We start from the raw sequence: 57,671 nt of genomic DNA, 5'->3' as shown, positions 1-57,671 counted from the left end.
AGGGGGAAGCCGCGTTTATTCAACAAGCCCACTTAGTCCGTCGATACGGTGCCGCTGTGATTGTGATGGCGTTTGATGAGCAAGGCCAGGCTGATACACGTGAACGTAAAGTCGAGATTTGCACGCGCGCGTATCACCTGCTGGTTGACCAAGTCGGCTTCCCGCCGGAAGACATTATCTTTGATCCTAATATCTTCGCGGTGGCCACCGGCATTGATGAGCATAATAACTACGCGGTCGACTTCATCAACGCGGTCGCAGATATCAAACAAACCCTGCCGCATGCCATGATTTCAGGTGGCGTGTCTAACGTGTCTTTTTCGTTTCGCGGAAACAACCCAGTGCGTGAGGCGATCCATGCGGTGTTTCTCTACCATTGCATTAAAAACGGTATGGACATGGGCATCGTCAATGCTGGCCAGTTAGCCATTTATGATGATTTGCCTGAATCGCTGCGTGTGGCGGTGGAAGATGTGGTGCTTAACAAAGACGATGGTGCCACGGAACGTTTACTGGCGTTGGCGGACAGCTACCGCGACCGCGGTGAAAACGAAGTGGCAGAAACCGCGGAGTGGCGCAGTTGGCCAGTGGATAAACGGCTTGAACATGCACTGGTTAAAGGCATTACCGAATTTATTGTTGAAGATACTGAGCTAGCTCGAGCGGCGGCGAGTAAACCGTTGGAAGTGATAGAAGGCCCACTAATGGCGGGCATGAATGTGGTGGGAGACTTATTTGGCGAAGGTAAGATGTTCCTGCCGCAAGTGGTGAAGTCGGCGCGGGTGATGAAACAAGCCGTGGCCTATCTTGAACCTTACATCAACGCTGAAAAGCAACAAGGGCAGACCAATGGCAAGATCTTACTTGCCACGGTAAAAGGCGACGTGCATGACATTGGCAAAAACATTGTCGGCGTAGTGCTGCAATGCAATAACTTCGAGATTATTGATCTCGGCGTGATGGTGCCGACCGATAAAATCCTGTCAGTGGCGCGCGAGGAGCAAGTCGACATTATTGGTTTGTCAGGCCTTATCACGCCGTCATTGGATGAAATGGTGAATGTCGCCAAAGAAATGGAACGGCAAGGGTTTGATATTCCGCTGTTGATTGGTGGTGCGACGACGTCCAAAGCGCATACCGCGGTGAAAATAGAGCAGCACTACCAGGCTCCTGTGGTGTATGTGTCGAATGCGTCACGTGCCGTTGGCGTTTGTGCATCGCTATTATCGCCGGCTCAATGTTCAGACTTTGTGGCGCGCTTACAAAAAGAGTATGTTTCAGTACGAGAGCAGCACCAACGCAAGACACCCCGCACTCCGCCTGTCACCCTGGACGCGGCAAGGGCAAACAAATGGCAAACCGATTGGGCCCATTACACGCCGCCCCAGCCGGCGAGGCCGGGCGTCCATGTTTACGATGATGTCTCGATAGCGACATTACGTCAGTATATCGATTGGACCCCTTTCTTTATGACCTGGTCCCTGAGCGGCAAATTCCCGGCGATTTTAGACCACGAGCTGGTGGGTGAAGAAGCTCGCCGTTTGTATGAAGACGCTAATGGTTGGCTCGACCGGTTTGAGCACGAAGGCTTGATCGCCGCAAAAGGAGTGTGTGGCGTCTTTCCTGCCAATAGCTTTGAGGATGATATCGAGGTGTATATCGACGCATCACGGCAAACGGTGGGCACGGTACTGAACCATTTACGTCAGCAAACCAAAAAGCCACGTGGCGCCAATTATTGCTTGTCGGACTTTATCGCGCCGAAGAGCAGTGGTCAGCCTGATTGGATTGGTGCGTTTGCGGTGACAGGCGGCATTGGCGAGTATGCCTTGGCGGAAAGTTATAAAGTTGCAGGGGATGATTACAACGCGATCATGATCCAAGCGGTCGCCGATCGATTAGCAGAAGCCTTTGCAGAATACCTGCACCAGCAAATTCGGATCTCATTGTGGGGCTATGCGCCTAATGAGACGCTCGATAACGATGCCTTGATCCGGGAGCAATACCAAGGGATCCGGCCGGCTCCGGGTTATGCTGCCTGCCCTGAGCACAGCGAGAAAGGAAAAATTTGGCAGTTGCTCTCGGTAGAAGCGCATACGGGCATGACACTCACCGAAAGCTATGCCATGTGGCCAGGCGCATCTGTGTCGGGGTGGTACTTCTCACATCCTGAATCACGCTACTTTGCGGTGGCGAAGATTCAAGATGATCAACGTGACAGTTATGCGGCGCGCAAAGAGTGGAGCAGCAAAGACGCGGAAAAATGGCTCGGGCCAAACTTAAACGCCTAATGAAAAAAGACCAGCACATCACATGTGCTGGCCTTTTTTTACTCAAATAAGTCAGCGTGTAACCGCTGTACGACATGGGTCGCGTCGTGATCGTCGACCACCACACAGATATTGTGATTGCTGGCACCATAGCAAATCATGCGCAGTTTATATTGGGCTAGCGCACTAAATACCGGCGCTGTCGCGCCCGGTGTGTGATTCATCTCGTTACCGATCAGCGCAACAACCGCTAGATTCGCACAGATCTCTACCTGACATAACTGCGTGAGCTCGGCGATGGCAGCCTCCGGCAGCTGTGGTGCGTCACCCTGGGTATGGGTTTGATCCAGCGTTAGAGAGACACTGACCTCCGAGGTCGTGATTAAATCAACTGAGATTTCAAAGCGCGCTAAGATCTCAAACACCTTGGCCAAAAAACCACAAGCATGAAACATGTTTAAGCTGGTCAGTGTCACCATGGTCTGGTTGCGCCTGAGGGCCACGGCACGAAACAGCGGCGCTGAGTGCGCTTGCTCACGGATCCAGGTACCGCCTTGTTCGGGGGCTCTCGCCGCGCCGACAAATACCGGGATATGCTGGCGTACCGCGGGCACTAACGTCGATGGATGGAGGATCTTGGCACCAAAGGTAGCCATTTCCGAAGCTTCGCTAAAGCTAATTTCACTAATCGGACGAGCACGATCAGTCACTCGTGGATCGGTGGTATAAATCCCGGGGACATCGGTCCAGATGGCCAAACTTTCTGCTCCGATCGCCTCGGCGAATAACGCGGCACTGTAGTCACTACCGCCACGGCCTAAGGTGGTGGTGTGCCCGTTCGCATCAGCACCGATAAACCCTTGCGTGACCACTAAATGCGTCGCTAAGCGGGGGAGTAATTGGTTCTGGCACTGTATCTTGGTTTGTTGTCGATCCGGTTGGGCACAGCCGAAGTGACTATCGGTGCGCAATAACGCTCGCGCATCGGCCCTCACCGTGGCCATGCCTCGGCTATTGAGCAAGTGAGTAAAAATATAGGTTGAGATGAGCTCACCACAAGCGACCAACGCATCCGTTAACGCTGTACTGGGAGCAGATGCTGCGGTATTTGCATAGTCGGCAATCGTTTGGTGCCAGTCATCGACTGCTGTTTGCGTGTCCTGGCAAGCGGGAAGCGCGTTTAATATCGCTTGATGGATAGCGGTGATGGCAACCAGTTTGTCTTGACGGACTTGTGGGTCGTTGATCCCTTGTGCCAGTGCAACCAAGTGATTGGTGACGCCTGCGCACGCACTGATCACCACAAAGCGGGTATGTGGGTTTTGCTCGATAACATCAGCGCTTTGTTGCATGGCATCGATAGTGCCAACGCTCGTCCCGCCAAACTTAGCGACCGAAATCGGTGGTAATGGGTTCACGTCCTTTTCCCCTCTCATCATACAAATGGGTCTTAATCAATTCATTATGGGGAACATCAGAAGTCACATCGTGACCGCGGTAGGGACCGCAAAAAAGAAGGAAGAGCAAACGGCAGGCATGGACTGCCAGAAGCGCTCCACCTGTCTTCCTGTAGGGATGACAAGTGACAGCCTGAAGGATTCAGCCTCCTAGGCCGGCAGCGTTTCGCCCCCAAGCTTACGCCACCTCGGCATTGTCTCCCCTGATTATCATACCTTGGAGTGGGGCTCCGCATGATAACTGCCTGAGAAATGCACCTCTTCTGCATGTTCAGTCCCGGGTTGGTTATCCCGTGAACAGCATTTACATTACGGGCGAGATGACAGGGTGTCAACTGCCTTTTGGTCACGATCAGTGCCTTGGCAAAATTGTCCAGCGATCACACAGTTCACGTGCCAGGCAATAGGGATATGGCGAAAAAATATGCTATAACGGTCATCTGTGTGTACCAACAACAAGGAAAGGTTATGGCACGTTCAATTTCCGAGATTCAATCTTTTCAGCCCGTGGCTCGCACGTTAATGGGCCCGGGCCCCTCTGATATTTATCCTGCGGTGCTACAGGCACTCAGCCGTCCGACTGTCGGACATCTTGACCCTTTGTTTATCGCGATGATGGATGAAGTCAAACAACTGCTTCAATATGCGTTTCAAACCGACAACCCTTTTACCCTGGCGATTTCGGCACCAGGCAGTGCCGGGATGGAAGCTTGCTTTGTCAACTTAGTTGAACCGGGTGAAAAAGTGATTGTCTGTCGCAATGGTGTGTTTGGCGATCGTATGCGGGAAAATGTCGAGCGTTGCGGCGCGACAGCAGTGATGGTCGACGATGCCTGGGGTGCGCCTGTTAGTCCAGAAAAAGTTGAGGCTGCGTTAAAAGCCCATCCGGATGCCAGCACGCTTGCGTTTGTCCATGCTGAAACCTCAACCGGCGCTTGTTCGGATGCGCAAACACTGGCGAGATTGGCGCGGGAGCACGGTTGCTTAACCATTGTCGACGCCGTGACTTCACTCGGTGGCGTGCCATTGAAAGTCGATGAGTGGCAGCTCGATGCCGTGTATTCCGGTAGCCAAAAATGTTTGTCATGTGTCCCTGGCTTATCGCCTGTCACCTTCTCACCGCGTGCTGTGGCTAAAATGCAATCGCGAACCCACAAGGTACAAAGTTGGTTTCTCGATCAAAGCCTGGTGCTTGGTTATTGGAGCGGAGAAGGGAAACGCAGCTATCACCATACCGCGCCGGTCAATAGTTTGTATGCCTTGCATGAGTCGTTATTGCGGCTCTATCAAGAAGGGCTTGAGCATGCATGGCAACGTCATCAAGACATGCATCAACACCTCAAAGCAGGGCTGGATGAGCTCGGTATCACTTTTGTGGTTGATCAGCCTTACCGTTTGCCGCAGCTTAACGCGGTCACTATTCCGGATGGTGTGGACGATGCGGCAGTACGTCAGCACCTGCTCACGACCTATAACCTCGAAATTGGTGCCGGCTTAGGCGATCTCGCCGGTAAAGCGTGGCGCATTGGCTTAATGGGCTACGGGGCACGGCATGAGAATGTGGCGCTGTGTCTGAAAGCGTTAGAAAACGCGTTACGTTAAGGCGTTAAGGTATCGGGCAAGGTATGGCGAGTGGTCCATACTTTGCTTGCTTGCGGGTATAAATAGCGCGCTTCTTGTTGAATATCGCGTGCGCGTTGCTGATCACCAATTTGTAACGCAACCTGATACGCATGCTGATAGCCCGAAAAGCGTGGGCGTTGCGCGACTTGACGCAGTAAATCATCCAAGTGCTGGTGGCGTGCTACGTCAGATAAGTGCGCCAAATTCGCTTGAAAGTGACGGTCTTGTTGCGCGCGGTGCAGTTTTTGCTGCCACCATGGGTGTTGCTGATACAAGGTAAAACGCTGCGAACTTAATAAGGAATCACGCAGATAGCGATTGGCGAGGTAAACGGATGACAAGCTCAGTAAGGTGACGAGCACCAGCGCCATGATCACACTACGGCTCGCGACACGCTGACTATAACGGTGTGAAAACACGGGATAACGACGATATCGACTGGTTAAGTTGTCTAACCAATATAACCAAATCAATAACAATACCCCGTTAAACCACTGTGTGCCACTGGCTGGATAAATCATCAGGCCGGTCAGTGGTGGCAATACTAAGGCGATCAATATTCTACGTGTTCCTGACGGTGCACGTAGAATACGAAGTGTTAGCGCGGCCAACACCACAAGATAGCCGCAGGCGACAACGAGCCCCCCTTCAAGGAGCCACAGGATTAAAGCACTGGGTAAGGTCACCGGGCCGGAATGATTCGGTTGTGAGGCAGACAGTAATAGCAACGTTGACTGACCATTGCCCATGCCCACTCCAAAAAATGGCGTCATTTGCCATTGCTGCCACGCCAGCATAAGTGCGCGCTGATCGTCGGCGGTGAGCCAGTGCCAGTTGTCTTGACCACTGAGACCAAATACCGCCAAAAATGCCCCTGCCGAGATAGCGATCATCCACATACGATGCTGGCGTCGCGAGGCAAACCGGGCTAAATACACTTGTTGTAAGCCAATCGCACACAGGGCGAATAGCAACAGTAAGGGTTGCTCTTGCATCGCCAATATCGGAATCAACACGAGCGGTGTTAACGCGAGTAAGCCTTGGCTAACCGGGTGGCGATATCGACCACTGGGCTCTCTGGCCAAAATGTAGGCGGCGAGCGTGACTCCGGTTAACAATAAGGTGTGAGTCACGGCTGGAGGGAGGTGAGGGACCCATTGATCAAACATAAAGGGTGCCATGCCCGGCGGAGGCTGGTTCCCTAATACCGACAATACCGCTAACCAGGAGGCCAACAATAAGACGGCCAGTAGTTTTTGTCGTTGGGCGTGATTAAAAATAAACTGCTGTAGGGCTGAGAAAAAGCCAAAGCTTAGCGCTAAAACGATGAGCGCATAGCCACTATTGTGGCCCAGTGCCTGCGGATAAAAATAGGGCATCATCGCCAAGCAGGTCGCAAGTGCCAATGTGCCGGTCAGCCGAGTGGCTCGCCATGTGTGTTGACGGATAACCTCCAAACTGGCGAACCCAAGCGCAAATGCCAAGGTGAGTAATGATAGCGCCGCCGCCGGGTGACGTATGCCTACCAGCGGCAGAGCAACCGAGTAAAGAGGCAGACAAATCAGCCACAATACCGTTAAGGTCACCAAAAAGGGCACCGTCAACGGCTTGCGTATGACACGACTAGGCGGCAGCACTAACGTCATTATCGCTCCAACATTGGCTTGAGGAAGTGGGCCGTGTGGCTGCCGACCACATCGACAATCGATTCCGGTGTGCCTTGGGCGATGATTTCACCCCCGCCATTGCCGCCCTCAGGCCCCAGATCGATGATCCAGTCGGCCGTCTTGATCACATCTAAATTATGTTCAATAACTACAATAGTATTCCCTTGCTCACGTAGGCGGTGCAGAACATTGAGCAGTTGTTGAATATCATGAAAGTGTAACCCTGTGGTTGGCTCATCAAGAATATATAAGGTTTTACCGGTATCGCGTTTGGACAGCTCTCGGGCTAACTTCACCCGTTGCGCTTCACCGCCAGACAGGGTCGTCGCCGCTTGGCCTAGGCGCACATAGCTCAAGCCAACATCCATCAAGGTTTGCAGCTTACGCTTAATGGCTGGCACTGCATCAAAGAATTCACGCGCGTCTTCCACTGTCATTGCCAGGACTTCATCGATGGTTTTGCCTTTATAGCGTACTTCAAGTGTCTCGCGGTTGTAGCGTTTGCCCTTACACACATCACAAGGGACATACACATCCGGCAAAAAGTGCATTTCTACTTTGATGACCCCATCGCCTTGACAGGCCTCACAGCGGCCACCGCGTACGTTAAAACTAAAGCGACCCACCTTGTAGCCTCGTGCCCGTGCTTCTTGTGTGCCGGCAAACAGTTCACGAATCGGGGTAAAGATCCCAGTGTAAGTGGCGGGATTTGAGCGCGGCGTACGGCCAATAGGGCTTTGATCGATGTCGATAACCTTATCAAAGTGTCCTAGGCCATCAATCTCGGCATACGGCGCAGGATCCGCGGTCGTGGCACCGTTTAATTGCTGGTGGGCGACTTTAAAGAAGGTATCGTTGATGAGGGTTGATTTTCCAGATCCCGACACGCCCGTGACACAAGTGAGTAAGCCGACAGGTAAGTGCAGATCCACATTTTTGAGGTTATTTCCGGTTGCACCTTTGAGCGTCAACATCTTGTTGGGATCGCGCGGTATCCGTTGTGCTGGCACCGCAATCGCTTGTTTGCCAGAAAGATACTGCCCGGTAAGTGAATGCTCACTGGCAAGAATATCGTCAAGGCTGCCTTCTGCCACGATCTCGCCGCCGTGCGCGCCCGCGCCTGGGCCTATATCGATAATGTAATCCGCGGCACGAATAGCGTCTTCATCATGTTCAACCACCATCACGGTATTGCCCAGATCGCGCAAGTGCTCCAAGGTATCCAGTAAGCGCGCGTTATCTCGTTGATGCAAGCCAATCGATGGTTCATCCAATACGTACATCACACCGACAAGGCCAGCACCAATTTGACTGGCGAGTCGAATGCGTTGGGCTTCTCCCCCGGATAAGGTATCGGCGCTACGTGACAAGTTAAGGTAATTGAGCCCGACATTGACCAAAAAGCGTAACCTGTCATGGATTTCTTTCATCACCTTTTCGGCGATTTTTGCACGTTGGCCGCTAAGCGACAGTTGTTCAAAGAAATCGAGCGCCTGCTGAATGCTGAGCTCACAAATTTCTGGCAGGTTACGGTTATCGATAAAAACATGTCGAGCTTCTTGACGTAAACGCGAGCCACCGCAGCTGGCGCAGGGCTTAGTGGCAATATATTTGGCGAGTTCGTCGCGCACTGCATTAGACTCGGTATCGCGATAACGGCGCTCCATGTTATTGAGGATCCCCTCAAACGGATGCTTACGTACGCGAATATCGCCACGATCGTTGACGTATTTAAACTCGATCTCTTTCGGCCCCGACCCATATAAAAGTATATCTTGCATGGTGCCGGAGAGATCTTGCCAGGGCGTTTCTAGATCAAAACCGTAATGCTCAGACAGTGAACGCAGCATTTGGAAGTAATAAAAGTTACGACGATCCCAGCCTCGGATCGCACCACCTGCGAGACTGACCGCAGGGTTTTGAATCACGCGTTTGCGATCAAAGTACTGCTGAACGCCTAACCCGTCACAGGTGCCACACGCACCGGCGGGATTATTAAATGAGAACAAGCGAGGCTCTAGCTCTTGCATGCTGTAACCACAATGGGGGCAGGCAAAGTTAGCAGAAAAAATGATTTCTTCACCGTCGCCGTCCATCCAGCTGATGACCGCACTGCCACCCGTGAGTTCGAGCGCGGTTTCAAAGGATTCAGCTAAACGTTGTTGTTGATCGTCGCGTACTTTAAATCGGTCAACCACCACTTCGATGGTGTGTTTTTTTTGCAGCTCCAGCGTGGGTGGATCGGACAGATCACACACCTCGCCGTTGATCCGCGCACGAATAAACCCTTGAGCAGCGAGGTTTTCAAGTGTTTTTACATGCTCACCTTTTCGGTTTTTGATAATCGGTGCCAGCAGCATTAACTTACTGCCTTCAGGCAGGGCCAACACTTTATCCACCATTTGGCTAATGGTTTGTGCCGCTAGGGTGACATCATGGGTGGGGCAGCGTGGCTCTCCCACTCGGGCGTACAGCAAACGCAGATAGTCATAGACTTCAGTGATGGTGCCAACGGTGGAGCGGGGGTTATGTGATGTCGACTTTTGCTCAATCGAGATGGCGGGTGACAGCCCTTCGATATGGTCAACATCGGGTTTTTCCATCAAGGATAAAAATTGACGCGCATACGATGATAAAGACTCAACATAGCGACGTTGACCTTCGGCATACAAGGTATCGAAAGCGAGTGATGACTTCCCTGAGCCAGACAGGCCGGTGATGACAATTAGCTTATCACGGGGGATGGTCACGTTAATATTTTTGAGGTTGTGCGTACGCGCGCCTCTGACGTCGATATTGTCCATTATTATCCTACTACTCAATCAGCTCACTGGTTGGTCGTTGAGTATCGCACAGACACGACCATGACCAAACAAAAAGGCTGTATATTTACACAGCCTTTGCTCGTATCGAAAAAACCACTCGCGCCAGTGCACCTGAGGCGATTACGGATTTTTGACGGTTGCCTCATCTTTGTTACTGCTACCGAGGTAGTGATGCTGATAGCAGTGATTTGTGGCCTCAATAAAGCCCTCAACACTGCCACAATCAAAGCGCTCGCCTTTAAATTTATAGGCAAGCACACAGCCTGACTGCGCTTGTTTTAGCAAGGCATCGGTGATCTGCACCTCACCATTTTTACCTGGTGGGGTGTTTTCTAACAGATCAAAGATATCGGGCGTGAGAATATAACGGCCAATAATCGCAAGATTGCTCGGTGCATTACCGGGATCGGGTTTTTCTACCATATTGTCTACGCGGAAAAGGTCATCTTTGATCTCTTGGCCCGCAATCACCCCGTATTTATGGGTTTCATCTTCTGGCACTTCTTCGACGGCGACAATGGAGCAGCGGAACTGATTGTAGAGCGCGACCATCTGGTTAAGCACGCCGTTGCCTGGATGAATGCAAAGATCATCAGCAAGGACGACCGCAAAGGCCTCATCGCCAACTAAATCGCGTCCTGTCAGGATTGCGTGACCTAACCCGCGCATCTCATGTTGGCGAATGTAAGTGAAGGAGGCTTTTTCTATTGTATTACGAATATCGTCCAGCAGTGCTTCTTTATTGGTGCCACTGATTTGATGTTCGAGCTCATAGTTTTTATCAAAATGGTCCATAATGGCATGTTTGCCACGCCCCGTGACGATACACATACCATTGATGCCCGCTTCCAACGCTTCATCTACGCCATATTCAATCAGGGGTTTATTGACCACCGGCATCATTTCTTTCGGCATCGATTTGGTCGCCGGTAAAAAGCGGGTGCCATAGCCAGCCGCTGGGAACAGACATTTTTTAATCATCGTGGATCCTTTGTTTTATCGAGTCGCCATCAGCACGTTAGGCTGTATGTACGCCACTTACCGGCTTGCGAATAAGTGGCCACTCAGCATATATCTTATGAGGCAAAACGTTTTTATAGAGCAACAGTTTGTTATAGAGCAACAGTTTGTTATAAAGCAATAGTTTATTATCGAGCAATAGTTTGCTGGGTTACAGGCAGCGACGCAAGTCGTAAGCATACTCAGGGCGTGAGAGCGTGACGGCTTCGATATTGCTGATCCCGCTATAGCGAAAAATGTGCCATAAACGCGGCGGTAAATGCCGATAAGGCGGTGGCAGGCAAGGCATTGATGCCCGCCGCGGCAGCCCGACCGCCACCGGTAGCAAATTGCTCTGCTAACTGCACCGCGCCAGAGGGACGATTTAACGGCGCGCGGATACTGACCATCCAATCACCGCTCGGCATCGGCGTCAGTACAGCATGCGCACTGTCGGGCGCCTGGTTTGCCAGCTGATTGCCTAACATACCACTGATGCGACGCGCCCAAGCAGCATCCGGTAACAGATAAATTTTACCCCCATCTCCAGTGGTTTCAGGCGCTAGCGCTTTCGCTTTATCACGGTCACTTTGGTAGGCCTCTGCCAAGGTCGTTACAATGTCCGGATAAGCACGCATAAAAGCATCGGGGGTATCAAAGCCACACAGATGCCGATATAAGATGGCAGGAGGCATGATCAGATCATCCAGGCTGGCGCCATAGCTATTGTAATTAAGACAGTGGCCAAGCTGTTCAAGCCGATCACGTTGGCTGGCAGCTATTTGTGACTGGTGGGCGAGGGCGTTAGCGGTACGATGGAGATTATCGCCATAGGCACCAACCAGCGCCCATTCTCGATATTGACCGTGCAAAAGCTTATCAATAATTAAGGCGGTGCAGGTGTTCGCGCCGGTATGAATGTGGGCATGAAGCAAAGGCGATTGAGGCACGGCGCCGCTTTGGTGGTGATCGGCATAAAAAACCTGGGTGCCGGAGGCGAGCAAAGCGTCAAGAGCAGCTTGATTTTTGGCCATGGAGAGATCCATCACTGTGACCTGCTCAGTGGCCAGGGGAACCTGCTTTAACAGTGTAATATCACGTTTTACCCCGGTGATCAGCGTATTGGCTTCAGGGTAGGCAAGACGCCATTGCACCAATGCCGCTAGGCCGTCTGCATCGCCATTAAATACATCGAAAGCCATCCTACAACGTCCTTTTTGGCTAAGAATCACACCATGGTAACGCGGTGACAGCTGCGGTCCAAGTTACCCATTGACCTCGTCATTATCGACTGGACCTTCTTGTCCGGTAAAGCCAATTAATGAGGCGTTATTTTTCGCCCAGAACACCGCTTGGACACGGTTTTTGACGTTGATTTTCTTAAACACGTTATACAGATGCGATTTGACTGTGTGCTCACTCACCGCTAAGGCATTGGCGATATCTTGATTTGAGGCACCTGTGACCAAATGATGCAAAATCTGCTGTTCACGGTTAGTCAACACAACCGCCTGCTCGTCAATGGTTTGCTGGTGATGCTGCTGGTAATAATGGATTAAGGCAGCCATTTTATGGCGGGGCAACCAATACTCACCGGAAAACATCTTTTCAATGCCGTGACAAAGGTGATGCACTTCATCCTCTTTTTTAAATACCCCTTTGATAAAAGGCCAGCTCGCCAGCTCTTTGGCACTCAAATCATGGGCATTGAGTAAGGCGAATACGTGTTGCTCGGCAAAGGGTGCTAACGTTTGTTTGAGTTGGTCGGTAGCGGTGTCATCAAAGGCATTGAGATCAATGAGCACCAGTCCAGAGCGCGTAGTCAGTTTGGCTGCAATCTCGTGGGGAGGCACGAGTTCAACGGCACTATGTGTTTCTTTTTCTAAACACGTCATTAACGCCGAAACAGACATGCTAGGCTGGGAAATAAGAAGAAGGGTGTAATGGTCTGAAGTGGTTTCTGCTTGGTTCATAAGCATCCTACTAATGATCACTTAACCGGCGTCGCTGCGTGAGCGCTGGGCACTGTCCGTTCACAAACGCCAAGGCGAGGCAAGATTTGTATCAGTTTAAACTATTTTCATTGCTCAGGTATATCCACTTTGTGGTAACGCATTGTTACGCCATTGCAAGCGCAGAATCTGGAACCTGATCGCGTTGAAAAGTTTCGAACCTCGAGGGGGCTCGTGCTAGACTTCAGGCTTATTTATCCAGTGAGCGAAATCATTTCGCGCGTAACAGCAACAATGGGAGTCACCTATGGCCAGCCGTGGCATAAATAAAGTCATCTTGATTGGTAATTTGGGCAATGATCCGGAAATCCGTTACCTTCCCAACGGCGGTGCGGTGGCGAACCTAAGCCTCGCGACCTCGGAGTCATGGCGTGATAAAAACACCGGTGAGATGCGAGAGAAAACAGAGTGGCATCGTGTTGTGTTATTTGGTAAAACCGCAGAAGTCGCCGGTGAGTATCTGCGTAAAGGCTCGCAAGTGTATATTGAAGGCCAACTACAAACGCGTAAATGGCAAGACCAAAGCGGTCAAGATCGCTACACCACGGAAGTGGCGGTACAGCCGTTTAGCGGTAGCATGCAAATGCTGGGTGGTCGCGGCGGCCAAAACCAAGGCCAGCCAATGCAGCAGCCATCGCAGCAGCAAGGTGGATGGGGTCAACCTCAGCAGCCTCAGCAAAACATGAATCAACAACCACCTCAGCAGCAAGCGGCCCCGCAACCACAATCTCAGCCTCAGTCGCAACCTCAGCAGCAGTATAATGATCTGCCTGACTTTGACGACGATATTCCGTTCTAGGCTACGTTCTTAACCAACGGCTATCTGAGCGCCATATCGTTATCGACAAAGCTTGATCGACAAAGCGCCCCGTGATTGGGGCGCTTTGTTTTTAGGATGTCGTATTGATTCACGGCATGAGATTAGGCAACGCCAGGCCCAGCTTTTAAAAAGTGAGGCAGTTGGGTTGGTGTGGGGCATTTTAATTGGCCCATCACCTGAGTCATTTGTTGAGTGAGCATTTCAATGGCATGCTCACCGCCGTGTTGACCCACGGCGCCACAAGCATAAACAAACGTTCGGCCCAGCAAGGTAAAGTCAGCACCCATTGCCATGGCCTGCGCTACGTTGCCACCGCTTTGTACGCCGCTGTCCATTAACAGTTTAATTTTATCGCCGTACTGATGCTTAATGGTTTGAATCGTATCTAACGGGGATTCGCCCACATCTAACTGGCGGCCGCCATGATTGGATAGCACCACACCATCTGCGCCCAGCGCAACCGCTTGTGCGACATCCTCAGGATTGACCAGCCCTTTAAGCACTAATGGCCCATCCCAGTTATCCCGGATCACTTTTAGGCTCTCAAAGTCGACCGCGCCCATCACGGTATTATTCATAAAGTTAGCCAGCTCGCTGGTGGGCATATTCTTGGGCATGTAAGGTTTCAAAGTCTGCATTTCAGGAATACCGGCAAGGAGTGTATGCCAGCTCCAGCTCGGACATTGCATCATTTGCGCGATATTACGAAGGTTCATTTTGGGCGGCATGGCCAAGCCATTTTTGATATCGCGAGGACGATAACCAAAGGTGGGGACATCCACCGTCACCACCAGCACTTTATACCCTGCTCGTTTGATGCGTCCCATCAGATCGTCACGGATCTCGGCATCCGTCGGGTTATACAGCTGGTACCACGCCGTGCCCTCAGAGATCTCGGCAATGGTTTCAAGACTCGCTGAGGATACGGTGCTGAGTACATAAGGAAGGTTCGCCTTATAAGCCGCTTTCGCGAGAATTTCTGGCGCTTTTGGCCACATCAGCCCTTGTAATCCGACGGGCGCGACACCGAATGGGGCGGCGTAGTGTTTGCCAAATAGTTCGACCGATAAGTTAATGTCGGGGGTCGGGGCGAGTAAATCAGATTGCAGCTTTACTTGAGTGAAGGAGCTTGCATTGTGCGCCACCCCAATTTCGTCGTGACAACCGCCACAAAGATAATCAAACGCGAAGGCAGGAATACGCTTTTTAGCTGCTTTTTTAAGCGCAGGCGTATCAGGGTATTGAGGATGATAGTAAGACATAAATATCGTATCGCTGTGAGGTGAGTGTTTAGCCCTACCCTAGCGCAGCAATTGTTAGTGATATATAGACAAAAAATAAAATACTTTTTCCAAAATCGCCTAACCCCTGATAGAACCTAGCCTCCCATAACAGGGTGGCGCGTGCTAAATGTACAACTGTTTAACTTTTTGTTTAATAAAATCGATAAATAGCTTGGTCTTCGTGTGGTTGTACTCCAACTTGGGGTAATACGCATAAGCCGATGAGCGTGGCTGCTTGAGTGCAGGCAATACGGGAACCAATAAGCCCTGATCAATTTCTTTTTGCACGGTCCCAGCCCCTCCTAAAATAATGCCCATGCCAATGACCGCAGCGCTCACTAAGGCTTCAGGATTAGGCGAGACAAAGTTTCCCGACAACTGCAAACGTGTGCCATCTTCGAAGACCCGCTCTTGAGGCTGATGGGAGTGACCATAGAGCAAAATATTATGTTGGCTTAGTTGGTCAGGGTGGGTTATCGGCGCGTGCCGAGCAAGATAGGTGGGCGAGGCAAAAAAGCCAGGCTGAAAATCAAACAGCTTTGCCGCAATATAGCTGGCAGAGTTGAAGTACTCGAGCTCGCGGCTGATCACCACATCAAGATTAAGATCAGGGAGCTGTCCTGGGGTCAAGGTGGTGAGCTCAACCTTGATTTTCGGATAAATCTCAAGAAACTCAGCAATAAAGTTGACCAGAAAACGGTTCCCTGTCACCAATGGCGCACCAATACGTAATATGCCGCTGACTTCCCCAAAGGTAGACGTGGTTTCACTGACTAATTGTTGCCAATCGTCGACCCAGGTTTTTGCTCGGTGATAAAAAAGATCACCGGCATCGGTCATCGACAAGCTTCGGGTGGTGCGTTTTAACAGTTGCACGCCAAGCTGGCGCTCAAGCCAACTCAGGCGTTTGGATAAGGCTGAGCTTGAGGTATGTAGTTGCGTGGCAGCTTGTGCTAACGAGCCCTGATCGACCACACAAATAAAGCTTTTGGTACAGGTAATCCAGTCCATGAGTCCTCTTGGGGAAGAAAAGGTAGCCACGGATGGTGGCTAGGCATTCACATTATGATCACTAAGCCTGATAATAGCGGCTACGAGCCCCAAAAGGCGACCTCAGTCAGCAGAGAATCATGGATAGAACAGCTAATGCGATTAAAGTCAGCGGAATGAAGCTGACCAACCGACTCGTTGCATTTGTCACCTTAATCGTGGTGTGCGCCATTTTCGTTTTATTTATTGGTGGCGCTATCAGTTTTCGCCAGCTGGGGATCGACTTTATCTCGCATTACGTCGATGGCATGGTCGAGGTGATTGATCAAGAGATGGCGAGCGAGCAACGAGACAATCAGTATTTTTCACGCTGGTTGCCCAAAATGCTCAAAGCCAGTGACGTGACCTCTTTGACCATCTATTCAGAAACCGGGATCTTGTATCAATACGAACAAATCCAATATCAAACGATCGCCACACAACAAGTTATCACGCGAGATATTCCGCTCGACAGTCATCCTGGTTATGCCGTGAAACTCACATTTGTCCCGCCTTATGCCGAGTTTGCGTATTCGATTGGCCCCCTCTTTTCGTTGTCGGCGGCGATTTTGGTGATTGTCCTTGGTTTAGCGTGGGGGATCGGATGGTTACGGCGGCAACTGTATGGCAGTGAAGTCTTGGAGCAGCGTGGCCGATTAGTTTTGGCGGGCCGCCTGGATGAGGCACAGCAAGGCGACCCTCGAGAATGGCCTATTCCCGCGAGTGCTGCGTTGAGTCAGCTCATTGAGGAGCTTAAAGAGGCTCGGCAGGAGCGGAGTCGTTTTGACACCTTTATCCGCACAAATACCTTTCTCGATCAGCTAACGGGAGCCGCGAACCGCGTGATGTTTGATAACCGGCTGCATACACTGGCGACCGATGATGCGAGTCAAGGCAGTGTTATTTTAGTCCGTGTCGCCGACTGGGATGAGTTGGTCGCGCAACATGGTCAAGAGGCCGCGGATCACTTGATTCAAGCTATCGGTAACGTGCTCTCTAATGCGACTCAGCGTTTTCCCGATGCCGTGCTTGCGCGTTACTTTGCGTCTGATTTTGCCATCCTATTGGTCAACCAGGCAGGGGATGAAGTGCACCCTTTCTTGGCGCAAATCACCAACGCTTTAGATAAACTGACGCCGTCAGAGGCGTTGGAGAAAGATAACTGGTTTCATTTGGGCATGACTTCTTTTGGCGCGGGGGAGCGGCGTGGCCGATTAATGGATGAAGCTGAGCGAGCGCTAAAAGCGGCGGAGCTAACAGGACAAAATGGCTGGTCACAGTTTGATAAACAACTCAGCCGTTTGGATAAACGCGGCAGTGTACGTTGGCGAACCTTACTCGAGTCGGTAATGGCGGGTGAAGGCCCCATGCTCTACCGCCAACCCGTGTTTGCACGAGATGGCAAAACCCGTCTCCATTATGAACTTTTGGGTCGAATTAAAGACGAAAAAGGTAAAGTGTTAAAAGCATCGCGCTTTTGGCCCGGGGTCGAGTGGGTCGGCATGGATGTTACTTTCGACAAGGCTACCGTGGGACGTGCGTTATGGTGGCTAAAAACGCGTGATCATATTGATAACTATGCGGTGAATGTTAGTGCATACTCACTATGTCAGCGCGAATTTGTGATTTGGCTGCGTGATGCCTTGCTACAAACTCCACGCAGTACATTAAATCGACTGCTGGTGGAAGTCTCGGAGGGCGCTTTAGTCTCGCACTTTGATGCCGCGCGACCTTGCTTACGAATGATTGCCGCGTTAGGGTGCCGACTTGTCGTTGACCAAGCAGGCAGAACGATAGTGAGCACTCACTACGTAAAAGATATTCAACCGGCTTATATCAAGCTGCATCGTAGCCTGGTCCGCAATATTCACCAACGCCCTGAAAACCAGCTGTATTTGCGCAGTGTGTTGGGCGCTTGTGAAGCAACCAGCACGGAGGTGCTTGCCGTCGGTGTGGAAACGAATGAGGAGTGGTCCGTGGTGAAAGATCTTGGTGTGGCAGGTGGGCAAGGGCGTTTGCTGGGTGCCGAAATGTCACCGCATCCTGCCCAGAAAAAGCGACGCCGCTGGGGAAAACGATGACGCTTAGGGAAAAAAAAGTATTTCAACAGGGACGTGGATGGTTAGAAGCCGTATTATTAGTCAGTATTTTGTCAGTTCTTGTCGTCATTGCGGTACCTAAGTTCTATGATTATGAAGCCGATGCGAATGTGTCAGCGTTGAAAGGGTTAAAAAGTGGTATTGATAGTGCCTCGACACGGACGTTTGCCTTGGCGAAAGCCGAGAAAATCACCGATCAGCCTGCTCAATCACTGACCGTCGACGGTATCGAAATAGGCGTAACATATGGCTATCCCCAAATCAGTGCGCTGCCTAAGTTAGTGAGCGCGCTGCAGGACACCACACGTTGGCAGATACGACGATACCCTGAACAAAACCGCGTTGACTTTATTTGGTTGTTCCATGAGCAGCCAGCGCCCGCGTGTTATTTGATGTATCAGGAGGCAACGGCTTCACAACAAGCGTCCACGACGTTGGTGATCGGTGAATCATGCCAGTCACCCGCGGCAGAAAAACAAAGGGAATGATGCGTTTTTGATGGAAAAATCATCAAAATGACAGCGCATTGAAAAAAAACACAGATCTCATTCAGGTTTAAAGCACCGTATCTTGCTGCTTACCGTGCGCGTTGATACATTTAGCTCAATTTGTCTGATTTCACAGCTTGCAGGATTAACTGACCATCATGTTTAAGAAACTTCGCGGGATGTTTTCCAACGATCTATCGATTGATTTGGGAACCGCCAATACACTGATTTATGTAAAAGAACAGGGCATTGTTCTGGATGAGCCGTCTGTTGTCGCTATTCGTCAAGACCGCGCGGGTTCTGCTAAGAGTGTGGCTGCTGTGGGTCATGATGCGAAGCAAATGCTGGGTAGAACGCCAGGTAATATTGCCGCGATCCGCCCGATGAAAGACGGCGTCATTGCTGACTTTTATGTCACCGAAAAAATGTTACAGCACTTTATTAAGTCTGTGCATGATCATAGCTACATGCGTCCGAGCCCACGAGTGCTAGYGGCGGTGCCTTGTGGTTCTACCCAAGTTGAACGCCGTGCCATTCGCGAATCAGCCGTGGGCGCGGGTGCGCGTGAAGTTTATCTGATTGACGAACCGATGGCCGCGGCGATTGGCGCTGGCCTGCCGGTTTCCGAGGCGACCGGTTCGATGGTGATTGATATCGGTGGTGGTACCACCGAAGTGGCGGTCATCTCGCTTAACGGTGTGGTTTATTCCTCATCAGTGCGTATTGGTGGTGACCGTTTTGACGAGTCCATTATCAATTATGTTCGCCGTAACTATGGCAGCTTGATTGGTGAAGCGACGGCAGAGCGCATTAAGCACGAGATTGGTTCAGCCTATCCGGGCGATGAAGTGCGCGAAATTGAAGTTCGCGGTCGTAACCTTGCTGAAGGTGTGCCACGTAGCTTTACGCTAAACTCCAACGAAATCTTGGAAGCGCTACAAGAGCCGCTGAGCGGTATCGTTTCGGCAGTGATGGTGGCGTTAGAGCAGTGCCCACCAGAGCTTGCGTCCGATATCTCCGAGCGCGGCATGGTGATTACCGGCGGCGGCGCTCTTCTGCGCGATCTCGATCGTTTACTGACCGAAGAAACGGGGATTCCGGTGGTTGTGGCGGAAGATCCACTGACCTGTGTTGCACGGGGTGGGGGTAAAGCGCTTGAGATGATCGATATGCATGGCGGCGATCTTTTTAGCGAAGATTAACGTGACTGTGCCAACAAACAGGTTGTTTTCATTATGAAACCTATGTTTGGCAGAGGACCGTCTCTGCAATTACGCCTGTTTTTCGCGCTTCTACTATCAGTCAGCCTTATGCTGGCTGATAGTCGTCTTGATGCTTTTGCCGGGGTCCGCTATTTCCTCAACACCTTGGTTGCACCGCTTCAGTATGCATCGAATGTGCCTCGTGACACCCTTGATGAATTAGTGATGCAGTTTCGCGCTCATCAACGTGTAGTGGCTGAAAATCGCGCCTTACGCAAACAAGTGTTGCAGCTCGAAAGTGATCAGCTTCTATTGGCACAGACAGAGCGCGAAAATCAACGCTTACGTGAGCTACTCGGATCGTCGTTTATTCGTGATGAACGAAAAATGGTCGCCGAAGTGATGGCGGTCGATTCTGATCCCTATAAACACCAAGTGATGCTCGATAAAGGACGCACCAATGGTGTGTATGAAGGGCAGCCAGTGATCAATGAACACGGGGTCGTCGGACAGGTTGCTTATGTCGGTGCGCATAATAGCCGTGTCTTGTTACTCACTGATCCTACTCATGCGGTGCCAGTTCAAGTGATGCGCAATGATATTCGCGTGATAGCGTCTGGCCGTGGGACCACCGCCTATATCGGTTTGGATAATATTCCGAGTAGCACGGATATTAAAGTGGGCGATAAATTAGTGACATCCGGGCTTGGCGGCGTCTTTCCTGAAGGCTATCCAGTGGGCACGGTGACAGAATTCTCGTTTGATAATAAACGTCCCTTTGCGCAAGTCACCGCGACAACCGCAGTAAAATTCGATCGGTTACGTTATCTTCTTTTAGTCTGGCCAACCCCAGAAAAAGCCGATAATGCGCCCTCCGATCGGCCTATGAGTCAATCGTCATCTGAGCAAGAAAACCCGTCATCTGACTCTGCGCCGTCGTCAGGTAGCGAGGGAGAATCACCATAATGGCAAATGTGACATTTCGTGGCCAATTGGTTATTTGGCTCTCCTTCATGGTTGCGTTGATTTTGCAGGCCGCTCCGTGGCCCGGTGAACTGGCGCCTTTTCGTCCTTCTTGGGTCTTGCTCGTCGCATTTTACTGGGTTCTGGCGTTGCCACATCGAGTGAATGTGGGGACAGCGTTAGTGGTCGGGTTGTTATGGGATCTGATGTTGGGCTCCACCTTGGGCGTTCGAGGGATGACCATGGCCATTTTGATATATATTGTCGCGCTTAATTTTCAATTACTGCGCAATATGTCCTATTGGCACCAAGCGCTTTTACTGTCTTTACTGACCTTGGCTGGAAAATTGATCGAGTTCTGGGCGGAGTATTTAGTCTCTAACGTACAGTTTAATCCTGAACAGCTTTGGGCGGGTGTGCTTAACTTCATACTGTGGCCCTGGGTGTTCTTACTATTGCGCCGGTTACGCCGTCGGTTTGCCATTCGTTAGCGAGGGACTATGCATTGTGATTTATACCTGGCCTCGGGATCGCCTCGACGCCATGAACTGCTCACCGAAATGGGCGTCAACTTTTCTCGTGTCGTCATCGATGTAGAGGAAAAACAAAACGCGAGCGAATCGCCCTATGCCTATGTCTCACGCTTGTCGCAAGATAAAGCGCGAGCCGGCGTGATACAAACGGGTGGGCACATCCCGGTACTTGGCGCGGATACCATTGTGGTTGATGGTGACCAAGTACTGGAAAAGCCGATAGATCAAGCCGATGCAACCCGGATGCTTAAACAGCTGTCTGGGCGAGAGCATCAAGTGATGACGGCCGTGACAGTGGCAAATGCCATCAAGCAAGTCACCACCGTTGTCACCACCAAAGTCTGGTTTTGTTCACTGACGGATAAGATGATTGATGCTTATTGGCAGTCGGGGGAGCCCGCGGATAAAGCCGGTGCATATGCGATTCAAGGATTGGGCGGTAAGTTTGTGACCCGTATCGATGGAAGCTATCACGCCGTCGTTGGTTTGCCACTGTATGAAACCGAGCAACTGCTCAAACAATTTTCGGTCTGAGCGCACCAACGAGTGGCGCTAGGCCCCACTTTTGAGACATCGGGGAAACCATGAGTGCGGAACTGTTAATAAACGTCACACCCAGTGAAACGAGGGTGGCGATGGTAGAGGGGGGCAACCTCCAAGAAATTCACATAGAACGTGAAGCGAAACGCGGAATTGTAGGCAATATCTACAAAGGTAAGGTCAGTCGTGTTTTGCCTGGGATGCAGGCAGCCTTTGTCGATATTGGCTTAGAGAAGGCCGCGTTTTTACACGCCTCTGATATTGTTCCTCATACCGAATGCGTATCAGAAAACGAGAAACAGCAATTTCAAGTTCGCGATATCTCCGAACTTGTCCGTCAAGGGCAAGATATTGTGGTGCAGGTGGTGAAAGATCCGCTAGGCACAAAAGGCGCGCGTTTAACCACTGACATTACCTTGCCCTCGCGCTATCTGGTTTTCATGCCTGGCGCTGCCCATGTGGGCGTATCGCAACGGATCGAGAGCGAATATGAGCGCAAACGCCTAAAAAGCATCGTCAGTGAGTATTGTGACGAGCTGGGTGGCTTTATTATTCGCACGGCCGCTGAGGGCGCAACAGATAATGAAATGGCGCAAGATGCCGCCTTTTTAAAGCGATTATGGAACAAGGTATTAGAGCGACGCGCCCGATATAAAACCAAGTCCATGCTGTATGGCGAGCTTGCGTTGGCGCAGCGCATTGTCCGTGACTTTGTCGGCACTGAGTTAGACTTGATTCGGGTCGATTCCAAACAGGCCTATGAAAAGCTACAAGAGTTTACCTCCGAATTTGTGCCTGAATTAGCCGATAAGTTGGCGTATTACGACGGACAAGCGCCCATCTTTGATATGTATGACACGGAAAACGAAATTCAACGATCGTTAGAGCGTAAAGTACAGCTAAAATCGGGCGGCTACCTGATCATCGACCAGACGGAAGCGATGACCACCATCGACATTAATACCGGCGCCTTTGTTGGACGCCGCAACCTCGATGAAACCATTTTTAATACCAACATTGAAGCCACTCGCGCTATTGCACGCCAGCTTCGGATGAGAAATCTGGGCGGGATCATCATTATCGACTTTATCGATATGAGCACGGATGAGCATCGCCGTCGCGTGCTGCACTCGCTTGAGCAGGCATTGAGCCAAGACAGAGTAAAAACCAACATTAATGGCTTTACCCAGTTAGGCTTGGTCGAAATGACCCGTAAGCGGACACGAGAAAGCATCGAACACGTGCTGTGTGGCGGGTGTCCGACGTGTGACGGGCGTGGCTCGGTCAAAACCGTGGAAACCGTCTGTTATGAGGTGCTGCGAGAAATCACTCGGGTCAATCGTACCTATGATGCGGATAAGTTTGTTGTCTATGCCGCGCCGGCAGTCATTGAAGCCCTTGCCGGTGAAGACTCTCACCTTGTGGCTGAATTGGAAATATTTATTAGTAAGCAAGTCAAAGTGAAGTCAGAGCCTTTGTATACACAAGAACAGTTTGACGTAGTAATGATGTAAGCCATGGCTTGGGTGAGAAAAAGTGTCAGCTGGTTAATGACCAGCGTGATCAGCATGATAGTCATCACCGCCTTATTGATAGGCGGTTTGCGCTTTCTATTGCCTAATGTTGAGCTTTTGCAAGCGCCGTTACGGCAATGGGTGTCTGAGCAGACGGGGTTCAGTGCGCAACTTGAGGGCATTGCCGGGCAGTGGCGTAATTTGACCCCTTCACTGACATTAAAAAATGTCTCTCTAGCGACGAGCGATAATGGATCGGCGCTTTTGACGGCTCAGCATATTGATTTACAGCTTGATGTCTCCGCAACACTGATGCGTTGGCAACCGGTTTTTTCTCATGTAACACTCGATGGCCTGGTGCTGGATACCGGTCAGTTGCCAGAAAAAGACACGGGTACCAATGTGCGTGCCCGGCTTGAAGATCTCTTCCTTGCCCGTTTGGGCCAATTCTCGATACCGAACGCCAAAGTCATCCTGGTGACCCCATCGCTTGAAACAGAAGTATTAACTATCAAGGATCTCTTTTGGCGTAATCAAGCAGGACAACATCAGGTACAAGCGCGAATTGGGGTAAAAGGCACCCAGTTAGAAGCCGTGCGTGTTAAAGCCGCTTTCACTGAAACCCAAGGCGTCGACACCCTGACTGGCGATTTTTATCTTGCCAGTGAAGCGATGGATCTCGCGCCGTGGCTCACGCAAACATTGACGCCCTCAGTGACCATTGATGCGGCGCGTTTAGATGCCCAAGCCTGGGTGCGCGTGGAACGCGGCCAACCCCGTGATGCGTTGTTATCGATTGATGATCTCGCGCTCAAATGGCATGACAGCGCGGAAGAGGCAAAAACCTGGGCGGTGAAAGATAGCCAAGTCCAACTGACCGCAGAAGGCAAACGTGCGTGGCGCGTGGATACGGACGGAATATGGGTGAAGCAAAATGCCACCACAGCCCCTGCGATTTCTCGGCTGTCATGGCAAGGAACGAACGAGCGTTGGCGTCTCAATGCGGCCGACCTGGATATTGCCTTATTACAGCCTTTACTCGGCTTGGTCAGTCAGTCGGAACAACAGCACCGTATAGCGGCCGCGCTGGCACCGGCGGGCCAGGTTGAATCCCTCGCATTAAGCAAACAACCGACAACGCCGCTACGCTATCAAGCGACACTGACCGAGGTGTCGGCCGAACGCTGGGGGTATTTTCCGGCGTTTCATGGCTTAAATGCTACCCTATCTGGCGAGGGAGGACGTGGTCAGGCACAGCTTGAACTTGGCGCGCAGTCGCTGCCATATGGCGACTTTTTTCAAGCGCCTTTGCCACTTGAACAAGGTCAGCTCACCCTCAATTGGCAACCGACGAGCCAAGGCGTCTCGATTTGGAGCGAAAAGGCAGCGGTCACCGGTGCAGATGTTCACGGAACCGGCGCCTTTCGTCTTGATATTCCCAAGCAGGGGGCGCCATTTCTTGCGCTTTACGCCCATGCCGATGTGACCGATGCCGGACAAACGTGGCGTTATTTGCCAACGCGCGCCCTGCCTGAATCATTGACCGGATATTTATCACGTGCCATTCAAGGAGGCCAAGCCGAGGGCAGTGAAATCCTTTGGTTTGGTGCCCTAGATAGTTTTCCATACCGTGAGCATGATGGCATTTTTCAAGCCAAAGTGCCGCTGCGCAATGGGGCATTTAGCTTTGATACCGCCTGGCCGACGCTGACAGAGCTTGATGCGACACTCTTGTTCGACAACGCAGGCCTGACGATTGAGGGTGATCATGTTCGCTTAAACGATGCCGTCAGTCGTCAGGTTCAGGCAAACATTGTCGACATGACCGAGGCAGACAGTCGCCTTGAACTCAAGGCCTCGCTCTCGGCGACAGGAGACGCGGTGCACCGCTATATGCTGGCCACCCCATTAGTGGATACGGTCGGTGCCGCCTTAACTCATATCAACGTCGACGGATTAGTCAATGCGCAGTTAGGTTTATCGATCCCGCTTGATGGTGAGCAACCTCATGCAACCGGCAAGGTGGACTTTGCGGGCAACCAAGTCAGGATTCAAACGCCTGCTATGGCCTTGGACAATGTCTCGGGGGCACTGTCGTTTGACGACGATGGCATCACGGCCCAATCGATGAGTGCTCAGTGGCTGGGGCAAGCTATCAACCTAGATCTTGCGGGCGAAGCTGCCTCTGCCGGCTATCAGTTGGATGTAGGTATCGAGGCGGATTGGGACATAGTGCCATTGCTGAACCAGTTATCGCTGCCGCTCAAGCCTTACCTTTCTGGTGGCGCACGTTGGCAGGCTGGGCTCGATCTTACCCTTCATGATACGGGGTTTGACTACCAGCTCGGCATTGATGTCGATACGACACCACTGCAATCAACGCTGCCTGCGCCGCTTCACAAACCGCGCTGGCAAAAAGGGCAGGCGCATATAGAAGCAAGCGGTAACCGTGAAGGGTTAACGGGGCGCGTACAGTTGCCAAATGTGAATTATCAAGCACGAATTAATACCCAAGGTGCGACCCCAGAATTTGTGTCCAGTCAGTGGCAAGTTGGCGATAAACAACCCACACTCCTCGCCACTCGCGGTCATCGCTTTGATCTGGCACTTGCACGCTTGGATGTAGACGCGTGGCACGCAGTGTGGAAACACGTGCGGCAAGCATGGCCGGATCGGCAACATCAATACCCTGGCTTACCGATACCGCAACGTGTGAATGTCAAAGTCGATCAACTCTCGGCCGGGAAGCTCGCTTTTCATGACTTATCAGTGGCCGCGCGTCAAAAAGCGAAGGGATGGCATGTGCTGGTCGGCAGTCAAGAGCTCAGCGGACAAGCAAACTGGCCAATAGAAGGTCGTTTAGCTGTCGATATTGATCACTGGCATATCAATCGACAGCCGTCCGACCAGACCCAACCTACCGACGCACCACTCTTTCAGCCTGTGGATCCCCAAGCCACGGCTGCAGACAAAGCCTTACTGGCCGCCATTCCACCATCACGCCTTACGATTGATGATCTTTGGTTAGAAGGGTATCGACTGGGACGTGTCGAGGCCGTTGTCAATAAACACGATCAGCAGCTAACACTGTCGTCACTGACGGTAAAAAGCGGCAATAACCATGCAGCGGTCAATGGGCATTGGCGGATAGATAAACAAGGGCGCCATCAAACCGCATTGACGTTAGCACTGGGTGGCGAAAGTACCTCGGATCTCATGGGACGATTTGGCGTCAGTGGTGGGATCCAAGATGCAAGCTTTACCACCCAAGCCGCACTGAATTATGCCGGCTTACCTTGGCAAGCTGATATATCCAGCCTCAATGGCGAGGTAAGTGCGGATATCCAAGACGGTTATATCAGTGGTGTTGGTGGCGCGGGCAAACTGTTAGGGTTATTTAGCTTAGATTCTATTTTGCGTAAAATTCAGCTCGATTTCTCGGGCGTGTTTGACGATGGGCTGGCGTTTGATGACATCACGGGGCGGGCCGTGATCACAAATGGCGTCTTGGTCACCGATAATATCCGCATGGATGGCATTGCCGGTGATATGGTTATCAAAGGTATTGCCAATTTAGTGGAAAACCAAGTCAATGCGGATGTGCGTTTTACGCCGGATATTACCTCAGGGATCCCGGTATTAAGTGCCTTTGCGGTTACGCCGCAAACCGCGCTGTATGTACTCGCGGTGACGACAGCAATTTCTCCGGTGATGGATGTGTTTACCCAAGTACGCTACCAGGTGATAGGTTCGATTGGCACACCAGATATTCGGGAAGTGTCGCGTAACCAAGAAGCGTTAGCCCTTCCCCCCGAAGCGACTGAACGATTGCGCGAGCAGGCAGAAAAAGCCAAGGAGTGAGCATGATGAAAGCCGGTGTTATCCAAATGACATCCAGTGCCGATCCCGCCCATAACATGAAGACACTGCAAGCCAGTTTGCACCGACTCAGTGATCAAGGCGTGAAACTGGTGCTGACCCCAGAAAATGCGTTAGTGTTTGGCGGGAAACATGATTATCAACGTCATGCTGAACGATTGGGCCATGGCCCGTTACAGCAACAGCTTGCCAAGTTGGCGCACCAGTACGACCTTTGGTTAGTGGTGGGCGCTTTTCCCATCCAAAATGACAACGGGCTGCTGAGCAGTACCAGTTTAGTGTTCGATAATGCCGGGCATCTTCGGGGCAGCTACGATAAATTACATTTGTTTGATGTCGAGGTGGCTGATGCGCATGGCCGGTATCGAGAGTCAGATTACTTTGCTGCGGGCGACCAACTGTCGACGGTGAATACGCCCTTCGGTTGCCTAGGGTTGAGCATTTGTTACGATCTACGGTTCGCGCCTTTGTACCAAGCGCTACGCGCGCAAGGGGCCGACGTCATCACCGTGCCGGCAGCTTTTACCCGCGTGACCGGTCAAGCGCATTGGGAGCCCCTGCTACGCGCTCGGGCAATTGAAACCCAGTGTTGGATTATTGCCGCAGGCCAGTGTGGCGAGCACAGTAAAGGGCGGCAAACCTGGGGGCACTCGATGATTATTGATCCCTGGGGGCAAGTGGTCACATCCCTGGGGCGTGAACCCGGGGTGACGTGGGCAGAGCTTGATTTTAGTGTCAGTGAATCCATTCGGGGCAAGATGCCCGTACTGTCTCATACCCGGTTGCAAAGCCAACTGAAATAGCGCACCCTCGGCGCGTTATCTTTTTCTTTCGGCTGCCAGCTCGGCGGCCACAACCAAGAGTAAGCGAATGAGTCTGGAACAGGTCGAAGAAACCTTACTGCGCCCGGCGGGCGTGAGTGAGTCGCAGCTTCATGCGACGCTGGCGCACTTAAGCGGTCGCCAGATTGACTATGGCGATATTTTCTTCCAATCCACTTGGCATGAATCGTTAGCGCTGGAAGACAGCATTATTAAAGACGGCTCCTTTAACATCGACCGTGGCGTTGGTGTCAGAGCGATCAGCGGTGAAAAAACCGGATTTGCCTATTCGGATCAGCTCACCCCCGATGCCTTAATGCAAAGTGCGACTGCGGCGCGGGGCATTGCACCTGTGGGTGGACACGGTAAGGTCAGCGCCTTTCGTGCCGTCCAAGCGACCCCTTACTATGGGCCCATCGATCCGTTGGGAAGCCTGACGCGTGAGCAGAAAATTGATTTATTAAAAGAAATCGATAGCTATATTCGTGCTAAAGAGCCACGCGTCAAAGAAGTGAATGCCAGTTTAAACGGCTTGTATGAGCAAGTGCTGATTGCGGCGACGGACGGTACCTATGGCGCCGACATTCGTCCTTTGGTGCGCTTATCGGTCTCAGTGTTAGTTGAGCAAGATGGTCGTCGTGAGCGCGGCAGTGCTGGTGGCGGTGGCCGCTATGGTTACGAGGTCTTTTTGCACGAGCAGGCGGGTAAGTCGCGCGCGTTGCAATTTGCTGATGAAGCTATCCGTCTCGCGCTGGTCAACCTTCGTGCAGACGCGGCACCAGCAGGGACGATGCCCGTGGTGTTGGGTGCAGGTTGGCCGGGCGTGTTGCTGCATGAAGCGGTCGGTCACGGGTTAGAAGGGGACTTTAACCGCAAAGAGTCATCGGTATTTACCGGTAGCCTTGGTGAGCAAGTGACCTCTCCTCTGTGTACCATCGTTGATGACGGCACCATGAATGATCGTCGCGGCTCGTTGAGCATCGATGATGAAGGGGTGCCAGGCCAGTACAATGTATTGGTCGAAAATGGCGTACTCAAAGGCTATATGCAAGATAAGCATAATGCCAAACTCATGGGTGTGGCTCCCACCGGGAATGGTCGTCGCGAGTCTTATGCACACTTGCCGATGCCACGCATGACCAATACCTATATGTTAGGTGGAGACAGTACCCCTGAATCGATCATTGCCAGTGTTGAGCGAGGCTTATATGCGCCGAACTTTGGCGGCGGGCAGGTCGATATCACCTCGGGGAAATTTGTATTCTCCACGTCAGAAGCTTATCTGATTGAAAAGGGTGAAATCACTACTCCGGTGAAAGGCGCGACCTTAATTGGCAGTGGTGTTGAAGCCATGCAGCAGGTATCGATGGTGGGCAATGATCTGGCGATTGATCCTGGCGTTGGGGTTTGCGGGAAAGCCGGGCAAAGCGTGCCTGTTGGTGTTGGGCAACCGACATTGAAATTAGATGCGATGACCGTCGGTGGCACCGAATCTTAACCAATCTACGCCAGTGCGAGGCACTGGCGTATTGTTTTATAGGCTTTGGTCGTAAAAGCCTTTGAGATATTGGAAGATCTCGCGATAGGCCTTGGGCGGCTTATTTTGCTGTTGCTCTTTTTGAGCCTGACGTGCCAACTGGCGTAAACGCTGACGGTCAGCATCAGGATACTGTAAGAGCGCATCACTAATCGCACTATCGCCCTGATCGATAATACGATCGCGTAGCTGCTCAATTTTTTGTAGCGCCATGCTATGTTGAGCATGTTTGTTCTGCAACTTATCGAGCGCCGCTTGTATCGGTTCAGGATCGCGCGATCGCATCAATTTGCCCACGTACTGGAGCTGGCGTCGACGGGCTTCGTTTTTTAAACGTTGTGCGTCGAGAATCGCAGAGAGCAAGTTGTCATCAAGCGGGAATTTTTCTAATACCGCGGGTTTGAGTTTAACCAGCGCTTCGCCGAGCGATTGTAAAGCAAGCATATCGCGCTTCATCTCGGACTTGCTAACCCAGATGATTTCTTCCTCTTCCTCCCAGGGAGCGGGTTTATTTTTACGGCCCATGTTCAACCTCAGTGAGAATGTGCAATGACACGTATGTTAACAAGAAACGCGCCCAAACGCGGGCTTTTTTATCATAGCCTCGCTGAGCTCACGATGTCGAACTCGAATGCGAATCAAAAAGGTCAACTATGAGTGTGAAACAACAGGTCGCTGAACAAGAGCAGCAGCTTCGCCAAGCGGTAAGTCGTGCGCTAGATATGGCGTCGGCGCGAAGTGATCAAGCCGAAGTCGCTATCACCAAAAGTACCGGCATCAGTGTAAGCTCGCGAATGGGCGAAGTCGAAAACGTTGAATTTAATCAAGATGGTGCGCTCGGCATCACCGTGTATCGCGATCAGCGTAAAGGCAGCGCCTCCACCACCGATTTATCTGAAAAAGCGATAGCTAAAACGGTCGAAGCCGCGTTAGAAATCGCGAGCTATACCTCGCCCGATCCCTTTGGTGGTCCGGCGCCGAAAGACTTGATGGCGTTCGACTACCCGGATTTGGACTTGTTTTATCCGGATGAGCCCGAACCGGATACCGCCGCGGCATTGGCGATTGAAGCTGAGCAAGCAGCCTTGAATCATGACAGCCGGATCAAGTTCAGTGATGGTGCCAGCTATGACAGTCACTATGGGATCCGAGTATATGGCAATAGCCACGGTATGCTCGGGAGCTATCCGTCAAGTCAACAGGCGCTAAGCTGCTCGGTGATTGCGCAAAGCGAGGGCGGCATGGAGCGTGACATGAGCTACACAGTGGCGCGTGACAAAGCCGATTTATGGACCCCTGCATTTGTCGGGGTTGAAGCGGCCAAACATGCGGTTGCCCGTTTGAACCCGCGCAGTGTCTCGACATGCCAAGTGCCCGTGATGTTCGATCGTAGTGTCGCAACGGGGTTGTTTGGTCATTTGGTCATGGCGATTAGCGGATCGGCACTGTACCGCAAATCCTCGTTCTTATTAGACAAAAAGGACGAGCAGATATTTCCGCATTGGCTCACTATCAATGAATTGCCCCATGTACGTAAAGGGGCCGCCAGTGCGCCGTTTGATAGCGAAGGGGTGATCACACAAGACAGACGCATTATTGAGCAAGGGATCTTGAAAACCTACCTAGCGACCAGTTATGCCGCCCGTAAGCTAGATATGGCACCCACAGGTCATGCCGGCGGGATTCATAACTGGTACGTGAGCCACACAGGCCAAGATACGGATGCCATGCTTAAAACATTAGGAACCGGATTGCTGGTTACCGAACTGATGGGGCAAGGTGTTAACCCAGTCACCGGCGATTACTCACGCGGTGCCGCTGGTTTTTGGGTGGAAAAGGGCGAAGTACAGTACCCAGTCAGTGGGATCACCATTGCTGGTAACTTGAATGACATGTTTGCCAATATCGTCGCCATCGGCACTGACATTGAAACCCGTAGTCAGATTCAAACCGGGTCGATCATTATTGATTCAATGAAGGTGGCTGGCGAGTAAGGTGTTTTAGCCACTCGACCACGACCCTCTGCAATCAGGACGTAGCGCTGCAATTAGGACGAGGTAAAAAAGCCGAGGCAAAAAAATAAACCAAGCACGAGCGCTCTCGTGCTTGGTTTTTTTTACTCAGCAGTGCCGCCTATTTTACTCAGCGGTGCCTGTTTTATCCGGCGATAAAAGCGATTAAGACCGCGCCGAGTACCAGACGATAGATAACAAAAGGAAGCATTCCCACGCGCGTGACCAATTTCAAAAACGCGTGGATACAGGCATATGCACTGACAAACGAAACCAACACGCCCACACCGATTGGCGCTAACGCAACCGGCTCAGGACTCGTTGCCAGTTGCAAACCAAGGTAGGAACCCGCCAGAGTGATGATCGGAATCGACATCAAAAACGAGAATCGTGCTGCGGCTTCGCGTGTGTAGCCCAGCATTAAGGCGGCGGTGATGGTCGCGCCAGAGCGAGATGTCCCTGGGATTAATGCCAGCGCTTGTGCGATACCAATCAACCATGCCCGCGACTGGGTGGTTTGGTATTCGTCATTGGCAAGCCGCGCGTGACGATCGGCCCACCACAATAGGGCGCCAAATACCAAGGTAGTGGCTGCGATCACCCATACCGAGCGTAAGTACAATTCTATCAAGTCTTTTAGGAACAGCCCGGCAAGACAAGCTGGGATAGTCGCTAAGACGATCATCCAAGCTAATTGACTATCGCGGCTGTGTTTTCCTGCTAAGGATGCGAAAAACGCGCCGAGCAAATTCCGGACTTCACGGCGAAAATAGCCGATGACTGCCGCCAACGTGCCCACATGCACGGCCACATCAAACGCTAACCCTTGATCGGCCCAACCAAATAACTGGGAAGGGAGGATCAGGTGCGCGGAGCTGGAAATGGGAAGAAACTCAGTCAGTCCCTGAATCAAGGCTAAAAAGAAGGCTTCGAATAGGCTCATGATGATGATTGATCCTTCAAATAGGCCGGCGTATCAATAGGCCATAGTGGTTGGTGCTGGTCAAATGCCTGCCAAAGTTGAGCGAAGGTACGACCATCTCCCGGCACCGCTTGTGTTGGACACAGTTCGGCGAGCGGCCAAAGGGTAAAAGCAAATTTATAGATATCGTTGCGGGGTAAGGTAGGGCCACTGGGTTGACAGTGATCACCAAAGGTGAGTAAGTCGATATCCAAGGTACGATCGCGATACTTAATGTCATCACGCTGACGGCCATGCTGCCGTTCGATATCGCGGATGGCCTGCCAAAAGGTCTCTAATGGCTGGGCGGTATGAAGTTCGGCAATGAGATTATAAAAGTTAGGGCCTTCAAACCCGACCGGCTCGGCTTCAAAAATGCGAGAAAACCGACACTGTGGATCGAGTTGACGCAGAGCGTGAACGGCCGCTTCAATATGAAAATCGCGCTCAATGTTCGAGCCGATACTGACTAATGCTTGTGTCACCGTGTGCCTCGCTCTATAACAACGCCTACAGACTGTGCGGGCGCCACAGCGCCGGGTTTGGCGACGCGGATTTTCACCCAAGGCACGCCAAATTGAGATTGGATCAGGCTCGCAACCTCTTCGGCGACGCGCTCGATGAGCGCGCAGCGGCTGGCTTGAACGTGGGCAATAACGGCGTCACTGACGCTAGCATAATCAAGCGCAAGGGTGACGTCATCCTGTTGGGCCGCAGGGCGATTGTCGTGCGCCATTTCAATATCGAACACCAACTTTTGCTGGATGGTTTGTTCCCAATCGTAAACACCGATAGTGGTGTACACGTCGAGTTGTTCTATGAATACGGAATCCATGTTTTTTCACACTCCGTGACAGGTCGGATACCACTGTGGTAAGAAAGTTCGTATCATTGGATGTGTCCATTGACAGATGGATACGTGATACGTTCCGATCCATGATAGGTTTATCGATGAACGTGGGCGCACTATAGCAACGAATGCGGCACAAACTCTAGGGATTTCACATGACTGCACTGGCCATTGCCATCATCATCGCTGCCTACTTACTCGGCTCTGTTTCTAGTGCCGTTCTGGTTTGTCGTGCCTTTGGCTTACCCGATCCCAGAGATCAGGGGTCTAAAAATCCAGGCGCGACCAATGTTTATCGGCTCGGTGGACGGTTTGCGGCGGCACTGGTGCTGTTATGCGACATGCTCAAAGGCACGATCCCGGTGTGGCTTAGTTACTTAATCGGGATCAATCCTTTTTTACTGGGGCTAATCGCGATTGCTGCATGCCTTGGTCATATTTATCCGGTGTTTTTTCATTTTCGAGGCGGGAAAGGGGTTGCTACCGCGCTCGGCGCAATGGCACCGATCGGGTTAAGTCTCACTGGATTGCTGGTCGCCACCTGGGGGCTAGTCTTGGTCTTAACCGGCTATTCGTCATTAAGCGCGATCGTCACTGCGATTGTCGCCCCGCTGTTTACCTGGTGGATTAAGCCGCAATTTACCATGCCCGTAGCCATGCTTTCTTGCCTGATTTTATTTCGCCATTACGACAATATCCGACGGTTATTGGATGGAGAAGAAAAGCCTGTTTTACTTCGTTGGTGGCGGCGAGAGCGATAGAGCGCGATACACCGAGCGCGATGCCACCGTGCCTAAATCAAAAAAGACAGCCGATGGCTGCCTTTTGGGGATGATTGCACTATTTTCGCGATGGTGCGACGTATTAGGGTGCGACGTATTGATACGCCACGGGTTATCGCGTCATATCATGAGTCTGTCTGTTCACTATCAACAGCCGCGAGTGTGTCTAGTGGCCAACGAGGCTGAGCTTTAACTCCGAGTCCCATATGCTCACCGTTTTTAAGTCGCTGCATGCCCGCGTAGGCGATCATCGCGCCATTATCGGTGCAAAATTCAGGGCGAGGATAGAATACATCGCCGCCACGTTTTTTGGTCAGCACATCGAGCTTTTCACGTAGATAACGATTAGCACTGACTCCACCGGCAACCACCAAACGATTCAGGCCACATTGGTCTAAGGCGCGTTTACACTTAATCGCCAGCGTATCGACGACTGCATCTTGGAATGCATAGGCAATGTCTGCTCGTGTTTGATCATCGGTGTCGTTGGCGGCAATGGTGTTGGCCGCGAAGGTCTTGAGGCCGGAAAAGCTGAAATCTAACCCTGGGCGGTCAGTCATCGGACGCGGAAAGGTAAAGCGGCCATGGGTGCCTTTTTCGGCGAGTTTAGACAGTAATGGGCCACCCGGGTAATCGAGATTCATCAGTTTCGCGGTTTTATCAAACGCCTCACCGGCAGCATCATCAATCGATTCACCTAAAATACGGTATTGGCCAATGCCTTTCACCTCTACCAATAAGGTGTGGCCGCCTGACACCAGCAAGGCGACAAAAGGAAAAGCGGGCGGATTGTCTTCAAGCATGGGCGCGAGTAGATGACCTTCCATATGGTGGACACCCACCGCGGGCACTTGCCATGCATACGCAAGACTGCGGCCAATGGTGGATCCAACCAGTAACGCACCCACTAAACCTGGGCCGGCAGTATAGGCGATGCCATCGAGTTGATCGGGCGTAAGGTTCGCTTGCGCCATGGCCGCTTTAATTAAGGGCAAGGTCTTTTTGACATGATCGCGTGAGGCCAGCTCGGGAACAACGCCGCCATAATCGGCATGCAGTTTTACCTGACTGTAAAGTTGGTGTGACAAAAGCCCTGCCTGATCGTCGTAGATCGCAACGCCGGTTTCGTCACAAGATGTCTCTATGCCTAAAATGCGCATCATAACCTCAGGTTAACAGCCGATAGATTGTGTATTTAAGATCATTGCCCACATGATATAATGTGGTGATCGAAGCGGAGAAGAGAGGGTCAGAATAGACTGACCGTGCGCGCAATCTTACATGGCTTAGAAGTAATTCGCTAGATGCGCTTTACATTCACCCCTTCTTCGGATTAGAATTTCGCACCATTTTTAATCAAGGCTGGCCAATTGTTCGCCAGCAGTAACTGACAACCCCCGAGGTGAAAGGCACATGCCAGTAGTTAAAGTACGTGAAAACGAACCATTTGACGTAGCACTGCGTCGCTTTAAGCGCTCTTGTGAAAAAGCAGGTATTCTTTCTGAAGTTCGCCGTCGTGAGAACTATGAAAAGCCAACTACCGTTCGCAAACGCGCTAAAGCCGCTGCTCAAAAGCGTCACCTGAAAAAGTTGGCACGCGAAAACCAACGCCGCGTACGTATGTACTAATAACGATAGATTCAGGAAAATGCTATGGAATTGCTTGAACGTCTAAAAGACGCGCAAAAAACGGCGATGAAACAAAAAGACAAAGCGCGCCTCGGTACGCTTCGTCTGGTAATGGCAGCAATCAAGCAGCAAGAAGTGGATACGCGTCAGTCGCTAAGCGATGATGAAATCCTGGCTGTGTTGACCAAAAATGTAAAGCAGCGCCGTGATTCCGTAGCCCAGTACCAAGCAGCCGGTCGTGACGACCTTGCCGATGTAGAGCTTGCTGAGATCGCGGTGATAGAAGAATTTCTACCCCAGCCTCTGAGCGATGACGACGTCGACGCATTGGTGAAAGCAGCCGTTGAAACAACGGGTGCTTCGTCAATGCAAGACATGGGCAACGTCATGGGGGTATTAAAACCTCAAGTGCAAGGCCGCGCTGATATGGGGAAAGTAAGCCAGCGTGTCAAAGCGCACCTAGGCTAGATATTCCTCACTTTATAACAAGCCGTGCTTTCCATTATGGACGGCGCGGCTTGTTTGCTTCTCTCCTTATAAATTTCAGGTTATGGCAGGCAGAATCCCGCGCGCATTCATTGATGACTTGCTTTCACGTCTCGACATCGTTGAGATCATAGATGCACGGGTCAAGCTCAAGAAAAAAGGCAAAAACTATAGTGCCTGTTGCCCGTTCCATAACGAGAAAACCCCCTCATTCAGTGTGAGCCAGGATAAGCAGTTTTATCACTGCTTCGGATGTGGTGTGCACGGCAATGCGATTGACTTTATGATGGAATTCGAACGGCTCGAATTTCCGGAAGCGATCGAAGAGCTAGCCAGTGGTCTGGGTTTAGAGGTACCTCGCGAGCAGTCGTCGGGGGGTTCCGCACGGCCCAGCATGCCAAGTGATGATAAGCGCCAAATCTACGAGATGATGGAAGCCATTGCGCGTACCTACAGCGGTGAATTACGCACCGATGCTGGGCAAGTGGCCATCGATTATCTCAAACAGCGCGGATTATCCGGAGAAGTGGTAAAACAGTTTGGTGTCGGGTTCGTTCCTGACCAATGGGATACGATTAAGCGACGTTTTGGGCGCAGCCAAGCCGATCAGCAGCAACTGTTAACGGCAGGGATGCTGATTGAAAATGACAATGGCCATACTTATGACCGTTTTCGTGGCCGCATTATGTTCCCGATTCGCGATCGACGTGGTCGTGTGATTGGTTTTGGTGGCCGGGTATTGGGAGATGGCACGCCTAAATACCTTAACTCACCTGAAACCCCGATCTTTCATAAAGGTCGTGAGTTGTATGGTTTGTATGAGGTGATGCAGTCTTACCGCCACCCCGAACGTATTTTGGTGGTTGAAGGCTACATGGATGTGGTGGCGTTGGCGCAATTTGGCGTTGACTATGCGGTTGCCTCATTGGGGACCTCTACCACAGGTGAACATATTCAAACCCTGTTCCGGCAAACCAGTACTATACTGTGTTGCTACGATGGTGATCGTGCCGGTCGTGATGCGGCATGGCGTGCGATGGAGCAAGCCCTGCCTTATATTCATGATGGTCGGCAGCTGAAGTTTATGTTTTTGCCCGATGGCGATGATCCTGACTCCATGATCCGCCAAGAAGGGAAAGAAGGTTTTGAGCAGCGCTTAAGCGAGGCGCAAAGCTTATCGACCTTTATGTTTAATACCTTGCTCAAGCAGGTGGATACCAGTAGCCGAGAGGGCAAAGCCAAGCTAGCTAACTTAGCCGTGCCACTGATTGAGAAAGTGCCGGGTGATACGTTGCGTCTTTATTTACGTAATACGTTAGGGCAAAAGCTCGGTATTATGGATGATCACCAGTTGGATACGCTAATCAGCCGGCAAGGACAACCTGTTAAGGTCCATGGTCAGCCTGACATTAAGCGTACACCCATGCGTGAGGTGATTGCCTTATTGGTGCAGTACCCCATGCTTGGTCAAGAAGTGCCGCCGTTACCCTCGGCAGACACCATTGATTTACCCGGGTTAGCGTTGTTAAACCCGATCCTTGAGATCTGTCGACAGCGCCCCCATATCACTACCGGCCAGTTGTTAGAGCACTGGCGGGGAACCAAACAAGAAGCCTTGTTAGCCCGTTTGGCTGGCTGGGACCTACATGTTGACGATGAAAATGCGTCAGAACTTTTTTGCGATTCACTGGATAGAATACTCGCCCAGTGTGTCGAACAACAAATAGCCAAGTTGCAAGCGAAGTCAAATACCGTCGGCTTATCAGTCGAAGAGAAGCGGGAACTGATGCTCCTTATACAGAGCCAGTCCGTTTAGAAAGTAGCCAGCAAAGGTGACATTTGTTAAAATTGGCGGTTTGCGTTTCCGCATACTAAATTCTTCACTCAGACCCGAAGTTGGATATCGTCTATGGATCAAAATCCGCAGTCACAGCTAAAGTTGCTTGTCGCAAAAGGCAAGGAGCAAGGCTATCTGACCTATGCCGAAGTTAATGACCACCTCCCGGAAGACATTGTCGATTCCGACCAAATAGAAGACATCATTCAGATGATTAATGACATGGGCATTCAAGTGGTGGAAGCCGCGCCAGATGCCGATGAGTTAATGATGTCAGAAACCGTGGCCGACGAAGATGCAGCAGAAGCCGCGGCGGCAGCTCTATCGAGTGTGGAGAGCGAGATTGGTCGCACCACGGATCCCGTTCGCATGTACATGCGTGAAATGGGGACAGTCGAGCTGTTGACCCGTGAGGGCGAGATCGATATTGCCAAGCGTATCGAAGATGGCATCAATCAGGTGCAGTGTTCGGTGGCGGAATATCCGGCCTCGATTGCTTCACTGCTTGATCAATTCGACAAAGTTGAAGCCGAAGAGCTTCGCTTAACCGACATCATTTCGGGATTTATCGATCCCGAACAGGACAATGTCGCCCCGACCGCGACCCATATCGGCTCCGAGCTCAGTGAAAAAGAGCTGGATGACGAAGATGAAGACGACGACAAAGACGATAGCGACGAAGACGATGAGAGTGAGGAAGATGTCGGTATCGATCCTGAGCTCGCACGTGAAAAGTTCAGCGAATTGCGTCGTACTTATTCGGCAATGGAAACCGCGATTCAGAAGTACGGGCGTTATGACGATCGCACTAAATCATCGATCGAAGAATTGTCTGAGACATTTAAACAGTTCCGTTTGATCCCCAAACAGTTTGATCGTTTGGTAAAAGACATGCGTCAGACCATGGACAAGGTTCGCACCCAAGAGCGTTTGGTGATGCGTCTTTGTGTCGATCAGGCGAAAATGCCGAAGAAAACCTTTGTGCAACTGTTTGGCGGTAACGAGTCGTCAGATGCATGGATTGACCAAGCACTTAATTCAGGCAAGCCTTACGCAGAGCGTGTCGCACGTTACGAAGAAGATCTACGCCGTTGTGTGCAGAAGCTAAAAATTATCGAAGACGAAACTGGCCTGTCGGTCGAGCGTATCAAAGATATTAGCCGTCGCATGTCCATTGGTGAAGCGAAAGCACGCCGTGCCAAGAAAGAAATGGTTGAGGCGAACTTGCGTTTGGTGATTTCGATTGCGAAAAAATACACCAACCGTGGCTTACAATTCTTGGATCTGATTCAAGAAGGTAACATTGGCTTGATGAAAGCGGTGGATAAGTTCGAATACCGCCGTGGTTATAAATTCTCAACCTATGCTACTTGGTGGATTCGTCAGGCGATCACACGCTCGATTGCAGACCAAGCACGGACCATTCGTATTCCGGTGCATATGATTGAGACCATCAACAAGCTCAACCGTATTTCGCGCCAAATGCTGCAGGAAATGGGCCGCGAGCCGTTACCGGAAGAATTGGCAGAGCGGATGCTGATGCCAGAAGATAAAATCCGCAAAGTGCTGAAAATTGCCAAAGAGCCGATCTCGATGGAAACACCGATTGGTGATGATGAAGATTCACACTTAGGTGATTTTATCGAAGACACCACGTTGGAACTGCCTATGGATTCGGCGACGTCGAACAACCTTAAGATGGCAACCAATGATGTCTTAGCCGGTCTTACGCCACGCGAAGCGAAAGTACTGCGTATGCGCTTTGGTATTGAAATGAATACTGACCATACGCTGGAAGAAGTGGGTAAACAGTTTGATGTGACTCGTGAGCGTATTCGTCAGATTGAGGCGAAAGCGCTACGTAAACTTCGTCATCCAAGCCGCTCAGAAACACTGCGCAGCTTCTTGGACGAATAAAGTGATACCTGTTTTAGCGGAAAGCGGTTAAGCGTAACAGCTGTTTAGCACAGCAGCGGTTTAGTGTAATAACAAAAAGGCGAGCCAGTGGCTCGCCTTTTTTTGGGTTTATTGTCGTGATTTTTCTCGTGGACCAACCCCACACATCGTGGCCGATTCACCTTATCTGCGTTAAGTAATAAACAGCGTCGCCAAGCCTAAAAAGGCAAGCAAGCCGACCACATCGGTGATGGTGGTGAGCGCCATGCCGCCCGCTAACGCCGGATCGATATTGTATTTTTTCAGCAATGTCGGTATTGCGACCCCAGCAATGCCCGCGATAAATAGGTTGACCAGCATTGCACCGGAAATAATTAACCCTAACTCAATACTGCCTTTCCAAACCACCACAATGCCACCAATAATAGCGGACCAAATCAGCCCGTTCATCAACCCCACGGTGGCTTCTTTGGCCAGTAACCAGCGGGTGTTGGAATCACCGATATGGCCGACGGCAAGCCCTCGGATCACCAGTGCGACCGTTTGGTTACCCGCTACACCACCCATAGAAGGGACGATGGTCATTAAAACGGCGATTGCCGCCATTTTATCCAGGGTGCCTTCAAACATATTAGAGACGGACGCCGCGGTTAGGGCGGCGAGCACATTGATCCCAAGCCAAATGCTACGACGACGTGCACTTTTAAAAGCCGGTGCAAAGGTGTCTTCCTCGTCATCCAAGCCTGCCATACTCATCATCGAATGCTCGGCATCTTCACGAATAATATCGACGACATCATCAATGGTAATCCGACCGACGAGGTGATTACGCTCGTCGACAACAGGGGCGGAAACCCAGTTACGACGCTCAAACAAATGGGCGACATCGCCATCATCCATGGTGACGCTGATCGCTTCATCAGGATCCTCCATGATGTCAGCAATGGCGACATCCGGCTGATTCACCAAGAGGGCACTGATAGGCAAATTACCGATTAATCGGCCATTGGGATCAATCACGTACAAGGTATCGGTGGTATCGGGTAACTCACCGCGCATGCGCAAATAGCGTAAGACCACGTCCACGGTGACATCATCACGAATAGTGACGACGTCGGTGTTCATGATCCCGCCTGCAGACTCCTCAGGATAGGAAAGGGCTTGTTGCACCCGCGTCCTATCTTGGGCATCCATTTGCGCTAGCACATCTTGAGAAACGTCCTGAGGCAAGCTACGCAGCAAGTAGGCGACATCATCGGTCTCCATGCCCTCGGTGGCTGCCGCAAGCTGATCGGGCGCCATCCGTACCATGATACCGTCTTTAACGTCCTCCGAGAGCTCATCAAGGATTTCCCCCTGATCCTCTGGATCGGTTAATTGCCACAGAACAAGACGCCCTTTTGGCGGCGATGCTTCTAGCAGGTGGGCGGTATCTTCCGGCTCCATGTCCTCAAGCATGCGACGTACGCGTACGAACATCCCTTGCTCAAGGAGTTGAGTGACTTCTTGGAGACGTTGGTGGGTTTGGTTACTTTGTTCTTGTTCTGTTGACTCTGCCATCGGTCACTCCCCCAAATGCAATGACTAAAATTCTAACCCAATCAGGGGTGTCTGTCTCATGACAAATCGGTTGAAGGCGGGAATTGTGGGCAATGAACGCACAGGCTTACGTCGTGGCGTGAGAGGTGACCGTGTCTTCGTCAAATCCCGCATCAAATAACGCTTTGACTGCATCTAGGGCTAACGCTGACTGAGGGCCATCGGCCGACACTGTGATCGTTTCGCCTTGTGCTGATTCGAGCATCAGCATCGCCATCACACTGTCTGCATTAGCGGACTTAGTGTCGGTTTGTAGGGTGACTTGCGCATCATAGTCTTGCACTAACTCAACCAGCTTTATCGCGGCGCGGGCATGGAGGCCAAGGCGATTACGGACACAGACCTGTGCTGACAAGGCGGTCATCCTTGTTGCTCCAACGTGCGATGACGGATTTGCACCTGTTCGCCTAACTCATGAAAATAATCAGATAAGTACTGGGCAACATAGACAGAGCGATGTTTACCACCGGTACAGCCGATTGCTACGGTCACATAACTGCGGTTGTTATTTTTAAGCGCCGGGAGCCAAGACTCTAAAAAGCCCTTAATTTGCGCGATCACCATTGCGACATCTGGCTGAGCGGCAAGAAACATGCGGACGGGTTTTTCTAAGCCAGTATGGGGTCGTAACGTGGGCTCCCAATGCGGGTTGGGTAAAAAGCGAACATCAAACACATAATCGGCATCGGCGGGCAAGCCATGCTTGAAGCCGAACGATTCAAATACCATGACAAGATCGCTGCTGGTGCGGCCAAGCACCAAGGCACGCACAGATTCACTCAAATCGTGGATAGAGAGCCCGGATGTGTTGATAACGCGATCGGCATGAGCTTTTATCGGTGCCATCTGTTGCTTTTCGGCTTGGATCGCTTGCTCAAGTGACAAATTATGTCGCGATAACGGATGCAAACGCCGTGTTTCACTGAATCGTTTGATCAGATCCTTGTCATCCGCATCCAAATAATAAAGTGTCACATCGCAGACTTGTCGTAATGCCTCTAAGGTATCCGCGATCGGCTCTTTCGCATTCGGAAGGTTGCGGATATCTAAACTCACCGCGATTTTGGCGTCGGCGTCATCTTGTGACACGACAAAGTCACGCAGCAAGTTAACGGGTAAATTGTCGACGCAATAGTAGCCAAGATCCTCGAGTACCCTTAGCGCCACTGACTTGCCTGAGCCAGAGCGGCCACTGACAATTTTTAGCATCATAATGTTCCCCGTTAGCCTGATGGCTTATTGCGTAATAATGTTGTAGAGCTCTTGGTCTGAGTCAGCACTGCGAAGTTGACGACATAGCTGTTTATCGTTCAGCTTCTCCGCAATGCTCGAAAGGGTTTGTAAGTGCACCTTACATTGCTCATCGGGTACCAGTAACGCGAATAGCAAATCCACCGGACGTTTATCGACTGCATCAAACTCGATAGGTTCCGCACATTGCAACAACACCCCGATAGCCTGTTGGCTCTCAAGTGTTCGCCCATGTGGGATAGCAATCCCCGCGCCAATGCCTGTGGTGCCGAGTTTTTCACGGCTTAGCATGCATTCAAACAATTTTTGCGCGTTAGTGCCCATTTTATCCGCAGCAACCTGACTAATAATTTCCAGGGCGCGTTTTTTGCTGGAGCAGTGGACAGCACTACGCGTGCAGTCCACTGAAAGTACATCTTTAAGTTCCATAGCCTAATGCTGTTTGAGCTTTTCTTTGTGTTTACTCAGTTGTTTAACCAGTTTATCGGTCAACCCGTCAATGGCCGCATACATGTCTTGCGACTGTGCTTTCGCATGGAGCTCGCCGTTATTTACATGGAGCGTTGCCTCTGCGATTTGGTCAAGCTTTTGAACATTCAGTACAACATGGACATTGTTAATGTGCTCGAAAAAGCGCTCGAGTTTAGCAAATTTGGTTTCCACATACTCGCGCAATGGTGGCGTGATGTCGACAGACTGTCCAGTCAGGTTGATTTGCATACACATTTTCCTTCTGTTGAGGCGTCTACAATAGACGCTTGCGCTGGTTTGACGGCGCAATGCCAAGTGACTCTCGGTACTTGGCAATGGTCCGTCTTGCAACTTTAATGCCTTGCTCGGCCAGCAATGCGGCAATCTTGCTATCACTGAGTGGCTTGTTTGCCGGCTCGTCAGCGACCAATTTTTTTATGAAGGCGCGAATCGCCGTCGATGAGCATTCACCGCCATTGTCGGTGCTCACATGGCTGGAGAAAAAGTATTTCAGCTCGAAAATACCGCGAGGCGTATGCATATACTTTTGTGTGGTGACACGGGAAATGGTCGACTCGTGCATATCCACATCAAGGGCAATATCATTCAAGACCATGGGCTTCATGGCCTCCTCGCCGTATTCAAAAAAGTCATGTTGGTGCTCAACGATACAGCGCGTCACCTTAAGTAAGGTGTCATTGCGGCTTTCCAAGCTCTTAATCAGCCATTTTGCTTCTTGTAAGTGTGAACGAATAAATTGGCCATCAGATGCACTGCAGCCATTGCGTCCGTAAGCGGCATATTGCTCGTTCACTTTCAGTTTAGGCACACTATCTGGGTTAATTTGTACCACCCATTGGCCTTGGTGTTTAAACACGGATACATCAGGGACCACGTACTCAGCTTCGTTGGTGACAATTAAGTTACCCGGGCGAGGCTCTAAACTGTGGATGAGCTGCATCACCGCTTTAAGCTCCGGCTCTTTTAGACGGGTTTCTCGCATGAGTTGGCGATAATCGCGATTGGCAAGTAAGTCCATATGCTCGGTCAAGACCTTGCGCGCGTCTGCCAGCCAGGGTGTATTGTCATCATAGGTGGCCAGTTGCAGCATTAAACATTCTTGCAGTGAACGCGCCGCAATCCCCAGAGGATCAAAGTGCTGGACGCGTTTAAGCACCGCTTCAACTTCATCCAGTTCAATATCATCACTGCCGAGGCTATCTAAAATATCCTCGGTACTGACTGAGAGATAGCCTTGGTCATCCACCGCATCAATGATAGCCATGGCAATCACGTGATCGTTTTCGGAAAATGGCGTGAGCTCAAGCTGCCATTTTAAATAGTCATATAGCGTCTGCGTGGTTTCGCCTTGATAAACGGGCTGATCATCATATCCACCCACACCGGTACTGCCGGTGCCAGCAGAGTATAAGTGGTCCCACGTCGTATCAACTGGGAGATCATCCGGCATTTCGTTTTTTTCGAACGCATCGGATGTTTCCATGGTATCGGCACTGGCGGTTGCCGTTTCTTGTGAGGCCGCATGCTGATCGTGCTGACTATCACTTTGATCCGTGTCTTGCTCTTGGCCTTCGTCATGTTCCAATAGAGGGTTGGATTCCAACGCTTCTTGGATCTCTTGTTGCAAATCCAACGTCGACAGCTGCAACAGACGAATCGCCTGTTGCAGTTGTGGTGTCATTGCGAGTTGTTGTCCAAGCTTAAGCTGAAGCGTGGGTTTCATAGAGGCTTTACACCTTTCCTTTTTCAACGACCAAAGAGGTTAAAAACGCTTGCTCTGGTCAACAGAGCAAGCGCTTTATTTAACTATAGCCTTGATTGGCATTTTTTAGCGTGAGCCGATCCTACAATTTGAACTGATCGCCCAAGTAAACCCGTTTAACGTGATCATCATTGAGCACCTCATCAGGCGTGCCGTGTGCAATCAAGTGACCTTGGCTGACAATGTAAGCGTGCTCACAGACACTGAGCGTCTCGCGTACATTGTGATCAGTGATGAGCACACCGAGACCACGGTCACGTAAGTGTTCAATGATTTTTTTTATATCGATAACCGAAATCGGGTCAACCCCAGCGAAGGGCTCATCAAGCAAAATAAATTTAGGGTTCGCGGCGAGGGCGCGCGCAATTTCAACCCGTCGGCGTTCGCCCCCAGAAAGCGCCATGCCTAAGCTGTCACGAATATGTTGGATATTAAACTCGTCTAACAAGTCTTCGGCTTTGTCCTGACGCTCTTCTTTAGTCAAGGATTTACGCGTTTGTAGCACCGCCATGAGATTATCGTAGACGCTGAGTTTACGAAATATCGACGCTTCTTGCGGTAAGTAACCGATCCCCAAGCGAGAGCGATTGTGCATGGGTTGAATGCTGATGTCTTTATCATCGATATAAATCGCCCCCTCATCACGGGCCACTAAACCCACAATCATATAAAATGAGGTGGTTTTTCCCGCACCATTCGGGCCAAGCAGACCGACGATTTCACCGGATTTCACTTCCAAGCTTACATCGGCGACGACCTTTCGCCCTTTATAACTCTTTGCCAAGTTGGCCGCTGTCAGTGTTGCCATGTGGCCTCTTATTCCGCGTCTGACTCAGATGAATCGTTATTGGATGAATTTTTTTTACTTGTCGGCTGTAAAATCGTGGTGACCCGTTTGTTGCTATCACTCTCGGCAACCAATTGTTGTTTGTCGATTTCGTAGGTGATCACATTGCCCTCTACCTGGTTGCCACTTTGCTCGAGCATCGCATTGGTCGACATTTTGAGATATTCATTACCGACTTCATAACGCAGTTTGTTCGCTTCGCCATGAATCTGTTTGCCGTCATCCATGGTTTGCTCAAAGGTTGCCGGTTTACCATAGGCTTCGATGGTTTCACTGCCATCTTTCCCCTCCGGGCGGATAACGATCAGTTTATCGGCCAAGATTTTAATGCTGCCTTGGGTGAGCACGACATCTTGTGTGAAGGTCACCGTATTGGTGGCCATGTCCAAATGCTGACTTTCAGATTGAATGTGAATAGGTTGCTCGGTGTCGCTACTCAGCGCTAGTGAGTAGTGCGAAAATAGCAACATCGCACCTGCTAGTGCTTTAACGAGGGGTCGTTTCATATCGGCCTTTAACATCGTCTAACAATTCCATCTGGTGGCTACCGAAGTTGCCCTTCACGCGTTTTCCTGTGGTTTGAAAACGGGTGCCCGTGATGGTGGTAGGACTATCGGACCAAAAATCTCGTGTTGTGAGGTTTAAGGTCACAGAGTCGGTGGTTACCGAATCAATTTGTGCATTCGGCAGTAAATTAAAAATACGGACATTGCCCGTCATAGTGAGCAGGTGCTCGTCCGATAAAACGGCGTAGTTTGCGCTCACACGCCACTCTTCATCTTGGCCGTCTTGATAGGTCCAAAGTACAGGCTCATTAAAATGGGTCTCATCGATTTTGGCGTAGTGCTCAAGATGCTTGGCTTCAACGGTATAACTACGCACACCGTCAGCAGTATACTGCACCGTTTCAATGTCTTCGCCGGTAAACAAAGGCTTTTCTGCATCAGGGGTGACCTGTTGCACCTTTTGCCAACGGTGCTGGGCCAATAGGTAATAGCCGCTGAGTGCACAAAGCACGATCAGTAAAAGCAGGCCTAGCCGCCGAGTCATACACTCAAACCTTTGTGTTGATCGAGCTCGCCACGGGCTTCTAGCAGCAAATCACAGACCTCTCTCACCGCGCCAAACCCACCACCAATGTGGGTGACATGATCAGCACGCGATTTTAGCAGTGGGTGGCCATCTGCGACGCAACAAGACAGCCCCACTTTTTCCATCACTGGCCAGTCAATCAAATCGTCACCAATATAAGCTGTGTGTGCGGGAAGTACATCACAGTGCGAACACAAATCTTGGTACGCGGCTAACTTGTCGCTTTGGCCTTGATACACATGTTTGACACCCAGTGCGCGCATTCGGTTCTCAACGATCTGAGATTGGCGGCCTGTAATGACAGCAACTTCAATCCCGGCGTTCATCAATGATTTTATGCCGTAGCCGTCGCGGGTATGGAACGCTTTGAGTTCTTCGCCTTGATTGCCCATATAGACGCGACCATCAGAAAAAACCCCATCAATATCACAGATGAGTAATTGAATGGCAGCGGCACGCTGGAATACGTCGGTGGCGATAGGGCCGTACAGCGTTTCAATTACGGTAGAGGCCATTAGATCACTCCGGCTTTTAAAAGATCATGCATGTTAAGGGCGCCAAGCAGCTGGCCGTCTTTGGCAACCAACAACCCGTTAATTTTTCGCTCTTCCATGAGTTTAAGTCCTTCTGCCGCAAGCAACTCCGGTTCAATCGTCACCGGGCCTTTTGACATCACCGAGCCAATGGTGGTGGTATGCAAATCAATCCGCATATCTAACAAGCGGCGTAAGTCACCGTCGGTAAAAATGCCGGTCAGCTGTTGATCAGCATCGACGATAGCGGTCATCCCCAAGCCCTTTTCAGACACTTCTAATAAAGCATCGCGCACGGTGGCTGTTTCGGGCACCACGGGTAAACGCGCGCCTTGATGCATCAAATCACTGATGCGCAGTAACAGCTTGCGTCCTAATGCACCGCCCGGGTGCGAAAGCGCAAAGTCATTCGCGGTAAAGCCCCTTGCTTGCATCAAGGCCATGGCAAGGGCATCGCCCATTACTAAGGTGGCAGTGGTGCTCGAGGTAGGAGCTAATGCCAGTGGGCAGGCTTCTTGCGGGACATGAATGTTAAGATTCACTTTTGCTAACTGCCCCATGCTAGATTGCGCATTGCCCGTCATACAGACTAACGGAATGCCCAAGCGTTTAATCACGGGTAGCAAGGTTAATATCTCACCGGCCTCGCCGGAATTAGAGATCGCGAGCACCACATCGCCTTGGTTGATCATACCTAAATCACCATGGCTTGCTTCGCCAGGATGGACAAAAAACGCAGGCGTTCCAGTGCTGGCGAGGGTGGCAGCAATTTTTTTGCCAATATGGCCTGACTTACCCATTCCCATCACCACCACTTTGCCGGTGGCGTTTAGCATCAGCTGGCAAGCCGCCTCAAAACGATCATCAATGGCGGCTTTTAATTGTGCAATCGCGTCTTGCTCAATGTTAAGGACATCCAGCCCGGCGCGGCGAAAGTCAAAACTGTATTCACTCATTGTACTGTGTCCGTTTAGGCGGCAGCGTTAATAAATAGGTAACTTTGGTAACCGATATAACAAAGTAAGAAAATGGCGCCTTCGATGCGATTAATACTGCGTGATTTGCCCAACGCAAACACCAGCAACATAATAGACAGCACCAGCATAATATAATAATCACGACTCATGGCATATTCGCTGATCGCTGAGGGGTTGAGCAACCCAGGAATGGCCATGACCGCGAGAATATTAAACACATTCGAGCCGATGATATTACCCACCGCCAAATCATCTTCACCCTTCATGACGCCGGCAATCGAAGCGGCAAGCTCAGGAAGGCTGGTGCCAATGGCGATAATGGTCAAGCCAATCACCAGATCACTCATGCCAAAATACTGAGCGATGGTAACCGCGGAGTCGACCACTTGATCCGATGACAGCAACAGTAAAGGCAAGCCGATAATAATCCATATCGCCGCTTTCAGGTTGCTAACATCCTTAGGAATGTCAGACTGCTGATCGGCCAATATTGGGTCGGAATCACCTGAATCTTTACCAATTTTAATCATCATTAAAATAAAGATCACAAACAGTGTGATCAGTCCCACCCCTTCGAAAAACCCTAGATGATTATTCCAAAGCAAGGCCCCCGCGAGGACGGTGACCCCAAGCATCAGTGGCAGTTCACGGCGAATAATGGTCGACCCAATCGACAGCGGCTTGATCAGCGCGGTAAAACCAAGAATAAGCGCTATGTTGGCGATATTTGAGCCTAAAACGTTCCCCACTGCGGTATCGGTTTTATCGGCGAGGGCAGCGTTGGCAGATACCATCATTTCCGGTGCCGACGATCCCATGGCGAGAATCGTCATGCCGATGATTAAAGGCGAAACGCCGTAGTTTTTCGCGATTGCAGCCGCGCCAAAGACCAGTCGATCGGCACTCCATACCAGCACGATGAGTCCAACAATGAGTATGGCAACCGCTATAACCATGACACCTATCCTTTGCGTTGTGAATTTGGTTCAAATGAGGGGCAATTCTGACGGTTAAAGGGGGAAATGTGAAGCAAAAAGCCCCCATGTGAGTTATCAATTCCGGCATTTTCTACCCACTGACTTACGGATACGATAAAGATGGTTCACCATGAAGCGGGTTGCTGTGACAGGATCATCTTGATGTTGCCGCCGTGGAACGGCCACCGATAAACGGCCGCCTGCTCGCGATTAACGATTGCGCCACGGTTAAGGTTTGTATCGCAGCTAAGGCTGGTATCGTCGCCAAGGCTTATATCGCGGCTAAGTCGCGTCACAGGGCAAGGGGCGCACATTGACCTCGTCTTGACATATAAACCGTTTCTTGGCTGCTATTATCAGGGATGGGTCACGTCCTGCTTGGCCCGATACGCAGGCTGGCTTGTGTTAGGCGGGGTGACACCTTATTATCAGCCACTTCATTTTGTTCCTTTCCAACCATGAGATGCGGCCATGGCAGCAAAGAGCCTGATAGATATCAATGGGATGACATTCTCACGGGGTGACCGATGCATTTTTGATCATGTCGACTTGCAGGTACCACGTGGGCAAATCACCGCCATTATGGGGCCCTCAGGTATCGGTAAAACCACGTTATTACGCTTGATCGCCGGCCAGCTAAAGCCAGACGCCGGTGATATTGTTTTTGATGGCCATTCCATTCCCTCGCTAGGGCGTCGCCAATTATTCGATGTCCGCCAGCGCATGAGTATGCTCTTCCAATCAGGCGCCCTGTTTACCGATATGTCGGTATTCGATAATGTTGCCTTCCCGCTGCGCGAACACACAGACTTGGATGAATCCATGATTCATACCATTGTAATGCTAAAGCTTGAGGCGGTGGGATTAAGAGGGGCTGCCGCATTAATGCCCAGCGATCTCTCAGGCGGTATGGCCCGTCGAGCGGCTCTGGCCCGTTCAATTGCCCTTGATCCAGAGCTCATTTTGTTTGATGAACCCTTTGTAGGACAAGATCCCATTACCATGGGCGTGCTGGTGACCTTGATTCGTCAACTCAACCAAGCACTCGGGCTAACGTGTGTGGTCGTTTCACATGACGTGCCTGAAGTGATGAGCATTGCCGATAAAGTGTATCTTTTGGCCGATAGCCGTATTATCGCCAGTGGATCGCCGCAATCGTTGCGAGATAATCCAGACCCTTGGGTGCAGCAGTTTTTAGAAGGGCATGCCGATGGACCCGTGCCATTTCGTTATCCCGCGGGTGAGTTAAAGCAGGAGATTTTCGGTGATTAAAACACAAATCGCGGACATGGGTCGTCGAACCATGCGTGTGGCCGAGTCAATGGGCCGCGCCACCTTTGTGATGACCGGTGCGCTGGTGGGGCGTCCTCAACCGAGTAAAACCTTCCCACTGCTTATTCAACAACTCTATTCTGTCGGAGTACGCTCACTCGCGATCATTATTGTCTCCGGGTTATTTATCGGCATGGTATTAAGCCTGCAAGGGTATTTAGTCTTGTCGGACTTTGGTGCCGAGACCAGCCTTGGGCAAATGGTTGCTTTATCGCTACTGCGCGAGCTTGGCCCTGTGGTCACAGCACTGCTATTTGCTGGGCGGGCGGGATCCGCGCTGACCGCTGAAATTGGCTTGATGAAAGCCACCGAGCAGCTATCGAGTTTAGAAATGATGGCGGTTGATCCGCTGCGTCGTGTCATTGCGCCCCGGTTTTGGGCCGGCGTCATCGCCATGCCTTTACTGGCGGTGATCTTTATGCTGGTCGGGATTTGGGGCGGCGAGCTGGTCGGGGTAGACTGGAAAGGCATTGATCATGGCAGCTTTTGGTCGGTGATGCAGGCATCGGTCGACCTTGGCTACGATGTGGGTAACGCGCTGATCAAAAGCCTCGTTTTTGCTATCGCCGTGACCTGGATTGCACTTTTTAACGGTTATGATGCCACGCCAACCTCGGAAGGGATCAGCCGCGCGACCACACGTACTGTGGTACATTCATCGCTGGCCGTACTCGGCCTAGACTTTGTCCTTACTGCACTCATGTTTGGGAATTAATCATGCAACAGAGTCGTAAAACAGAATTTTGGGTAGGCTGCTTTGTGATCGCAGGGATTGCAGCGCTATTAGCCCTTGCGTTTCAAGTCGCCGATGTTCAGCGTTGGGGGCGGGCAGACACCTACACCCTCACCGCTGAGTTTGACAATATTGGTGGGTTAAAAGTGCGCTCCCCTGTCAAAGTGGGGGGCGTTACTGTTGGCCAGGTAACGGATATTTCGCTCAATCCAGACACCTATGTCCCACAAGTGACACTGCAAATCAGTGAAGAAGCGGGACGTTTCCCGGAATCGAGCTCGGCGTCGATCTACACTGCAGGGCTGCTGGGCGAGCAATATATCGGTATTACCCCAGGGTTTGTCGATGAAGCGCTCGGCATTGGCTATTTAGAGGCGGGAGAAAAAATCCAAGACACCAAGTCGGCCCTTGTCTTAGAAGATTTGATTGGTCAGTTCCTCTACAGTATGGGTGACAAGGAGTAAATGGCATGAGAAAGACACTTATCGCATTAGGCTCGGCGCTGAGCTTGATGTTAGTCAGCCTTGGACAGACGGTACAGGCCAGTGAGCCGGTCGACCAATCCAACCCATATCAGCTGATCGAACAAGTCGCAGAGAATACGTTTTCGCGCATACGCAAAGATCGTACCTTGCTCCGCGCTGATCCCGATTTATTACGTGATGTCGTCAAAGACGAACTCCTACCTTATATCCATACGCGCTATGCGGCGTCGCTGATATTAGGCGCCCAGTATTATCGCAAGGCAACGCCTGAACAGCGCGATGCATTTACCGAGGCCTTCACCGAGTACATGATTGCCTCCTATGCACAGATTTTACTCGAATATGACGACCAAACCATTGAGGTTCAAAAGGATAAACCGATTGATCCGAATGATAAAATTGTCAAAGTTCGCGTCGATATGACTGACGCATCACGTCCGCCTATTCGTCTGGATTTTAGCTTACGTAAAAATACGCGGACAGGAAATTGGCAAGCGTATGACGTGACGGCTGAAGGAGTCAGTATGATCCAATCGAAGCAGTCTGAGTGGAAGACACCACTGCGTCGTGATGGTATTGATGCCGTGGTCGAACAATTAAAAGAGATCGCCAAGCGGCCCATCCGTCGTGAAGATAAGCAAAAACAGGATGCATCATGAGCGTCAACTTGACGGCTGGCAGCGAGCAGCACTATCACTTGTCAGGACGGCTTGATCGTGACACAGTGCCTGCCTTTTGGCGTCAGCGTCACCAATGGATCCCAACCGATAACGCCTTAACGTTAGACTTAAGTGCGTTATCACGTGTGGATTCAGCAGGAATGGCGATGTTGCTCCACCTTGATCGTACGCTGCGTCATCAAGGACAGCAGGTACGGTATCAAGGGATGCCTGAACAGCTAAAACTATTGTTAACGCTGAGTAATTTAGACACATTTTTTGACGATGCGGAGCATCAACAAGGAGTTTAAACGTGGAAGCAAGCGACGTTAAAGCCATTTTAGAGGCCGCTTTTTCAGAACAGGCTCAGTCAGTGGACGAGCTGCATGTGAAAGGTGATGGCAGCCACTTTGAGGTCATCGCTGTTGCAGAGATGTTTGACGGTATGTCACGCGTAAAAAAGCAACAAACGATCTATGGTCCGCTAACGGATCACATTGCGCGTAATGATATTCATGCGGTCAGCATTAAAGCGATGACACCGGCTGAGTGGGCACGCGATAAAAAGCTGATGCAGTTGTAAGAGGATATGATGCAAAAGTTTCGAGTGACGGGCAATGGCCCGCTTAAAGGTGATGTGGCCATTTCTGGCGCAAAAAATGCCGCCCTCCCGATTTTATTTGCTTCATTACTGGCTGAAGAGCCAGTCGAAGTCGCGAATGTCCCTAAGTTACGCGATATTGACACAACGATGGCCCTGTTATCACGCTTAGGGGCCAAGGTGAGTCGCAACGGGTCAGTGCATGTTGATGCCAGTGAGATTACTGAGCTCTGTGCGCCTTATGATCTCGTGAAAACCATGCGTGCGTCTATTTGGGCACTTGGGCCGTTAGTCGCTCGCTTCGGTAAAGGCGAAGTGTCTTTGCCTGGCGGTTGTGCGATTGGCGCGCGGCCCGTGGATTTGCACATTAACGGCCTTGAACAGCTCGGTGCCACCATCACATTGGATGAGGGCTATGTGCGTGCAACCGTCGATGGTCGCTTGCAAGGCGCGCATATCGTGATGGACAAAGTCAGCGTCGGCGCGACAGTCACCATCATGAGTGCGGCGACGTTAGCGCAAGGTACCACGGTGATTGAAAACGCGGCGCGTGAGCCAGAAATTGTCGATACGGCCAAGTTCCTCAACATGTTGGGGGCAAACGTCACGGGGGCAGGCACCGATCGCATTGAGATTGAAGGCGTAGAGCGTCTTGGCGGCGGTAAGCACACCGTGGTGGCAGATCGCATTGAAACCGGCACCTTCTTAGTCGCGGCCGCGGTGTCTGGCGGGCATATTGTGTGTCGCCATACCTCGCCAGAGTTACTCGAAGCGGTCCTTCATAAGTTGGAAGAAGCCGGTGCCAAGGTAGTAACGGGTGATGACTTTATCGAATTAGACATGACAGACCGCGAGCTCAAAGCTGTGAACGTGCGTACCGCGCCACATCCGGGCTTTCCAACCGATATGCAAGCTCAGTTTAGCTTGCTGAACTTGGTGGCCAAAGGCACTGGAATAATCACCGAAACCATCTTTGAAAACCGCTTTATGCATGTGCCGGAATTACAACGTATGGGCGCTCATGCAGAGATTGAAGGCAATACCGTGATCTGTGGTGACACCGATAGCCTAAGTGGGGCACAAGTGATGGCGACGGATCTGCGCGCCTCTGCCAGCTTGGTGATTGCCGGCTGTATTGCAAAGGGCGAAACCTTGGTGGATCGTATTTATCATATCGATAGAGGCTATGAGCGTATCGAAGATAAACTGCAGGCCTTAGGAGCTAAAATCGAGCGCATTGACGCCGATGAAGTGAACGAGTCCAGTGATATCGCAGGCTAATTGGCCTTCATGCTTAACACAAAAAACGCCAGCCCTCACAGGCTGGCGTTTTTTATGGGCGCCTATTTTCGCTATGCGTTGATTAACGCTGCTGGCGTTCATCGCCCACTTTGACCGGCAAGGTCAGGGTTTCACCGTCTCTGATCAGCGTAATGTTAAGCGTTGAGCCAGGGCGTGTATCGGTCACCATATCCATCGCACCGCGTGCACCGCGCACGGGCTTGTCGTTAATTTGAATAATCAAATCTTGAGGCTGAATCCCCGCTTTTTCTGCAGGTCCGTCTTTATCAAGCCCAGCGACCATGACCCCACGTTGCTGCTCGGCATCTAATAATCGGGCCATCACCGGGTTTACATCACGACCATCAATGCCAATATAGCCGCGGATCACTCGGCCATCGGCAATCAGTTTATTCATGATTTTTGCGGTTAAACGGTAAGGGATCGCGAAGGAAATGCCATAGGTTTCAAGGTCGGTTGCTTGTTGAAAAGAGGCGGTATTGATGCCGACGAGCTCACCGCGACTGTTTACCAGCGCCCCGCCAGAGTTCCCTCTGTTAATGGCCGCGTCGGTTTGGAGAAAATCCTGGCGACCATAAAAGCTCATCCCGGTCCGGCCGGTAGCCGAAATGATGCCATAGGTGGTGGTTTGCCCTAAATTATACGGATTGCCGATGGCGAGCACGGTATCGCCCACCGTGGGTTGATAATTTTGATTGACTGGGATCACGGGGAGATTGTCTGCTTGAATTTTAAGCACGGCTAAATCCGTACGCTGATCTTTACCCACCATCTGTGCCGTGAAAATGCGCCCATCTTGCAAGGCGACGATCACTTGGTCGGCTTCGGCGACAACATGATAGTTGGTGACGATATAGCCTTTAGCGCTCATGAGCACCCCAGAGCCTAACCCTTGGGTATTAAGCTCTAATTTATCGTTACCGGTATAATTACGGGTGTAGATATTGACCACCGCTGGCGATGCGCGTTTAACCGCATAGCTAAATGACACCAGTTCTGCCGTGTCTTGGCCGTCGCTTTCAATAAAAGACAGTTCGGATAACACGCCCGAGCGCAAATCAGGCACCGCGACTAATAGCAAGGCAGCCGTGACTAGGCCAATAATCACGGAACGAACAAGTAAAGCCAGCATAAACAATGCCATCCTCAAGCAAAACAAAGCGAGGCTAGAGAATAGCATTGTGAGGTCGGGTTGTGGAAATCATCACCGTCTTGGGCGGATAAAAAAACCATGAGCCAATAAAAATGCCTGCCGACGTGGCAGGCATCAATATTAAGGTGTGAATAGACGCCGGTTTATCGAATCACGAGATAAAGCGAGCTGTTATCACGCACAATATTAAGGGCGAGCACACCCGGTTTATCCTCGAGCAGCTTGCGCAGATCGCCCAAGCTCTCTACTTTGTGTCGATTGACGCCAATAATGACATCGCCCGCGCGTAGTCCATATCGAGCGGCAAGCGAGCCTTCTTCAATCGTGGCAACTTCGACACCTGCTGGTTTCGCATCATGGTTTTTCAACTCTGCGCCAGCCAAAGCTTTGTGCAGGTTATCCGCTTTGGTTTGCGTTTGAGCTGCTTCTTTAAGGGTTGTTTCCATCTCGAGACTTTCACCGTCACGAATTACGCCGAGCGCAACGGTTTTACCTGCCCCTAACGTCGCAATTTTGGCGCGTAACTCACTAAAGCTGCGAATACTCTTACCGTTGACAGAGACAATAATGTCACCGGCTTTGAGCCCGGCATCGTCAGCGGCAGATTCAGGCATTACCTGACTAACAAAGGCGCCGTGCTGGGTGGCGAGCCCAAAGGCATCGGCTAACTCGGCGGTCAATTCCCGGCCAGTCACGCCAAGCATGCCGCGTCGTACCGAGCCATATTCGATGATTTGGTCGACCAAGCTTTTCGCCATATTCACCGGTATCGCAAAGCCAATCCCGACATTGCCGCCGTTCGGGCCCAAAATCGCGGTGTTGATCCCCATCAGTTCACCATTGAGATTGACCAGCGCGCCGCCGGAGTTGCCACTGTTGATCGCCGCATCGGTTTGAATAAAGTTCTCGAAGTTTTCTAGGTTCAAACCACTGCGCCCCAGTGCTGAGATGATCCCCGAGGTGACAGTTTGTCCGAGCCCGAATGGGTTACCAATCGCAACGGCAAAGTCACCAACACGTAAACGATCCGAATCAGCGAGTGGAATTTGCGTCAGATCTTTCGCATCTTCATCGAGCTGCAACAAGGCAATATCAGACATTTCGTCGCTGCCGATCAGGGTCGCATCGTATTCGCGGCCATCTTTGAGTTGGACACGGATCTCATCCGCATCATCAATCACATGATGGTTGGTCACGATATAACCTTTATCGGCATCAATAATCACCCCTGATCCCAAACCACGAAAAGGGCGCTCTTGGACTTGCTCAGAGGGGGCATTGGGACCAAAGAAAAACCGAAATGCATCAGGAATACGTTGCTTAGACACCTTGTTGCCTTCCACCGCAATACTGACCACGGCTGGTGAGACTTTTTCCAACATTGGCGCCAAACTGGGCATGGCTTCACCGCTAACCGCTTGAGGCAAGGCGGCATAGCTCGGTAGAGGAGAAAAGGCCGCGCCAAGAGTCAGCGCGGCGACGCTAATTGCGAGTAAAGACTTTTTCATCATGGGTTAACTCCAATTGTCGACGTACCAATTGAGAGTGGGGGCAATCTGAAAAAGTTCAATCCTCGATCAGCTGGCGCGCGAGCCTTCGTCGCTTTTTAACAAGCCCGAGGCGCTGCCAGAATAGTCACGAGGTGGATGACTGGCGGTGTCTACTTCCAGGTTGGTGATTTTCCCTAGACGCTTGGCAAAGGGATTATCTTGGTCGGGCAAGTCAGGCATCAGATCCGACGATGTCTTGGCCATATGTTGATAGAGCTTATTGTAGTCTTTCGATAAGGTATCAAGCAGTTCAGCACTTTGCGCAAAGTGATCCACCAACTCTTGGCGGTATTGCTCGAGCTCGTAACGTGA

53 protein-coding genes, 1 pseudogene and 1 riboswitch (2 of these 55 only partly in view) are annotated in these 57,671 nt (G+C 51.2%); of the genes and pseudogenes, 26 read left to right on the top strand and 28 right to left on the bottom strand.

Annotated elements, in window-relative coordinates; genetic code table 11:
• Positions 1-2,291: the 3' portion of a methionine synthase gene (metH, locus tag BZG78_RS01335; RefSeq protein ID WP_077660161.1), read on the top strand. Its footprint begins 1,369 nt before the window's first position; the window shows 2,291 of its 3,660 coding nt (coding positions 1,370-3,660); its start codon lies off the left edge, out of view; the stop codon is at positions 2,289-2,291.
• Between the two features lie 38 nt (positions 2,292-2,329).
• On the opposite strand, the gene lysC is transcribed toward metH, so the two are convergent.
• Entirely contained in the window at positions 2,330-3,709 is a 1,380-nt protein-coding gene (gene lysC / locus BZG78_RS01330) for a lysine-sensitive aspartokinase 3 (protein ID WP_077660160.1), read from the bottom strand.
• 101 nt (positions 3,710-3,810) lie between these two features.
• Positions 3,811-3,998: riboswitch (Lysine riboswitch) on the bottom strand.
• A 197-nt stretch (positions 3,999-4,195) separates the two neighbouring features.
• Between lysC and BZG78_RS01325 the strand changes: the two genes are divergently transcribed.
• Positions 4,196-5,329, top strand: coding sequence for an alanine--glyoxylate aminotransferase family protein (locus BZG78_RS01325; RefSeq protein ID WP_077577322.1), 1,134 nt, complete (start codon positions 4,196-4,198; stop codon positions 5,327-5,329).
• Here the strand turns inward: BZG78_RS01325 and BZG78_RS01320 are convergent.
• The 5 genes from BZG78_RS01320 to BZG78_RS01300 all read right to left on the bottom strand — a co-directional run bounded on the left by BZG78_RS01320 (position 5,326) and on the right by BZG78_RS01300 (position 12,814).
• Positions 5,326-6,996 (bottom strand): Wzy polymerase domain-containing protein, encoded by a 1,671-nt coding sequence (locus BZG78_RS01320; protein WP_077660159.1) that lies wholly within the window; start codon positions 6,994-6,996, stop codon positions 5,326-5,328. The two genes, BZG78_RS01325 and BZG78_RS01320, sit on opposite strands and share 4 nt — an antisense overlap.
• Positions 6,996-9,821 (bottom strand): excinuclease ABC subunit UvrA, encoded by a 2,826-nt coding sequence (gene uvrA, locus BZG78_RS01315; protein WP_077660158.1) that lies wholly within the window; start codon positions 9,819-9,821, stop codon positions 6,996-6,998. The genes BZG78_RS01320 and uvrA overlap by 1 nt, the downstream gene beginning before the upstream one ends.
• Before the next feature lie 141 nt (positions 9,822-9,962).
• On the bottom strand, positions 9,963-10,823 hold the full coding sequence (gene galU, locus BZG78_RS01310; RefSeq protein WP_077577325.1) for a UTP--glucose-1-phosphate uridylyltransferase GalU: 861 nt from the start codon (positions 10,821-10,823) through the stop codon (positions 9,963-9,965).
• Between the two features lie 263 nt (positions 10,824-11,086).
• The gene (locus BZG78_RS01305) at positions 11,087-12,043 is read right to left on the bottom strand and encodes an acetyltransferase (RefSeq protein ID WP_077660157.1); all 957 of its coding nucleotides are present in this window, start codon (positions 12,041-12,043) and stop codon (positions 11,087-11,089) included.
• Between the two features lie 63 nt (positions 12,044-12,106).
• On the bottom strand, positions 12,107-12,814 hold the full coding sequence (locus BZG78_RS01300) for a LuxR C-terminal-related transcriptional regulator (protein WP_077660156.1): 708 nt from the start codon (positions 12,812-12,814) through the stop codon (positions 12,107-12,109).
• Positions 12,815-13,100: 286 nt separating this feature from the next.
• Here BZG78_RS01300 and BZG78_RS01295 point away from each other — a divergent pair, with 286 nt between their 5' ends.
• Positions 13,101-13,652: a single-stranded DNA-binding protein gene (locus tag BZG78_RS01295; RefSeq protein WP_021022705.1), complete on the top strand. Its 552-nt coding sequence runs from the start codon at positions 13,101-13,103 to the stop codon at positions 13,650-13,652.
• 122 nt (positions 13,653-13,774) lie between these two features.
• On the opposite strand, the gene BZG78_RS01290 is transcribed toward BZG78_RS01295, so the two are convergent.
• On the bottom strand, positions 13,775-14,935 hold the full coding sequence (locus BZG78_RS01290; RefSeq protein ID WP_077660155.1) for an alpha-hydroxy acid oxidase: 1,161 nt from the start codon (positions 14,933-14,935) through the stop codon (positions 13,775-13,777).
• A gap of 144 nt (positions 14,936-15,079) precedes the next feature.
• On the bottom strand, positions 15,080-15,967 hold the full coding sequence (locus BZG78_RS01285; RefSeq protein WP_077459909.1) for a LysR family transcriptional regulator: 888 nt from the start codon (positions 15,965-15,967) through the stop codon (positions 15,080-15,082).
• 119 nt (positions 15,968-16,086) lie between these two features.
• Here BZG78_RS01285 and csrD point away from each other — a divergent pair, with 119 nt between their 5' ends.
• From csrD to tldD, 10 genes are all read left to right on the top strand, one after another.
• The gene (csrD, locus tag BZG78_RS01280; RefSeq protein WP_077660154.1) at positions 16,087-18,066 is read left to right on the top strand and encodes an RNase E specificity factor CsrD; all 1,980 of its coding nucleotides are present in this window, start codon (positions 16,087-16,089) and stop codon (positions 18,064-18,066) included.
• A complete protein-coding gene (locus BZG78_RS01275; RefSeq protein ID WP_077660153.1) occupies positions 18,063-18,572 on the top strand; it encodes a hypothetical protein in 510 nt (169 codons plus the stop codon). Before csrD ends, BZG78_RS01275 begins: the two co-directional genes overlap by 4 nt.
• A 158-nt stretch (positions 18,573-18,730) precedes the next feature.
• Positions 18,731-19,774, top strand: coding sequence for a rod shape-determining protein (locus BZG78_RS01270; RefSeq protein WP_077660152.1), 1,044 nt, complete (start codon positions 18,731-18,733; stop codon positions 19,772-19,774).
• Between the two features lie 33 nt (positions 19,775-19,807).
• Positions 19,808-20,740 (top strand): rod shape-determining protein MreC, encoded by a 933-nt coding sequence (mreC, locus tag BZG78_RS01265; protein WP_077576252.1) that lies wholly within the window; start codon positions 19,808-19,810, stop codon positions 20,738-20,740.
• Positions 20,740-21,228 carry a rod shape-determining protein MreD gene (gene mreD, locus BZG78_RS01260; RefSeq protein WP_021022698.1) on the top strand — a complete coding sequence of 163 codons (489 nt, stop codon included), beginning with the start codon at positions 20,740-20,742 and terminating at the stop codon, positions 21,226-21,228. The genes mreC and mreD overlap by 1 nt, the downstream gene beginning before the upstream one ends.
• A gap of 9 nt (positions 21,229-21,237) precedes the next feature.
• Entirely contained in the window at positions 21,238-21,804 is a 567-nt protein-coding gene (locus tag BZG78_RS01255; RefSeq protein ID WP_021022697.1) for a Maf family protein, read from the top strand.
• 50 nt (positions 21,805-21,854) lie between these two features.
• A complete protein-coding gene (gene rng / locus BZG78_RS01250; protein ID WP_021022696.1) occupies positions 21,855-23,324 on the top strand; it encodes a ribonuclease G in 1,470 nt (489 codons plus the stop codon).
• Between the two features lie 3 nt (positions 23,325-23,327).
• Positions 23,328-27,185 (top strand): YhdP family protein, encoded by a 3,858-nt coding sequence (locus tag BZG78_RS01245; RefSeq protein WP_077660151.1) that lies wholly within the window; start codon positions 23,328-23,330, stop codon positions 27,183-27,185.
• 2 nt (positions 27,186-27,187) lie between these two features.
• Positions 27,188-28,006, top strand: coding sequence for a carbon-nitrogen hydrolase family protein (locus tag BZG78_RS01240; RefSeq protein ID WP_077576249.1), 819 nt, complete (start codon positions 27,188-27,190; stop codon positions 28,004-28,006).
• Between the two features lie 67 nt (positions 28,007-28,073).
• The gene (gene tldD, locus BZG78_RS01235) at positions 28,074-29,522 is read left to right on the top strand and encodes a metalloprotease TldD (RefSeq protein ID WP_077660150.1); all 1,449 of its coding nucleotides are present in this window, start codon (positions 28,074-28,076) and stop codon (positions 29,520-29,522) included.
• A gap of 36 nt (positions 29,523-29,558) precedes the next feature.
• On the opposite strand, the gene yjgA is transcribed toward tldD, so the two are convergent.
• Positions 29,559-30,086 (bottom strand): ribosome biogenesis factor YjgA, encoded by a 528-nt coding sequence (gene yjgA / locus BZG78_RS01230; RefSeq protein ID WP_021022692.1) that lies wholly within the window; start codon positions 30,084-30,086, stop codon positions 29,559-29,561.
• 128 nt (positions 30,087-30,214) lie between these two features.
• Between yjgA and pmbA the strand changes: the two genes are divergently transcribed.
• Positions 30,215-31,555 carry a metalloprotease PmbA gene (gene pmbA, locus BZG78_RS01225; RefSeq protein WP_077660149.1) on the top strand — a complete coding sequence of 447 codons (1,341 nt, stop codon included), beginning with the start codon at positions 30,215-30,217 and terminating at the stop codon, positions 31,553-31,555.
• Positions 31,556-31,718: 163 nt separating this feature from the next.
• Here the strand turns inward: pmbA and BZG78_RS01220 are convergent, their stop codons facing one another.
• The 3 genes from BZG78_RS01220 to folB are packed head-to-tail and all read right to left on the bottom strand — an operon-like array spanning position 31,719 to position 33,369.
• Entirely contained in the window at positions 31,719-32,516 is a 798-nt protein-coding gene (locus BZG78_RS01220; protein WP_021022690.1) for an undecaprenyl-diphosphate phosphatase, read from the bottom strand.
• Positions 32,513-33,019 (bottom strand): 2-amino-4-hydroxy-6-hydroxymethyldihydropteridine diphosphokinase, encoded by a 507-nt coding sequence (gene folK / locus BZG78_RS01215; protein WP_077660148.1) that lies wholly within the window; start codon positions 33,017-33,019, stop codon positions 32,513-32,515. Before folK ends, BZG78_RS01220 begins: the two co-directional genes overlap by 4 nt.
• A complete protein-coding gene (folB, locus tag BZG78_RS01210) occupies positions 33,016-33,369 on the bottom strand; it encodes a dihydroneopterin aldolase (RefSeq protein ID WP_021022688.1) in 354 nt (117 codons plus the stop codon). Before folB ends, folK begins: the two co-directional genes overlap by 4 nt.
• A 170-nt stretch (positions 33,370-33,539) precedes the next feature.
• On the opposite strand from folB, the gene plsY reads away from it, so the two are divergent.
• Positions 33,540-34,145 carry a glycerol-3-phosphate 1-O-acyltransferase PlsY gene (gene plsY, locus BZG78_RS01205; RefSeq protein ID WP_021022687.1) on the top strand — a complete coding sequence of 202 codons (606 nt, stop codon included), beginning with the start codon at positions 33,540-33,542 and terminating at the stop codon, positions 34,143-34,145.
• A 146-nt stretch (positions 34,146-34,291) separates the two neighbouring features.
• Here the strand turns inward: plsY and tsaD are convergent, their stop codons facing one another.
• Complete coding sequence (gene tsaD, locus BZG78_RS01200) at positions 34,292-35,326, bottom strand: tRNA (adenosine(37)-N6)-threonylcarbamoyltransferase complex transferase subunit TsaD (RefSeq protein WP_021022686.1); 1,035 nt, start codon at positions 35,324-35,326, stop codon at positions 34,292-34,294.
• A 253-nt stretch (positions 35,327-35,579) separates the two neighbouring features.
• Between tsaD and rpsU the strand changes: the two genes are divergently transcribed.
• The 4 genes and pseudogenes from rpsU to rpoD all read left to right on the top strand — a co-directional run.
• Positions 35,580-35,795 (top strand): 30S ribosomal protein S21, encoded by a 216-nt coding sequence (gene rpsU, locus BZG78_RS01195; RefSeq protein WP_021022685.1) that lies wholly within the window; start codon positions 35,580-35,582, stop codon positions 35,793-35,795.
• Between the two features lie 24 nt (positions 35,796-35,819).
• On the top strand, positions 35,820-36,263 hold the full coding sequence (locus BZG78_RS01190; protein WP_021022684.1) for a GatB/YqeY domain-containing protein: 444 nt from the start codon (positions 35,820-35,822) through the stop codon (positions 36,261-36,263).
• An 82-nt stretch (positions 36,264-36,345) separates the two neighbouring features.
• Positions 36,346-38,097 (top strand): DNA primase, encoded by a 1,752-nt coding sequence (gene dnaG / locus BZG78_RS01185; protein ID WP_021022683.1) that lies wholly within the window; start codon positions 36,346-36,348, stop codon positions 38,095-38,097.
• Between the two features lie 81 nt (positions 38,098-38,178).
• A pseudogene (rpoD, locus tag BZG78_RS01180) lies at positions 38,179-40,035 on the top strand (RNA polymerase sigma factor RpoD); the annotation flags it as partial.
• A gap of 171 nt (positions 40,036-40,206) precedes the next feature.
• On the opposite strand, the gene mgtE reads toward rpoD, so the two are convergent.
• The 12 genes from mgtE to BZG78_RS01120 all read right to left on the bottom strand — a co-directional run bounded on the left by mgtE (position 40,207) and on the right by BZG78_RS01120 (position 49,523).
• Complete coding sequence (mgtE, locus tag BZG78_RS01175; RefSeq protein ID WP_021022681.1) at positions 40,207-41,574, bottom strand: magnesium transporter; 1,368 nt, start codon at positions 41,572-41,574, stop codon at positions 40,207-40,209.
• A 106-nt stretch (positions 41,575-41,680) separates the two neighbouring features.
• Positions 41,681-41,977, bottom strand: a complete 297-nt coding sequence (locus tag BZG78_RS01170) for an HPr family phosphocarrier protein (RefSeq protein WP_077459902.1) — start codon at positions 41,975-41,977, stop codon at positions 41,681-41,683.
• On the bottom strand, positions 41,974-42,825 hold the full coding sequence (rapZ, locus tag BZG78_RS01165; RefSeq protein WP_077459901.1) for an RNase adapter RapZ: 852 nt from the start codon (positions 42,823-42,825) through the stop codon (positions 41,974-41,976). Before rapZ ends, BZG78_RS01170 begins: the two co-directional genes overlap by 4 nt.
• 24 nt (positions 42,826-42,849) lie before the next feature.
• Positions 42,850-43,293, bottom strand: coding sequence for a PTS IIA-like nitrogen regulatory protein PtsN (gene ptsN / locus BZG78_RS01160; protein ID WP_021022678.1), 444 nt, complete (start codon positions 43,291-43,293; stop codon positions 42,850-42,852).
• A gap of 3 nt (positions 43,294-43,296) precedes the next feature.
• On the bottom strand, positions 43,297-43,584 hold the full coding sequence (hpf, locus tag BZG78_RS01155; protein ID WP_021022677.1) for a ribosome hibernation promoting factor: 288 nt from the start codon (positions 43,582-43,584) through the stop codon (positions 43,297-43,299).
• 25 nt (positions 43,585-43,609) lie between these two features.
• Complete coding sequence (locus BZG78_RS01150) at positions 43,610-45,079, bottom strand: RNA polymerase factor sigma-54 (protein WP_077660147.1); 1,470 nt, start codon at positions 45,077-45,079, stop codon at positions 43,610-43,612.
• A 121-nt stretch (positions 45,080-45,200) separates the two neighbouring features.
• Positions 45,201-45,926, bottom strand: a complete 726-nt coding sequence (gene lptB / locus BZG78_RS01145) for an LPS export ABC transporter ATP-binding protein (RefSeq protein ID WP_021022675.1) — start codon at positions 45,924-45,926, stop codon at positions 45,201-45,203.
• 8 nt (positions 45,927-45,934) lie between these two features.
• Positions 45,935-46,471 (bottom strand): lipopolysaccharide transport periplasmic protein LptA, encoded by a 537-nt coding sequence (gene lptA / locus BZG78_RS01140; protein WP_077460037.1) that lies wholly within the window; start codon positions 46,469-46,471, stop codon positions 45,935-45,937.
• Entirely contained in the window at positions 46,452-47,015 is a 564-nt protein-coding gene (gene lptC, locus BZG78_RS01135; protein ID WP_077459898.1) for an LPS export ABC transporter periplasmic protein LptC, read from the bottom strand. Before lptC ends, lptA begins: the two co-directional genes overlap by 20 nt.
• The gene (gene kdsC, locus BZG78_RS01130) at positions 47,012-47,572 is read right to left on the bottom strand and encodes a 3-deoxy-manno-octulosonate-8-phosphatase KdsC (RefSeq protein WP_077660146.1); all 561 of its coding nucleotides are present in this window, start codon (positions 47,570-47,572) and stop codon (positions 47,012-47,014) included. The genes lptC and kdsC overlap by 4 nt, the downstream gene beginning before the upstream one ends.
• Entirely contained in the window at positions 47,572-48,546 is a 975-nt protein-coding gene (gene kdsD / locus BZG78_RS01125; RefSeq protein ID WP_077660145.1) for an arabinose-5-phosphate isomerase KdsD, read from the bottom strand. The genes kdsC and kdsD overlap by 1 nt, the downstream gene beginning before the upstream one ends.
• A gap of 14 nt (positions 48,547-48,560) precedes the next feature.
• The gene (locus tag BZG78_RS01120) at positions 48,561-49,523 is read right to left on the bottom strand and encodes a calcium/sodium antiporter (RefSeq protein ID WP_077660144.1); all 963 of its coding nucleotides are present in this window, start codon (positions 49,521-49,523) and stop codon (positions 48,561-48,563) included.
• Between the two features lie 492 nt (positions 49,524-50,015).
• Between BZG78_RS01120 and mlaF the strand changes: the two genes are divergently transcribed.
• From mlaF to murA, 7 genes are read left to right on the top strand one after another with little or no spacing between them, the layout of a single operon-like run.
• Positions 50,016-50,816, top strand: a complete 801-nt coding sequence (gene mlaF, locus BZG78_RS01115; RefSeq protein WP_077660143.1) for a phospholipid ABC transporter ATP-binding protein MlaF — start codon at positions 50,016-50,018, stop codon at positions 50,814-50,816.
• Positions 50,812-51,591, top strand: coding sequence for a lipid asymmetry maintenance ABC transporter permease subunit MlaE (gene mlaE, locus BZG78_RS01110; protein ID WP_269087438.1), 780 nt, complete (start codon positions 50,812-50,814; stop codon positions 51,589-51,591). The genes mlaF and mlaE overlap by 5 nt, the downstream gene beginning before the upstream one ends.
• 2 nt (positions 51,592-51,593) lie before the next feature.
• Entirely contained in the window at positions 51,594-52,073 is a 480-nt protein-coding gene (mlaD, locus tag BZG78_RS01105) for an outer membrane lipid asymmetry maintenance protein MlaD (protein WP_021022667.1), read from the top strand.
• A 5-nt stretch (positions 52,074-52,078) separates the two neighbouring features.
• Positions 52,079-52,753, top strand: coding sequence for a phospholipid-binding protein MlaC (gene mlaC / locus BZG78_RS01100; RefSeq protein WP_077645744.1), 675 nt, complete (start codon positions 52,079-52,081; stop codon positions 52,751-52,753).
• Complete coding sequence (locus tag BZG78_RS01095; protein ID WP_021022665.1) at positions 52,750-53,064, top strand: STAS domain-containing protein; 315 nt, start codon at positions 52,750-52,752, stop codon at positions 53,062-53,064. The genes mlaC and BZG78_RS01095 overlap by 4 nt, the downstream gene beginning before the upstream one ends.
• Positions 53,065-53,066: 2 nt before the next feature.
• Positions 53,067-53,336 (top strand): BolA family iron metabolism protein IbaG, encoded by a 270-nt coding sequence (gene ibaG / locus BZG78_RS01090; RefSeq protein ID WP_021022664.1) that lies wholly within the window; start codon positions 53,067-53,069, stop codon positions 53,334-53,336.
• Positions 53,337-53,345: 9 nt separating this feature from the next.
• Complete coding sequence (murA, locus tag BZG78_RS01085) at positions 53,346-54,635, top strand: UDP-N-acetylglucosamine 1-carboxyvinyltransferase (RefSeq protein WP_077660142.1); 1,290 nt, start codon at positions 53,346-53,348, stop codon at positions 54,633-54,635.
• 82 nt (positions 54,636-54,717) lie between these two features.
• Here the strand turns inward: murA and degS are convergent, their stop codons facing one another.
• The 3 genes from degS to zapG all read right to left on the bottom strand — a co-directional run.
• On the bottom strand, positions 54,718-55,788 hold the full coding sequence (gene degS / locus BZG78_RS01080) for an outer membrane-stress sensor serine endopeptidase DegS (RefSeq protein ID WP_077660141.1): 1,071 nt from the start codon (positions 55,786-55,788) through the stop codon (positions 54,718-54,720).
• Between the two features lie 164 nt (positions 55,789-55,952).
• The gene (locus BZG78_RS01075; RefSeq protein WP_108743207.1) at positions 55,953-57,317 is read right to left on the bottom strand and encodes a Do family serine endopeptidase; all 1,365 of its coding nucleotides are present in this window, start codon (positions 57,315-57,317) and stop codon (positions 55,953-55,955) included.
• 69 nt (positions 57,318-57,386) lie between these two features.
• A protein-coding gene (gene zapG / locus BZG78_RS01070) for a Z-ring associated protein ZapG (RefSeq protein WP_077660139.1) crosses the window boundary here: on the bottom strand, positions 57,387-57,671 show its 3' portion. 120 nt of this gene lie beyond the right edge of the window; only the last 285 of its 405 coding nucleotides appear in the window; the start codon falls outside the window, past its right edge — the gene reads right to left on this strand; its stop codon occupies positions 57,387-57,389.

The sequence above is a fragment of the Salinivibrio sp. MA351 genome (assembly GCF_001996065.1).
Taxonomy (GTDB): Bacteria; Pseudomonadota; Gammaproteobacteria; order Enterobacterales; family Vibrionaceae; genus Salinivibrio; species Salinivibrio costicola.
The sequence above is the reverse complement of the archived record's forward strand: the minus strand, read 5'-3'. Positions and strand labels throughout refer to the sequence as shown.

What these genes read in the sequence shown, in the direction of transcription:
- BZG78_RS01285 (WP_077459909.1), bottom strand. Translation starts at nt 15,967, where the DNA reads ATGGACTGGATTACCTGTACCAAAAGCTTTATTTGTGTGGTCGATCAG.
- BZG78_RS01150 (WP_077660147.1), bottom strand. Translation starts at nt 45,079, where the DNA reads ATGAAACCCACGCTTCAGCTTAAGCTTGGACAACAACTCGCAATGACA.
- lptA (WP_077460037.1), bottom strand. Translation starts at nt 46,471, where the DNA reads ATGAAACGACCCCTCGTTAAAGCACTAGCAGGTGCGATGTTGCTATTT.
- BZG78_RS01290 (WP_077660155.1), bottom strand. Translation starts at nt 14,935, where the DNA reads ATGTCTTACTATCATCCTCAATACCCTGATACGCCTGCGCTTAAAAAA.
- plsY (WP_021022687.1), top strand. Translation starts at nt 33,540, where the DNA reads ATGACTGCACTGGCCATTGCCATCATCATCGCTGCCTACTTACTCGGC.
- BZG78_RS01275 (WP_077660153.1), top strand. Translation starts at nt 18,063, where the DNA reads ATGACGCTTAGGGAAAAAAAAGTATTTCAACAGGGACGTGGATGGTTA.
- rng (WP_021022696.1), top strand. Translation starts at nt 21,855, where the DNA reads ATGAGTGCGGAACTGTTAATAAACGTCACACCCAGTGAAACGAGGGTG.
- rapZ (WP_077459901.1), bottom strand. Translation starts at nt 42,825, where the DNA reads ATGATGCTAAAAATTGTCAGTGGCCGCTCTGGCTCAGGCAAGTCAGTG.
- BZG78_RS01240 (WP_077576249.1), top strand. Translation starts at nt 27,188, where the DNA reads ATGATGAAAGCCGGTGTTATCCAAATGACATCCAGTGCCGATCCCGCC.
- mgtE (WP_021022681.1), bottom strand. Translation starts at nt 41,574, where the DNA reads ATGGCAGAGTCAACAGAACAAGAACAAAGTAACCAAACCCACCAACGT.
- lptC (WP_077459898.1), bottom strand. Translation starts at nt 47,015, where the DNA reads ATGACTCGGCGGCTAGGCCTGCTTTTACTGATCGTGCTTTGTGCACTC.
- tsaD (WP_021022686.1), bottom strand. Translation starts at nt 35,326, where the DNA reads ATGCGCATTTTAGGCATAGAGACATCTTGTGACGAAACCGGCGTTGCG.
- BZG78_RS01255 (WP_021022697.1), top strand. Translation starts at nt 21,238, where the DNA reads ATGCATTGTGATTTATACCTGGCCTCGGGATCGCCTCGACGCCATGAA.
- rpsU (WP_021022685.1), top strand. Translation starts at nt 35,580, where the DNA reads ATGCCAGTAGTTAAAGTACGTGAAAACGAACCATTTGACGTAGCACTG.
- BZG78_RS01190 (WP_021022684.1), top strand. Translation starts at nt 35,820, where the DNA reads ATGGAATTGCTTGAACGTCTAAAAGACGCGCAAAAAACGGCGATGAAA.
- BZG78_RS01245 (WP_077660151.1), top strand. Translation starts at nt 23,328, where the DNA reads ATGGCTTGGGTGAGAAAAAGTGTCAGCTGGTTAATGACCAGCGTGATC.
- BZG78_RS01075 (WP_108743207.1), bottom strand. Translation starts at nt 57,317, where the DNA reads ATGAAAAAGTCTTTACTCGCAATTAGCGTCGCCGCGCTGACTCTTGGC.
- murA (WP_077660142.1), top strand. Translation starts at nt 53,346, where the DNA reads ATGCAAAAGTTTCGAGTGACGGGCAATGGCCCGCTTAAAGGTGATGTG.
- pmbA (WP_077660149.1), top strand. Translation starts at nt 30,215, where the DNA reads ATGAGTGTGAAACAACAGGTCGCTGAACAAGAGCAGCAGCTTCGCCAA.
- folB (WP_021022688.1), bottom strand. Translation starts at nt 33,369, where the DNA reads ATGGATTCCGTATTCATAGAACAACTCGACGTGTACACCACTATCGGT.
- degS (WP_077660141.1), bottom strand. Translation starts at nt 55,788, where the DNA reads ATGCTGGCTTTACTTGTTCGTTCCGTGATTATTGGCCTAGTCACGGCT.
- hpf (WP_021022677.1), bottom strand. Translation starts at nt 43,584, where the DNA reads ATGCAAATCAACCTGACTGGACAGTCTGTCGACATCACGCCACCATTG.
- lysC (WP_077660160.1), bottom strand. Translation starts at nt 3,709, where the DNA reads ATGATGAGAGGGGAAAAGGACGTGAACCCATTACCACCGATTTCGGTC.
- mreD (WP_021022698.1), top strand. Translation starts at nt 20,740, where the DNA reads ATGGCAAATGTGACATTTCGTGGCCAATTGGTTATTTGGCTCTCCTTC.
- BZG78_RS01295 (WP_021022705.1), top strand. Translation starts at nt 13,101, where the DNA reads ATGGCCAGCCGTGGCATAAATAAAGTCATCTTGATTGGTAATTTGGGC.
- BZG78_RS01320 (WP_077660159.1), bottom strand. Translation starts at nt 6,996, where the DNA reads ATGACGTTAGTGCTGCCGCCTAGTCGTGTCATACGCAAGCCGTTGACG.
- tldD (WP_077660150.1), top strand. Translation starts at nt 28,074, where the DNA reads ATGAGTCTGGAACAGGTCGAAGAAACCTTACTGCGCCCGGCGGGCGTG.
- mlaC (WP_077645744.1), top strand. Translation starts at nt 52,079, where the DNA reads ATGAGAAAGACACTTATCGCATTAGGCTCGGCGCTGAGCTTGATGTTA.
- mlaF (WP_077660143.1), top strand. Translation starts at nt 50,016, where the DNA reads ATGGCAGCAAAGAGCCTGATAGATATCAATGGGATGACATTCTCACGG.
- BZG78_RS01095 (WP_021022665.1), top strand. Translation starts at nt 52,750, where the DNA reads ATGAGCGTCAACTTGACGGCTGGCAGCGAGCAGCACTATCACTTGTCA.
- BZG78_RS01220 (WP_021022690.1), bottom strand. Translation starts at nt 32,516, where the DNA reads ATGAGCCTATTCGAAGCCTTCTTTTTAGCCTTGATTCAGGGACTGACT.
- kdsD (WP_077660145.1), bottom strand. Translation starts at nt 48,546, where the DNA reads ATGAGTGAATACAGTTTTGACTTTCGCCGCGCCGGGCTGGATGTCCTT.
- yjgA (WP_021022692.1), bottom strand. Translation starts at nt 30,086, where the DNA reads ATGGGCCGTAAAAATAAACCCGCTCCCTGGGAGGAAGAGGAAGAAATC.
- BZG78_RS01325 (WP_077577322.1), top strand. Translation starts at nt 4,196, where the DNA reads ATGGCACGTTCAATTTCCGAGATTCAATCTTTTCAGCCCGTGGCTCGC.
- uvrA (WP_077660158.1), bottom strand. Translation starts at nt 9,821, where the DNA reads ATGGACAATATCGACGTCAGAGGCGCGCGTACGCACAACCTCAAAAAT.
- BZG78_RS01170 (WP_077459902.1), bottom strand. Translation starts at nt 41,977, where the DNA reads ATGACCGCCTTGTCAGCACAGGTCTGTGTCCGTAATCGCCTTGGCCTC.
- mreC (WP_077576252.1), top strand. Translation starts at nt 19,808, where the DNA reads ATGAAACCTATGTTTGGCAGAGGACCGTCTCTGCAATTACGCCTGTTT.
- BZG78_RS01300 (WP_077660156.1), bottom strand. Translation starts at nt 12,814, where the DNA reads ATGAACCAAGCAGAAACCACTTCAGACCATTACACCCTTCTTCTTATT.
- dnaG (WP_021022683.1), top strand. Translation starts at nt 36,346, where the DNA reads ATGGCAGGCAGAATCCCGCGCGCATTCATTGATGACTTGCTTTCACGT.
- kdsC (WP_077660146.1), bottom strand. Translation starts at nt 47,572, where the DNA reads ATGGCCTCTACCGTAATTGAAACGCTGTACGGCCCTATCGCCACCGAC.
- galU (WP_077577325.1), bottom strand. Translation starts at nt 10,823, where the DNA reads ATGATTAAAAAATGTCTGTTCCCAGCGGCTGGCTATGGCACCCGCTTT.
- BZG78_RS01305 (WP_077660157.1), bottom strand. Translation starts at nt 12,043, where the DNA reads ATGGCTTTCGATGTATTTAATGGCGATGCAGACGGCCTAGCGGCATTG.
- mlaD (WP_021022667.1), top strand. Translation starts at nt 51,594, where the DNA reads ATGCAACAGAGTCGTAAAACAGAATTTTGGGTAGGCTGCTTTGTGATC.
- BZG78_RS01120 (WP_077660144.1), bottom strand. Translation starts at nt 49,523, where the DNA reads ATGGTTATAGCGGTTGCCATACTCATTGTTGGACTCATCGTGCTGGTA.
- ptsN (WP_021022678.1), bottom strand. Translation starts at nt 43,293, where the DNA reads ATGGAACTTAAAGATGTACTTTCAGTGGACTGCACGCGTAGTGCTGTC.
- lptB (WP_021022675.1), bottom strand. Translation starts at nt 45,926, where the DNA reads ATGGCAACACTGACAGCGGCCAACTTGGCAAAGAGTTATAAAGGGCGA.
- csrD (WP_077660154.1), top strand. Translation starts at nt 16,087, where the DNA reads ATGGATAGAACAGCTAATGCGATTAAAGTCAGCGGAATGAAGCTGACC.